The following is a 45,435-nucleotide window of genomic DNA, read 5'->3' on the forward strand; positions in this document are numbered from 1 at the left end:
GGCCGCGCCGTCGTCGGGGTGGCCGCCGCCCGCCCCGGTGCCGCCTCCCGAGGTGATCCCACCGCCACCACCTCCCTGGGAGCCTCCGGCCCCGCCACGCGACGACGAGCCCGGCCTGTCGCCATGGGCCCCACCGGGTGACGATGGCGAAGCATCGCCTCGAAGCGGGTAGTGACCAGCCGTGATCCCGATCGTGCTGGCGCCACCGCTCCCCGAGGCCCGGGCCCGGCGACCGTCGTCGATGTCGTTGGCCGGCGCGCTCGGCGCCGCCCTGATCGTCGTCGGGATGGTGGCGGTGGTGGTGTGGGCTGCGGCCGTGTCCCCCTACGGGTTCGCTCGGTTCACGCTCGGGGACGCGGACCGGACCATCAGTGTCCGCCAAGGCGGCACCTACCTCCTGTTCGAGGAGTTCACCGGCGCGGCCGGTGACGAGCCGCCGCTGCCGTTGCAGGTGTCGGTGATCGACCAGCGCGGGCAGCCCGTGGAGGTGACCTACCTCATCGATCCCACCGACCCTGGGGCGGCGGACAGCTACCGGGTGCCCTTCCACGAGGGGCGGGCGGTGGCCCGCTTCCGGGTCCCCGAGGGCGGTCGTTACCTCGTCCGGGTCGATGCCCGCCCGCCGGGGACGTATCCCGCCGGACTGTACCGGGTTGATCCGGCTGCCACCGTGGCCATCGGCCGTCCGGCGAGTCTCACCTGGATGGGGTCGGTGCTGGTGCCGCTCGTGGTCGGGGTGGCGCCGGTGGTGGCGGGCGTCGGCCTGCTGGCTCGGGCCTGGCGGTCGCGAGCGGGAACGGAGCATGGGGCCCCATCCCTCGTGCCGCGCGGGCGCGGCGGCCTGCGGGCGGTCCGGTAGCCTCGCCGCCCATGGCCGATCTGCGCGCACGCATCGAAGACCTCTGGGAGCACCGGGCCGAGTTGGCAGCTGACGACGTGGAGGCCAACCAAGCGGTGTTCGAGGCCATCGCCCTGCTCGACCGCGGTGAGGCTCGGGTGGCCGAGATCGACGGTGGCGGGCAGGTGGTGGTGCACGAGTGGCTCAAGAAGGCGATCCTGCTGTACTTCAAGCAGTCGGCGATGGCCACCATCGAGCTCGGCCCGTTCGAGTACGCGGACAAGATCCCGCTGAAGAGCGGTTTCGAGGCGGCAGGGGTGCGGGTGGTGCCCGGAGCCTCGGCCCGGTTCGGGGCGTTCCTCGACCGGGGTGTGGTGCTCATGCCGAGCTATGTGAACATCGGCGCCCGGGTCGGGGCCAACACCATGGTCGATACCTGGGCGACGGTGGGATCGTGCGCCCAGATCGGTGCCAACGTGCACCTCTCCGGGGGGGTGGGCATCGGCGGGGTCCTCGAGCCACCCAACGCGGTGCCCGTCATCGTGGGCGACGACTGTCTGATCGGCAGCCGCTGCATCGTCGCGGAAGGGGCTCGGGTCGGCGACGGGGTAGTGCTCGGTGCCGGGTGCATCCTCACCGGGTCGATCCCGGTGATCGACGCGGAGACCGGCGAGGAGCTCGGCCGGGGAGTGGTCCCGCCGTGGTGCGTCGCGGTGGCGGCAACCCGGCCGCGATCGTTTCCCGGTGGGGAGTTCGGGCTGCCCTGCGTGCTCGTGGTCAAGCACCTCGAGCCGGGGGAGCGCCACGACAAGGCCGCGCTCAACGAGGTGCTCCGTACCCACGGCGCCGCGACCTGACCCATGGGCTCGGACCTGCTGGCGCTGGCGGCGTCACTGGTGGAGATCCCCTCGGTGAGCTGGCACGAAGCCGCGATCACCGACCATCTCGAGGCCCGGCTCCGGGCGGTGGCGGGTCTGGAGGTCACCCGGGTGGGCGACAACCTGGTGGCACGCACCCAGCTCGGCCGGCCCCACCGGGTGGTTCTGGCCGGCCACACCGACACGGTGCCCGCCGACGGCAACGAGGCGGCCGTGGTCGAGGGTGATCGGCTACGTGGGCTCGGTGCCGCCGACATGAAGGGTGGCCTGGCCGTCATGGTGGATCTGGCCGAGACGGTCACCGAGCCCGCGGTCGACGTCACCTACGTCTTCTACGCCCGCGAGGAGGTGGCGGCCGAGCACAGCGGTCTGGCCGAGGTGTGGTCGGCGCGCCCGGACCTGCTGGCGGGCGACGTGGCCTTGTTGGGTGAGCCCACGCTGGCAGCGGTCGAAGCGGGATGTCAGGGGACGATGCGCCTGCGGATCGTGCTGCATGGGGAGCGGGCGCACACGGCGCGGCCGTGGATGGGTCGCAACGCCATCCACCGGTTGGGCGGGTTGCTCACCGCCTTGGCGGGCTACGAGGAGCGTCGGCCGGTGCTGCAGGGTTGCCGATACCGGGAGGCGCTGCAAGCGGTGGCCGTCGAGGGTGGGGTCGCGGGCAACGTCGTGCCGGACCGGGTCGTGCTCGAGGTGAACCACCGGTTCGCGCCGGACCGCACCCCGCAGCACGCGCTGGCGCACGTACGGGAGGTGATCGCTCCCTGGCTGGAGGAGGGTGACGAGCTCACGGTGGTCGATCAGGCGCCGCCAGCCGCGCCAGCGCTCGATCACCCTCTGCTCGGCGCGCTGATCGAGCGCAACGGGTTGCCGGTGCGGGCCAAGCTCGGCTGGACCGACGTCGCCTTCTTCGCTGCTCGCGGGGTCCCGGCCGCGAACTTCGGGCCGGGTGATGCGGCGATCGCACACACCCGGGACGAGTACGTCGAGCGGGCCGACCTCGAGCGGGTGCACGGGGCGCTCGCCGACCTGCTCCGCCGCGGGGCTTGAGGTCAGGCTGGTCAGAGCTTGCGCAGCACGGTGACGACCCTCCCGTAGATGGTCACGTCGGCCGGATCGAGCTCCATCGGTGATAGCCGCTCGTTGGCCGGCACGAGAACCACCCTGCCGCCCTTGCGGTTGAAGGTCTTGACCGTGGCTTCCTCGCCGGGGATGCCGGCCACCACGATGTCGCCCTTCTCGGCCTCGGGCTGCGCCCGAGCGACGACGAAATCGCCGTCGAGGATGCCGGCGTCGATCATCGAGTCACCCCGGACCCGGAGCATGAACAGGTCGCCCTCGCCGCAGAAGTCGGCCGGCAGGGGGAGGACCTCCTCGACGTTCTCCTGGGCCAGCACGTCGGTGCCAGCGGCGACGTCGCCCACGAGGGGGACGTGGCGGACCGGGCGGCGGTCGATGTCGGGCGCGCCCGAGCTCGGGTCGTAGCGGACCTCGATCGCCCGGGGCTTGGTGGGGTCGCGCTTGAGGAAGCCGAGCCGCTGGAGCGTGGCCAGGTGGCTGTGCACCGTGGACGGGGAGGTGAGACCGACCGCCTCCCCGATCTCGCGGACCGACGGGGGGTAGCCGCGATCACGCATCTGCTGCTCGATGAAGTCGAGGATGTCCTGCTGGCGCCGGGTCAGCTGGGTCGGACTCGGTGACATCGGCGGTCTCCCTTCCTCGCCGCGTCGTCCGCGGTCGGATCGCCCGTGGACACGCCCACTCGTGGTCGTGCCACTCGTGGTCGCGCCGCAGCGGTGCTGCGAACAGATGTTCGTAGCGTAGCAACAGCCAGGCACAGGTGCAAACACCTGTTCGGGATCACCCTTGACCCGAACGCATGTTCGTGTCACCATGAGGGCCATGGATCGAACGCACGTTCCCGGAACACTTGTTCCCGCGGCCTCCACTGGGCGGGTGGTGCCGTGCCGGCGTGCGTTGAACCGGCGCAAGTGTCACACCCCCTGAGGAGACTCGTCCCATGGCCGCCGTCATCGTCCCCAACCGCCCGGTCGCCCCCCGACCTGTTCCCACCCCTGGCCTCGCGCCCGCTCGCCGGCCCGAGCTGCGGGTCATCCCTGGTGGCCGCAGCGCGGCCAGGCGCGCACCCGCGGCCGTCTACCGCCGCCGCCGGCTCGCGGCCGCGGCACTCCTCGTGCTGGTCGCCGGCGTCATGTACCTGGCGGCCATCGGCGCTGCAGCGTTGCTTGGTGGGCACCAGGTTGCCGGGCCGACCCGCGACTCCGGCGCCCCGTCGGTCCCGGCGCCCACCGGTGTAGCTCCGAGCCGGGCAGAGATGTACGTCGTGCAACCCGGCGACACCCTGTGGTCGATCGCGCGCCGGCTCCAACCTGAGGGCGACCTGCGCCCGCTGGTGGACCGGCTGGCCGACCGCAACGGCGGAGCGAGCATCCAGGTGGGTCAGCGGCTGTTGCTCGATGCGCCCGCCGACTGAGCGGCATCCCTCGGCTCACCGCCCGGCGCGGGCCAGCCCGAGCGTGCTCGTCCTCGCCACGCCTCGGGCCTGCGCTGTGCAGATCGCCGGCGGTAGCGTCGAAGGCGTGCGTTGTCCGGCCTGCACCAGTGTCGAGGACAAGGTCGTCGATTCGCGCATGGCCGATGACGGCTCCACGATCCGGCGCCGGCGGGAGTGTCTCGAGTGCGGTCATCGGTTCACGACCTTCGAGCGCCACGAGGAGCAGCCCATCGTCGTGGTGAAGCGCTCGGGCGACCGGGTGCCCTTCGACCGCTCGAAGATCGAGATGGGTGTGGTTGCGGCGGCGAAGGGCAGGCCGGTGACCCTCGAGCAGATCGGTGAGCTCGCGGCCGATCTCGAGGACCGGTTCCGGCTGGGCGGTGGGGAGGTCACGAGCGAGCAGATCGGGCTCGCGGTGCTGGACGGTCTGCGCGAGCTCGATCAGGTGGCCTACGTGCGCTTCGCGAGTGTCTACAAGGGGTTCGAGGACCCGGCCGACTTCCAGCGCGAGGTGCGGCTGCTCACCAAGTCGACCGCCCCCAAGCGTCACTGAGCCAGCTCACGGCGCAGGTAGCGCAGGAAGAGCGACCCGTCCTCCTCGAGCACCCGTGAGACCACGAGACCTTCCGGCTGCGGCGGCTCGGCCCCGTGAGCGCAGCGGGGGGACGGCCCGGCGACGAGCAGGGGAGCGATCGTCAGGCAGAGCTCGTCGATGACCCCTGCGTTGACCAGCTCGCCATTGAGGGCCGGTCCGCCTTCGCAGAGGACCACTCCCGCTCCCGTCTCCCGCAGGGTCGCCAGCGCCGCCAGGGGGTCGAAGGTCGTGTCTCCGGCGTCGATGATGTCGGCCACGGCCGCCAGCCGGGCTCGGCGCTCGGCATCAGCCTTCTCGATGGTGAGCACCAGCGGCCGCCGGGCCGGGTCGGAGAACAGCCGGGCTCCCGGGTCGAGGTCGAGCCGGCCCGACACCACGGCGATGCGGGGGTGCGGTTCCTGGCCTCGCTCGAGGCGGAGGCGTTGGTCCCGGGCCGAGGTGCGTGGTGGGCCGTAGTGCTCGGCTCGCACGGTGCCCGCCCCCACGAGGATCACGTCCGCGATGGAGCGCAGGGCGGTGAAGATGGCCCGGTCGGCGGGGCCCCCGAGACCACCCGAGCGGCCCTCCAGCGCCGTGGCGCCGTCCGCGCTCTGCACCATGTTCACGGCCAGCCACGGCCGGCGCTCGAGCGGCGCCCGCCGGTCGGTGCGATACAGCTCGGGTCCGTCGACGTCGCCAGCGGGCTCGGGGAGCAGTTGCCGCATGGCGCCGACGCTAGTAGCGACCGGCGGGAGCACTCGGCTCCGCCCGCGACCGCAAGCGAACCCAACGGGCCCGACCGGCGGCGGATGCCCCGCCGGCCGGCCAGAGCAAGTCGGGAGGTCCGGGCGACCGATTCGGCCGTGTTGCAATGTCGTTGCGGAGGCTCCAGGGTCCGCGATCGGGTGCCGATGCTCGGGTAGAACCCGCTGCAGAACGCCGTTCCAATCCGTTCGGGCTGCGTGAGCGGTCGGGTCCGGCGGTCTACCCGGCGGCGCGTGGTGAGTGGTGAGGAGGACGATGGGGGCTCTGCAGCGTGCGGTCGAGCCGGTCGGCGCGGTGCTCCACGCGGCGCGCCGACCGGCGTCCTACGCCGGTCAACTGCGCGAGGCCCTCTCCACGGTCATCACCGCGGGGATGTGGCCGCTCGGGTTCACCAGCTCGGACCTGGCCGACGTCGGCCGCCTCGAGGAGCTGCCGAGCACCGTCGAGACGCCCGTGCTGCTGGTCCACGGGTACGGGGCGAACAAGTCGAACTGGCTGTTCCTGCGCCGCTACCTGGAGCAGGCCGGCTTCGCCCGGGTGCACGCGTTCGACTACAACCCGCTCGCCGCCGACATCCCGCAGCTCGCGCAGCGATGCGCCGAGTGCGCTGAGCAGCTCCGGGGACGGTTGGGGGTGGAGCGCATCCATCTCGTGGGCCACTCCCTCGGTGGGGTCATCGCTCGCTATGCGGTGCAGGTGCTCGGCTTGGAGGGGGTCGATGTGTGCATCACCATCGCCTCACCTCATGGTGGGTTGCGGCTGGCTAGCTACGGCTCGCCGCTCGCGGCCCTGAGCCCCCTGGCGAGCGGGCTGCAGTTGCGCCCGGACTCGGAGGTCATGACGCTGCTGCGCTACAGCGCCCGTGCGCTCCCGACCCGGTTCGTGGCGTACTACTCGAACCTCGACATGATCGTCCCGGCTCGCCGGGCGATGATCCTCGAGCCGGAGCTGCGGGCGACCAACATCCTGGTCAAGGATCACGGCCACCTGTCCATCGTGCTGTCCCGTCGCCTCGCTCAGTCCGTCGTCGATCAGCTCGGCGCGGCCGAGGGTCTGCCCGGTTACGGATCGCCCGTCGTGGGGCTGCCCGAGCACGCCCTGGGCCGTCACCCGGTCGCGGGGTCAGCGGCGCCGGGCTCGACCCGGGCTACCGGCTGACACGCGAGCCGGCGCGCCTCGCGGCCGGGGCGTCCCCAAGCCTGTGGACGTGGTCACCGAGAATCCACCGCGAATTCACAGGGTTGTACCTCTTTTGTCCCACAGGCCGTTCTTCGTAGGTTGATCCGTGCAACGACGGCTGCGGCGCGGACGGCGGATGGTGGTAAGGCGTCTGCGTTCTCGCTGGCAGGACGACTCCTTGGGGGACCGCGTGAGGGGAGTGGGAGCTCGACGAGCGACCTCGAGTCCGCGCGGACACCTCCTGACCTGCTCGTTCGCGCCGCAGCACGCGTCGGTCTGCTGGCGTTGTGCTCCGACGGCTCCCGACTCGCGGATCAACCGTTGACAACCTCGTAATTACGGTGATGTAATCACCGAACATCTTGTGGCCAGGGGGGCACGTGGGGCTGGCAGACCACAACATCTTGTGGTGGTCGTCGCGGCGTGGCACACGGCGCGCCCGCGGCTCCCGGCTCGTCCGCCGGTAACCTGGAGAGCCCCCAGCGTTCCCCGAGCCACATCGACAGGCCCAGACACGGAACCGATCCGGGGAGGAAGCAGCCCATGGCCATGGCGCCGGAGCAAGCGGGCATCGGCATCCGCCGACACTTCACCACCGCGGGGGTCCACCCCTACGACATGGTGGCGTGGGAGCGTCGCGATGCTCGCATCACCAACTACCGAGACGGCTCGGTGGCCTTCGAGCAGACCGACGTCGAGTTCCCCGTGGGTTGGTCCCAGAACGCGACCAACATCGTCGCCCAGAAGTACTTCCGGGGGACCCTCGGCACCCCTGAGCGGGAGCACTCGCTCAAGCAGGTCGTCGATCGGGTGGTCGACACGATCACCGAGTGGGGTCGCCGCGACGGCTACTTCGTCGACGACGACGAGGCCCAGACCTTCAGCGACGAGCTCAAGTACCTGCTCATCACCCAGCGGGCGGCGTTCAACTCCCCGGTGTGGTTCAACATCGGGGTGGCCGGCGTGCCCCAGCAGGCGTCCGCGTGCTTCATCCTCTCCGTCGAGGACACGATGGACTCGATCCTCAACTGGTACGTGGAGGAGGGCACGATCTTCAAGGGCGGCTCCGGCGCGGGCATCAACCTGTCCCGCATCCGCTCGAGCCACGAGCTGCTGAAGGGCGGTGGCACCGCCTCCGGGCCAGTGAGCTTCATGCGTGGCGCGGACGCCTCGGCCGGCACGATCAAGTCGGGTGGCAAGACCCGGCGTGCGGCGAAGATGGTGATCCTCGACGTCGACCACCCCGACATCGAGGAGTTCATCTGGTGCAAGGCCCGCGAGGAGCGCAAGGCCCGTGCCCTCGAGGCCGCCGGGTTCGACATGAGCCTCGACGGTGTCGACATCACCTCCATCCAGTACCAGAACGCCAACAACTCGGTGCGGGTCACCGACGAGTTCATGCAAGCGGTGCTCGACGATGCCGACTGGCACCTGCGGGCCGTCACCACCGGCGAGATCATCAAGACCGTCCGGGCCCGCGACCTGCTGCGCCAGATCTCCCAGGCGGCGTGGGAGTGCGCGGATCCCGGCATGCAGTTCGACACCACCATCAACCACTGGCACACCGCCTGCAACACCGGCCGCATCAACGCCAGCAACCCGTGCAGCGAGTACATGCACCTCGACAACTCGGCGTGCAACCTGGCCAGCCTCAACCTGCTCACGTTCCTCGACGAGGACGGCACCTTCGACATCGAGGGCTTCGAGCGGGCGGTCGAGGTGGTGTTCACCGGCCAGGAGATCCTGGTCGGCAACGCCGACTACCCGACCGCGGCCATCGGTGAGACCTCACGCCGCTTCCGCCAGCTCGGGCTCGGCTACGCCAACCTCGGGGCGATGCTCATGGCCCTCGGCCTGCCGTACGATTCCGACGCCGGCCGGGCGTGGGCGGCGGCGATCACCGCCCTGATGACCGGTCATGCCTATGCCACCTCGGCTCGCACCGCGGTGCGCATGGGGCCGTTCGCCGGCTACACGGAGAACGAGGAGCACATGCTGCGGGTCCTCGGCCTGCATCGCGCCGCGGCGGCGGAGATCGACGAGGAGCTCGTCCCTCACGAGCTGCTCTCCGCCGCCCAGCGCAGCTGGGACGAGGCCTGCGAGATCGCATCCGAGTACGGGGTGCGAAACTCGCAGGCCAGCGTCCTCGCTCCGACCGGCACGATCGGGCTCATGATGGATTGCGACACCACCGGCGTCGAGCCGGATCTGGGGCTCGTGAAGATGAAGAAGCTGGTGGGCGGCGGCACCATGTCGATCGTCAACCAGACCGTGCCCCGGGCCCTGCGCACCCTCGGCTACAGCGTCGACGAGATCGACCGGATCGTCGCCTACATCGACGAGCACAAGAGCATCGTCGGAGCGCCCGACCTGCGGGCGGAGCACCTGCCCGTGTTCGCCTGCTCGATGGGTGACAACACCATCCACTACCTCGGCCACGTGAAGATGATGGCGGCGGTGCAGCCGTTCATCTCGGGCGCCATCTCCAAGACGGTCAACCTGCCCGAGGAGGTCAGCGTCGAGGACGTGGAGCAGCTCCACATCGACGCCTGGCGCATGGGTCTCAAGGCCATCGCGATCTACCGCGACAACTGCAAGGTGGCCCAGCCGCTCGCCACCGCGAAGAAGGAGAGAGCTTCCGACGCCCCGGCCGCGGCGACCCAGGTGGTGGAGAAGATCGTCGAGCGGATCGTGCAGGAGCCGGTGCGCCAGAAGCTGCCCCGCTCGCGCACCTCGCGCACCTTCGAGTTCCGAGTGGCGGACTGCAAGGGCTTCGTGACGGTCGGGGAGTACGACGACGGCCGCCCGGGTGAGATCTTCGTGCGGGTCTCCAAGCAGGGCTCGACCCTGGCGGGCATCATGGACGCCTTCGCCATCTCGGTGAGCCACGGCCTGCAATACGGCGTGCCGCTGCGCAGCTTCGTGGAGGCCTTCACGGGTATGCGCTTCGAGCCCGCGGGTATGACCGACGATCCGGACATCCGCATCGCCAGCTCGCTGATGGACTACCTGTTCCGCAAACTGGCGGTGATGTACCTCTCGCCCGAGGAGCGGGCCGAGCTGAACATCCTCACCACGGCGGAGCGCACCCAGCCGACGTTGCCCGGGGTGGAGGAGACCGTCGTCGAGACCCGCCAGGGTGAGCTGCCCGCCGACCCACCGTCCATCGAGTCGGCGTCCACGCTCGTGGGCCGGGTCGAGCCCGGTGTGGGGGCCCGCCAGCCGGAGGTGCGCCACAGCGACGCGCCGATGTGCATGCAGTGCGGGGTGCAGATGGTGCGGGCCGGGAGCTGCCACGCCTGCCCGAGCTGCGGCACCACCAGCGGCTGCAGCTGAGCTCGACACGGGCGAGTGACCGAGGTGACCGGGTCCGGTCAGCGATGCCGGACCCGGTCGCGACTCGTGGGGCTCGGTTGGAGGTGAGTGGCCCGCCGATCGCTGGGTAGAGACCGGTCATGCTGGTGGTGAGGCCCGGGCGGTGAACGAGCGCACGACCGTCGCCGCCGGTGTGACCGAGGTACGTCTCGCCCGGCTGCGTCGCTGGAACGTCGGGCTGGCGGTGCTCCACGGCGCGCAGGCAGTGCTGATCCTGGTCCTCGCTGGGCACTTCGCGGTCACCATCACGTCGACGTTCCCGACCGGGCCACCCGGCACGGCGCTGCCGGCACCGGAAAGCATCCTCGACGTGCGGGTCGGGCCGGCCTCGCCGTGTTCCTGGCTCTGGCGGCCGTCGATCATCTGACGACCGCCACGGTGGGTCGGGGACTCTACGAGCACGACCTGCGCCAGGGCATCAACCGCTTCCGCTGGGTCGAGTACGCCCTCAGCGCCACGGTCATGGTGTTGCTCATCGCGCTCTACAGCGGGATCACCGACGTCACCGCGGTCATCGCCATCGCGGGAGCGAACGTGGGGATGATCTTCTTCGGGTGGGTGCAGGAGCTCACCAATCCGCCCGGGCGGCCCAGGACCTCGATGCTCCCGTTCTGGTTCGGGACGCTGGTCGGGCTGGCGCCATGGATCGCCATCGCCACCAACGTCGTCGGTGCGGCGACGGTGCCGGGCTTCGTGTACGGCATCGTCGTGGCCCACGCCACGCTGACCGGGTCGGGGGCTGGGCGCGTCGTAGGAGGGTTCGAAGCCCGACGCCGAGCTGAGCCCGATGCGTAGCTCGCCGTAGTCGATGGTCAGGCTCGCCTTGATGTTCAGCCCCTTGACCGTGCGGACCACGTCGTCGTCGAAGTAGATGTCGGCCCACTCGTCCGCGCAGGCGTAGTCGCTCTGCCCGGGCCGCCCGCTGGGCTGCCAGTTCGCGGGGTGGACCAGGGTAGTCGTCCTCGGCCCCGGTCCAGATCCTGGTGCAGAACGGGAGCGGCTCCGGCGGGGTGACGGTCGCCGGAGGCGACCAGTAGGACGAGCGCCGAGGTGGCCGCGATCGCGGCGGCAGCCGCGAGAGCGATGGCGCAGCGCCGGGGGAGGTGGATGGCGGGCAGGTGGGGCATCGTCTTCTCGCTCGACGGCCGCTGTTCGCGCGGGAGCTCCCGAGTAGACGAGATCACGGGGGCGCGTGCCCGGTTAGCACACACGGGGTCCCGCGCCCAGGGCCCGTTGAGGCAATTCAACGGTGGGCGGTGCGATCCGGCGAGCCCATCGGTCCCCCGGTCGCCCGATGGCGGCTGGTAGCGTCCCGCCGTCGTTTCACAGGGAGGGGCTCGTGATCACCAGTCGTCGACGTCGCTTGACCATCGCAGCCGGCATCGCCGCCGCCGTCCTGGTCCTCGCCGCCTGCGGGAAGGACAAGCAGGAGTCGTCCGCGTCCACCACCACGGCCGCGGCCAGCGGCACGACGGTCGTGCCCAGCAACGCGGCGAGCGTGCGCTACGACGAGCAGATCCAGCAGTGGCTGACCGAGGTCGGCTGCAACCCCGGTGGAGTGGACGGGGTCATCGGCCCGCACACGGAGGCCGCCATCGTCGAGTTCCAGCAGGCGGAGGGCCTGGCGGCGAACGGTGAGATGGACGCGGCCACCACGAAGGCGCTCGAAGCGGCTGCTCAGGCGGGGAAGAAGGTGTGCGGCACCACCGGGACCACCGCCTCCACGACCACCACCACCGCCGGCGGGCAGGCCCCCTGCACCCCGACGGCGCTGGTGGCGGCCATCCCGCAGGGCGACGTGATCACCGGCTACGTCTGCGCCGACGGCTATGCGGGGGTCACCGGCACGGTGGGCAACGGGAGCACGACCACGTTCCACTACATCCTGCAGTCAGAGAACGGATCGTGGACCAGCCTCGGCGACGAACCGTGCGGCGCGGCCAGCGCCGGCATAGCGCCCGCGGTGCTGGAGATGGGCTGCCCGCCCGAGCAGGGCTGACCGCCACCCCATGACCGCGGGGCGGGCCGAGCTGCGCACCGAGCGGCTCGTCCTGCGGCCCTGACGCCAGGAGGACTGCGAGCCGTTCGCAGCGGGTCATGGAGCGGCTGGGCATGACTCGTGACCCCCGCGACGACTTCGAGCACCCGCTGGTCGAGGCCGGCATGGCCCTCACCCGGCACGTGCTCTACCGCCTCTCGCGAACCGGGTTCGGGCCCGGTGCGGCGGGCGCGGCGTCCCCCCGCTCCTGATTCCGGCCAGCGTGCGCGAGGGGTGGTGTGCGACCGCCTAGGCTCGTGTGCTGTCCCGACGAGACGCGCCGTGGCCAACCGAGAGCCGGCCGAGGGCCGGTGAGCCGGTGCGGCGCTGCCTGCAAGGAGTTGATGCATGGACGCCGTCCCCTACGTGAGCGCACTCGCGGCCCTCGCCGGCCTGGTGCTCGCCGCGTTCTTCTTCGGTGTGGTGAAGAAGGCCGACCCCGGCAACGACCGCATGGTGGAGTTGATGAACGCGATCCAGCAGGGGGCCCGCGCGTTCCTGCGTCGCGAGTACACGTGGGTGGCCGGGTTCGTGGTGATCATGGCCGTGCTCATCGCGGTGCTCCTCGACTACGGCCGCCCGTGGGGCGCGATCGCCTACGTGGCCGGGGCGTGCCTGTCCGGGCTGGCGGGCTTCGTCGGTATGACCGTCGCCACCATGGCGAATGCTCGCACCACCCAGGCGGCGCGCACCGGGCCCCAGGCCGCGCTGCCGCTGGCGTTCAAGGGTGGCGCGGTGATGGGGTTCACCGTCGCCGGGCTGGCCCTGTTCGGCTTGTCGGTGGCCTACATCGTGTTCGTGAAGGTGCTGAAGGTCGACCAGGCGTTCGAGGTGGTGACCGCCTTCGGGCTGGGTGCCAGCTCGATCGCGCTGTTCAGCCGGGTCGGCGGCGGCATCTACACCAAGGCGGCCGATGTGGGCGCGGACCTGGTGGGCAAGGTCGAGGCTGGCATCCCCGAGGACGATCCCCGCAACCCGGCCACCATCGCGGACAACGTGGGCGACAACGTCGGTGATGTGGCCGGGATGGGCGCCGACCTGTTCGAGAGCTACGCGGGATCGCTGATCGCGCCGATCGCCCTGGCGGCCTTCGCGTTCTCGGGCAACGAGGCGTTCCAGGAGCGGGCGCTGCTGTTCCCGCTGGCCATCGGGGCGTTCGGCATGGTGGCGTCGATCATCGGCGCGTTCACCGTGCGGGCGAAGGCCGATGCCACGAGCAAGGATCTGGCTCGCTCGCTCCACATGGGCACCAACGTGGCCGCCGTGCTCACCGTGGTGCTGGCGTTCGTGTTCGGCTACCTCTTCTTCAACGACGTGGAAGGGGTCGAGAACTGGTGGGGCATGCCGCTGGCGGTGGTGCTCGGCCTGGGGGTGGGGATGGGCATCGGCTTCGTCTCCGAGTTCTTCACCTCCGATCATTACGGCCCGGTGCGCAAGATCGCCCGCCAGAGCGAGACGGGCCCGGCCACCACAGTGCTGAGTGGCGTCTCCGCCGGCCTGCTCTCGGTGGCCCCGGCGGTGCTGCTGATCCTCGTGGCCGTGGGCGGTGCCTACTGGGCGGCTGACCACGCGCTGCCCGGCAACGACCTGTCGGGCATCTACGGCATCGCCATCGCGGCCATCGGCATGCTGGCCACCACCGGCGTGGTGGTCAGTGTCGACGCCTACGGCCCGATCGCTGACAACGCGGGCGGCATCGCGGAGATGGCACACCTGCCGTCGGAGGTCCGGGAGGTGACCGATTCGCTCGACGCGCTGGGCAACACCACCGCGGCGGTGGCGAAGGGCTTCGCGGTCGGCTCTGCGGCGGTCACCGCGCTGGCGTTGTTCAAGGCTTTCCAGCAGGCGGTGGAGAGCGGCGGCCAGACGCTCGACCTGAACCTGGGTGACGTGTGGGTCTTCGCCGGGGTGTTCCTGGGGGCCATGCTGCCGTTCCTGTTCGCCGCCCTCACCATCGACGCGGTCGGCCGGGCCGCGAACCGCATGATCGAGGAGGTCCGCCGCCAGTTCCGCGACATCCCCGGCCTTCGCGAGGGGAAGGAGGGTGTGGTGCCCGACTACGCGAGCTGCGTGACCATCTCGACGGACGCCGCGCTGAAGGAGATGCTGCTGCCCGGCGCGCTGGCGATCGTGATCCCCCTAGTGCTCGGCTTCGTGAGCATCGACGCTCTCGGGGGCTTCCTCGCCGGGGCACTGGTGTCGGGCTTCGCGCTGGCCATCTTCATGGCGAACGCCGGCGGCGCGTGGGACAACGCCAAGAAGCACATCGAGGCCGGTAGCCACGGCGGCAAGGGCTCCGACTCGCACAAGGCGGCCGTGGTGGGCGACACCGTGGGCGACCCGTTCAAGGACACCTCGGGCCCGTCCATGAACATCCTCATCAAGGTCATGACCATCGTGGCCCTGGTCTTCGTGCCCGCCTTCCTCTGAGCCGGCAACCGTCGCTCCACACTCCAGGAGGTCCCGATGCCAGACCTGAGCCTGACCGACGACGAGGTGGCGCTGCTCGCGGAGCTGCTCGAGCAGACGCTGGCCGACATGCGCTACGAGATCGCGGACACCGACAACTCCCGGTTCCGCGACGAGGTGCGCGAGCGCTACTCGCGGATCGAAGCCATCGCCGCGAAGCTCGGGCGCCCGGCGGGAGGATGAGCCAGGCCTAGGTGCGCTGATGGAGCCGGAGCTGTTCGCGCTGTACGGCACCCTCATGAGCGGTGAGGGTGGCCAGGAGCGGCTCGGGCTCCAGGGCCGACTGCAGCCGCGTGGGCCGTGCGTGCTGGCGGGCACCCTCGTCGAGCTCGGCTGGTACCCGGGGCTGGTGCTCGAGCCCGCCGGCCGGGTCATCGGCGAGCTCGTCCGGGTCGCCGACGCGGGGGTGCTCGAGGTCCTCGACCGCTACGAGGGATTCGATCCCGCGTCCCCCGAGCGGTCGCTGTTCGTCCGCACCCGGCTCGTGACGGTCGAGCCGGGCGTCGAGGCGTGGGCCTACGTCTTCACCGGTGAGGTCCCGGACGGCAGGGTGATCGCGTCGGGTGACTGGCGGGCCCACCGGGCCGCTGGCCCGGTCGACCCGCCCGGTCCGGCCGACACCGGCGGGACGTGAGCGGCTGGTGGCGCCGGGTGATCGGCGCCGATCGCTGGGACGGGACCGCCGGGCGGCCCCGCTCCGCCAACGGGGCTTCGTCGTTCCACCTCGCCTGGCAGGTGCCTTCCGGCGAGTGGGTGGCGGCGGAGGCGACGCTCGAGGTCACCGTGGCCCCGTCGGTGGACGCCCTCTACTTCTGGGCGCTGCAGGTGACCTTCACCGAGGCCGGGCGCCACGGCGGTGCGGCGCACCTCGGTCTGCAGTGGCACCCCAGCCACCCTGGGCGCACCGCCATCAACTGGGGCGGCTACGGGGCCGGGGGAGGGGAGCTGGCCGGCAGCGATTCGCCCCTGCCGTCGGCGACCGGCAACCCCAACACCCGGGACTTCGCCTGGCACCCGGCCCGGCCCTACCGGTTGCGGATCCGGCGATCGGGCGAGCTGGCGCCGGGCGCACCGCCGGGGGCCACGAGCTGGCGGGGGGAGGTGGTGGACCTGGCAGGTGGTGGCCAGGTCACGGTGGTGCGGGAGTTGTTCGCGCCGGGGCGGCACCTCGCTGACGCGCTGGTCTGGTCCGAGGTGTTCGCCGACTGCGACGCGCCACCCACCGAGGTCCACTGGCGCGAGCTGGCGGTCATCGACGAGCGCGGGCGCACGGTGTCGGTGCCGGCGGTGAGGGTGAACTACCAGGCTGTCGCGGAGGGTGGTTGCTCGCAGACCGACAGCTCGGTGGAGGCGGGGGCGTTCGTCCAGCGGACCTCGACCCCGCGAGCCACTCCTCAGGGGGCGTTGCTGGCGGGGTCGCGCTCGTAGCGCCAGCCGCTCTCGAGCATCCAGAGGCGATGGCGCGCGCCGTCGACCACCGCGTCGGCGGTCTCGTAGCCGGCGTCGCCGTGGTAGAGGGCCACCACACCACCCTCGACCATCGCGAAGCGGGTGGCGAAGTGCTCGGCGGGCCGCGCGGCCAGCGCGCCGAGGACCTCGGTCACGGTGCGGTAGGGCCGGAGCTGCTCCAGGGTGATCCAGGTCGGCGGCGCCAGCTCGATCTCGAGAGCGTTGCGCCGGGCCATCGCCTCGGCGGGGGTGGTCCAGCAGTGCTCCTCGATCTCCCCGCCGTCGACCACGATCTCGGTGTCGGGGGCCCGGGTGGCGAAGAACCAGGTGGCGTAGCGGCGCATCCGGACCGGGGGCGGGGTCCAGTGTGAGAACCACACCAGCCCTTCCTCCTCGAGCACCAGGCCGGCTTCCTCCCGGGCTTCGCGCACCGCGGCCCGCCTGGCCGCGGTCTCGAGGTCGCCGGGGTGGCCGGCCACGTGGTCGGCTTCGTCGATCCGCCCGCCGGGCCACACCCACATCCCTCCCGCGAACGCCAGTGCCGAGTTGCGGCGCAGCATCAACGTCTCCAGCCCGCTCGGCCCGTCGCGTAGCGGCACGACGGTCGCCGCGGGGATGGTGGGGACGTCGGGGTCGGGCTCGGGCAGGGGCACGGGCGCGCTCACCGCTCGCCGCGGGAGCCGTAGCGGGCCAGCTCGCGATCGAGGTCCAGGGGCATCACTGGTGCCCGGCCCTCGTACGCGTCCCAGTCGCTGCGGGGGACGAGGTACATGATCTCGAACTCGTTGTCATCAGGATCGACACCGTAGAGCGACTTGCTGGTGCCGTGGTCGGATGCGCCCGCCAGCGCGCCCAGCTGCCGCAGCGTCGCCGCCGCGCCGGCGAGGTCCTCGATGGTGTCGACCTGCCAGGCGAGGTGGTAGAGGCCCACCGACCCGGGAGGGGGCGACGGCGCGGTGGGCCCCACCGCGAACAGGCCGAGGTCGTGGTGGTTGCCCGAGCCTGCGGCCCGCAGGAACGCGGCCCGGCCGGGGACCTGTTCCACCACCTCGAAGCCGAACGCCTCGCGGTAGAAGGCGACGCTGCGGTCCACGTCCCGCACGTAGAGCACCGCGTGGTTGAGACGCCTGACAGGGATCATCCCTCCATCCAACCGCGGGAGGGCCTTGTTCCATCCTGCCCCGGCTGTCATGATTCGGGAGAATGCCGTTCTCCCATCACGAGATCTCTGCTATCCCTGCCTGGCAGGCCCGGGCGCTCGACCGCTCGCTGTCGGAGGCGAGGGCTCGTTCGGTCGAGCGGCTCTCGCGCTTCGTTGCTGCCGCCCGTTCGCTCGCCACCGAGTCGGCCAGCGCCGCGTTCACCGTGCAGCAGGTCGTCGAACGCTCCGGGCAGTCGCTCAAGAGCTTCTACCGACTCTTCGACGGCAAGGACGATCTCTTGCTGGCGCTGCTGGAGGAAGATTGCGCGGTCGGCGCCCTCTTCCTCGCCGAGATGGTCGAGGCCCACGACGACCCCCTCGAGCGGGTTCGGGCGTGGGTCACCGGCCTGTTCGAACTGATGGCCGCCGGCGACGAGGGCTACGTCGGGGTCCTGGTGCGAGAGTACGGTCGGCTCTCGGAGGAGCGGCCCGACCAGATGGAACAAGCGGTCGCCCCGTTCCTCGACCTGTTGGTGGACCTGCTCGAGCGGGCGCAGGACAGCGGGGCGGCCCGAGCGCAGGACACCCGGCGGGACGCGACGCTGGTCTTCACGCTGGTGCTGCGCTGCATCCACGAGCTGGCGTTGGGCCGGGATCCCCGCCCGCCGGGCGAAGTCGCCGAGCACGTGTGGTCCTTCTGCTGGCACGGCATGTCGGCACCCAACGGCACGGCGAGGCGGAACCGGAGATGACGCTGCGCATCATCTCCGCGGACGACCACGTGATCGAGCCCGCCCACCTCTTCGAGGGCCGCCTGCCCGCCGCCCTCCAGCCGGATGCCCCGCGGATCGTCACCGCTGCGGACGGCACCGAGGCCTGGGAGTACGACGGGCAGCGCTACCCCCAGATCGGGCTCAACGCGGTGGTGGGCCGGCCCAAGGACCAGTGGAGCATGGATCCGGCCCGGTTCGACGAGATGCGCCGGGGCTGCTGGGACCCGGTGGCCCGGGTCGCCGACATGGACCTCGACGGCGTCGACGTCCAGCTCTGCTACCCCTCGCTCATCGCCGGGTTCGCGGGCACGGTCTTCCTCGGCAGCCGCGACCCGCGGCTCGGCGTGGCCTGCGTGCGGGCCTGGAACGACTGGCAGCTCGAGGAGTGGGTCGGGTCGAACCCCGAACGGTTCATCCCCCTGCAGCTGCCGTGGCTCGCCGATCCCGTGCTCGCCGCGCAGGAGGTGCGCGCCAACGCGGCCCGGGGCTTCAAGGCGGTGAGCTTCCTCGAGAACCCGGTCGATGTGGGCCTGCCCTCGCTGCACACCGACCACTGGGACCCGTTCCTCACGGCCTGCGAGGAGACCGGCACGGTGGTGTGCCTCCATTGCGCCTCGTCCGGCTGGTCGGCCTCGCGCTCGCCGGGAGCGCCTCTCGAGCTGCTCACCAGCCTGTTCCCGGTGAACGCGCTGGTCACCGCGGCCGACTGGCTGTGGTCCGGGGTGCCCGTGCGCTTCCCGGACCTGAAGATCTGCCTGGCCGAGAGCGGCATCGACTGGGTGCCGATGCTGATCCACCGCCTCGACTACGTGATGGACCACTCCGCCACCGGCGGCGGCGCCTGGGCCGACCGTGAGCACCGCCCCAGCGAGGTGCTCCGGCGCAACTTCTGGTTCTCCGTGATCGACCTCAACGCCAGCCTGGTGCTCCGGCACGAGATCGGCGTGGAGCACATCGTGCTGGAGAGCGACTACCCGCACGCCGACTCCACCTGGCCGGAGACCCGCACCCGGGCCGAGCAGGCCCTCGCGCCGCTCCCGGTGGAGGAGGCGGAGATGATCGCGTGGCGCAACGCCAGCCGTCTGTTCCGCCACGAGCTCCCGACCTCGACCCGGAAGGCGGCGTGATGCTCGACCTGCTGATTCGTGGCGGCACGGTGGTGGACGGCACCGGCTCACCCGGCCGGCTGGCGGACGTGGCGGTTCGTGGCGGGCGCGTGGTGGCGATCGGCGCACTCGGTGCCATCGGCGAACCGACCCGCCGCACCATCGACGCCACCGGGCTGGTGGTGGCGCCCGGGTTCGTCGACCTCCACACCCACTACGACGCCCAGCTGCTGTGGGACCCCACCGCCAGCCCGTCACCCTTGCACGGGGTCACCACGGTCTTCGGCGGCAACTGCGGCTTCGCGCTCGCACCCGCTGGCGCCGACCACGAGGGCTACCTGGCCCGGATGATGTCGCGGGTCGAGGGCATCCCCCTCACGGCCCTCGAAGCCGGGCTGGACTGGGAGTGGACCTCGTTCGGCGACTGGCTCGGCCGGCTGCCCGGCTCGATCGCGGTGAACGCCGGCTTCCTCGCTGCCCACTCGCCGATCCGGCGCGCGGTCATGGGCGACGACGCGGTGGGTCATCCGGCGAGCGCCGAGCAGATCGAGGCCATGGCCGCGCTGCTGCGGGAGGCGCTCGCCGCGGGCGCGTTGGGCTTGTCGACCTCGCGGGCGCCGACCCACCACGACGGCGAGGGCAACCCGGTGCCGTCGCGGGCCGCGACGGACGAGGAGGTTTTCCGGCTCTGCGACGTGGTGGGCGAGTTCCCCGGCACCCAGCTCGAGGCCATCGTGCCCGGTTGCATCAACGGCTTCAGCCCCGACGAGGTGACGTTCCTGTCCACCATGTCGGCCCGCGCCGACCGCCCCCTCAACTGGAACGTGCTCGGTGTGGGGCACAACGACGGCTGGCGGGAGCAGCTCGCGCTGTCGGACCGGGCGGCGGAGGCCGGCGGTCGGGTGGTGGCGCTCACCCTGCCGCAGGGGATGAAGCTGCGGCTGACGTTCCTGTCCGGCATGATCCTCGACGCTCTTCCCGGGTGGGCGGACCTGTTCGGGCTGCCGGTGGCCGAGCGGCTCGCCGCGCTGCGCGACCCGGCGACCCGCCGCCGCCTCGACGAGGGCGCGCGGTCGCCCGACGCGGGGGTCATCGGCGCGCTGGCCCGCTGGAAGTACCTGCGGGTGGTGGAGACCTTCTCGCCGGAGACCGCACCGTACGAGGGCCTCACGGTGGGCGAGATCGCCGAGCGGACCGGGGCGGAGCCCTTCGACGCGCTCTGTGACGTGGTGATCGCCGACGGACTGCGCACCGGGTTGTCGCCGGGCATGCTCCCCGAGAGCGACGAACTCTGGCGCACCCGGGCCGAGGTGTGGCGCGACCCGCGCACCGTGGTGGGCGCCTCCGACGCCGGCGCCCACCTGGACATGATGTGTGGGGCGACCTACAGCTCGTTCCTGGTCGGCGAAGCCGTGCGCGACCGCGAGCTGCTCACCATGGAGGAGGCGGTCCACCAGCTCACCGCGGTGCCTGCCCGCCTGTACGGCCTCGTGGACCGGGGGGTCCTGGCCGAGGGCGTGCATGCGGACATCACCATCTTCGACCCCGCCACCGTCCGGCCGCGCCCGGAGCGCACCCGCGACGACCTGCCCGGCGGGGCCAGCCGGCTGGTCGCCGAGGCGGACGGCATCGAGCACGTGCTGGTCAACGGCGTCGAGATCGTGCGAGCCGGCGCCTTCACCGGTGCCACGCCCGGCACCGTGCTGCGCTCCGGCGAGGCCACTACCACCGTGACCGCCCGCCCGGCGGAGCCGTCCCGATGAACCCTGCTCGTCGCCCGGCGCGCGACCACCCGCGCCGCACCGGAAGCCCGGAGGACTGCACGTGACCTACGCACCGCCAGCTGTCAACCCCGACTCGCGGGAAGCGAACCCGTACCGGCCCGACGTGGCGGCCGACCCGCTGGCGTTCTACGACCAGCTCCGCACCCAGTGCCCGATCGCCAACATGGAAGGGGTGCCCTCCGGCACCCACATCATCAGCCGCTACGAGGACGTCAAGTTCGCGCTCCGGCACCCGGAGATCTTCTCCTCGGACGTGGTGGCGGTGGACATCGGCCAGGACCGGCCGCTGATCCCGCTGCAGATCGACCCGCCGGGCCACGCCAAGTACCGCCGCCTGATGGACCCCCAGCTCGGCCCCAAGGAGATCGCCTACCTCGAGTCCGACACCCGGGCGCTGGTGAACGACATCGTCGACCGCTTCATCGGTCGCGGCAGTTGCGACTTCCACGCCGAGTTCTCGGTGCCGTTCCCCTGCACGGTGTTCCTCCAGCTCACCGGCCTGCCGCTCGACGACCTCGAGCGGTTCCTGACCTGGAAGGACAACATCATCCGCCCCGATGTGCCCCTCGGCGACACGCAGGCCGCTCAGGAGGTGCGCTACGCGACCGGCCGGGCGATGTACGAGTACTTCGAGGGCGTCATCGAGGACAGGCTCGCCAACCCCGGCGAGGACGTGATCTCGCGCTTCGTGCACGGCGACCTCGAGGGCCGGACCCTCAGCCGGGAGGAGATCGCCGATGTGCTGTACCTGTTCATCCTCGGCGGGCTCGACACCGTCACCTCGACCCTCGACTGCAGCATCGCTTACCTGGCGCAGAACCCGTCGCATCGCCGGGCGCTGGTCGAGGACCCCACGCTCGTGCCGGCCGCGGTGGAGGAGCTGCTGCGGTTGCACACCCCGGTCATGCAGGTGATGCGGGTCGTCAAGCAGGAGCACGAGATGCACGGGGTCAGGATGCTGCCTGGTGATCACGTGATCGTCATGCTCGGTGCGGCCGACACAGACCCGGAGGAGTTCGGGCAGACGGCCGGTGACCTGCACGTCGGGCGCGACGCCAACCGCCACTTCGCCTTCGGGGGAGGTCCGCACCGCTGCCTCGGCTCGCACCTCGCCCGCCTCGAGTTGCGGGTCGCGCTCGAGGAGCTGCACCGACGGATCCCGGACTACGCCGTGGCCGAGGGGGCCGAGCTGTACTACTCGCCGGGGATCCGCGAGATCGCGTCGCTGCCACTCGTGTTCGAGCCGGGTCCCACGCTGGTAGGAGCTGCATCGTGAAGATCCACTTCGAGGCGTCCGCCTGCGTCGGTCATGGCCGCTGCTACGCCCTGGCCCCGGAGGTCTACGACGCCGACGACCAAGGACACTGCATCGTGAAGTTCGAGGTCGTGCCGCCCGAACTGGAGGCGCAGGCCCGGGCCGGCGCGGCGAACTGCCCCGAGGCCGCGCTCGCGGTGGAGGACGGACTCAGCGGCGGCGCCCGGGCCGCGTCCGCCAGGCCGTCTGGGTGATCGTGCCCGGCCGCCGCCGCTCCCGGCGGGCCACCGCCTCGCGGCGCGCCCCGGCTTCCTGCGCCTCCCGGCGGAGCGCCGCGTAGCGGGCCAGGCGGGCCGGGTCCAACGAGCCCGCCTCCGCGGCGGCTCGCACGGCGCAGCCGGGTTCGCGCTCGTGCCCGCAGTCGCGGAACCGGCATCCCGAGGCGAGCTCCTCGATGTCGGGGAAGGCGAGCGCCAGGCCCTCCTCGGCCTCCCACAGGCCGAGTCCCCGCAGCCCCGGCGTGTCGATGAGCACCCCGCCGGTGGGTACGAGGAGCAGGTCGCGGGTGACGGTGGTGTGACGGCCCTTCGCGTCACCGGCTCGCACGCCTCGCGTCGCCTGCACCTCCTCGCCCACCAGTCGGTTGGTGAGGGTGGACTTGCCCGCCCCGGACTCCCCGAGCATCACCGCGGTGCGGTTCGGGCGGAGCACCTCCCGGATGGGGTCGAGCCCGGTGCCCCGGTGCGCGCTGACCGCCAGGACCTCGACGCCCGGCGCCAGGGCTGCCAGCGCCTCGAGTGCGGGGCTCGGGTCGTCCACCAGGTCGGTCTTCGTCGCCACCACGGTGGGTTGCGCGCCGCCCTCCCAGGCGAGCACGAGCGTGCGTTCCAGCCGGCCGCCGCGCAGCGGCCGATCGAGGCCGTGCACCGCCAGCACCGAGTCGACGTTCGTCGCCAGCACCTGCTCGCGCTGGCCGTGCGCGTCGACGCGGGTTACGGCCGAGAAACGGGGGAGCACCCCGGCGATGGTGCCGGGGCCGCCGGCGTCCGCAGGCGCGACCGCCACCCAGTCGCCGGTGGTGGGCATGCGCTCCGCGCCGTCGCTCCAGCCGGCGGCGCGTGCGGGGGCCGTGAACGTGCCCGAGGCCGCCTGCAGGAGGACCCGCCCCCGGTCGGCCCGCACCACCCGCGCCGCGATGGTCCCCCGAGGCGCGCTGGCCCACCAGCGCTCCACGCGCTCGTCCCATCCCCAGGCGTGGAGAGGGTGGCGCTCCCCGGCACCCGCGCCGGCCATCGAGCTAGTTTGCTCCAACCCGGAACGGAGCGGACATCCAGTGGACGAGCCACCTGACATGCGAGGCAAGGTCGTGCTCATCACGGGCGGGAACTCCGGCATCGGTCGGGTCGCGGCGGTGGAGCTGGCCCGGCTGGGCGCGACGGTGCTCATCACGGCCCGGGACGAGGCGAAGGGAGCCGACGCGTTGGCCGAGGTGCGCCGCCGGTCAGGTCGCGAGGACGCCGCGGTCCTGCCGCTCGATCTCGGCGACCTGCGCTCGGTGCGCGCCCTGGCGGAGCGGGTGCTCGGTGGCTATGACCGTCTCGACGTCCTGGTCAACAACGCCGGTGGGGTGCTCTCGGAGCGGACGCTCACCGCTGACGGCTTCGAGGCCACGTTCGGGGTCAACCACCTCGGCCACTTCCTGCTCACGGAGCTGCTGGTCGGCCGCCTGAGGCGCTCGGCGCCGGCGCGGATCGTGAACGTGTCGTCGGTGGCCCACCGCTTCGTCGTCGCCGGGTTCTCCTTCGCCGATCCACAGTTCGAGCGCCGGCGGTACCGGGGCGTGGCGGCCTACAACCAGTCCAAGCTGGCCAACATCCTGTTCACCATGGAGCTGGCGCGGCGCCTGACCGGCACGGGGGTCACCGCCAACGCGATGCACCCTGGCGCGGTGGCCACCGGCTTCGGGTCCGCCGAGGACACCAAGGGGATCGAGCGGGTGGCCATGGTGCTCGGCCGGCCGTTCCTGATCAGCCCGGAGCGGGGAGCCCGCACGCTCGTCTACCTGGCGTCGTCGTCCGCGGTCGCCGGGGTGACTGGTGGCTACTTCGTGCGCTGTCGCATGCACACGCCGAGCCGGGCGGCGCGCGATCCCGGGGCGGCGCGCCGGCTGTGGGAGCTGAGCGAGCAGTTGCTCGAGCAGGCCGGCGCCGGACGCTGAACCGGCCCGACCACCCCGGGCGGTTCCCGCTCCCGGAGGTGATCACGCCAGTCCCGCGAGCCGCAGCATGGAGGGGGGCACGCCGTCGTCGCCCGCAGCCAGCATCGCGGCCCGCTCGACGTTGACCGCGTCGAGGTGGCGCTCGGCCCACCGGTCCCAGGGTCCCGGTGGCACGCGCGACGGGTCGCCGCCCGCTTCGACGCAGGAGTAGAGGTAGGCCTGCAGGGCCAACACGTCGTCGGCTCCGCCCACTGGGCCGATGCCGGGCACGATGGTGGTGGCGAGGCCGACCAGCTCGCCGAGCGCGTCGGCCCAGGCTTCGGGGTCACCGTCGAACGCGTTGGGGGTGACCCCGAAGCTGCACATCGCTCCGGCGAAGAGGACGTCGGTCGCGGGGATCAGGGCGACGAGGTTCTCGCGCTGTTCGCCTGCGGTGGGCAGCGCGCACACCGTCGGTGAGAGCCACGCCGCGGTATCGACGGTGTGGGACACCGGGCGGGTGGCGAAGTCGTCGTCGAAGGCCTGCGCGTGGTCGGGGTAGAGGGCCCGGTAGACCGCGGGGTTCGCCGGCTGGTCGAGCAGGGCGCTGGTCTGGCGGCGGCCGTAGCGGGCGGCCATCCAGAACACCGAGGACCCACCGGTGAACTCCACGTGGCTGCTCGTGTAGACCACGCGCCGGACCGGCAGCTGGTTGGCGGCCATCTCCTCGGCCAGTGGCGCGGCGAGCGCCGGTGCCAGCAGGCAGTCGAGCAGGGTCACCCCGTCGTCGTCGACGATCACTCCGGCGTTGGTGTGCCCGTGACCGGAGGGTTCACTCAGCCACGCGTGCACCCCCGGCGCGAGCTGCTGCAGTCGACCCCCCATGGGTGCGCACGCTACCGGCGACTACCCACCCGTTGAACCGTTCATGAGAGCGGGGCTGGGGGCCGCGGATCGGTGAGCAGTTCGGGGAGAAGGGGCCGCCGGTAAGCTGCCGGCCCGTGGCCAACCGGAAGAAGACCCAGAAGAAGCGCAAGCCGAGCCGGCCGCTCCCGAAGGTGGGATCGCCGAAGGACGACGCCTACCGGCTCGAGCACAGTCGCCAGGACCTGGTCGACTTCGGTTTGGCCGATCCCAAGCGAGGGCCGGTCAACTGGATCATCGTGGCAGTGATCGTGGTCCTCCTCGGCCTGGGCTGCCTCGCGCTCATCATGTTCACCTGACGGCTCACGCAGTGGTGGCGATGCCCCCGTCGACCGGGATCACGGCCCCTGTCAGGTAGGAGCCTGCCTTCGAGCTGAGGAAGATCGCGGTGCCGGCCATGTCGTCGGGCTCGCCGATGCGCCCGAGCGGGCACTGGGCCCGGATCACGTCGCCGAAGGCGTCGAGGGTGGCGGCCATCATCTTGCTCTCGAAGGGTCCGGGGGCGATGGCATTGACCGTGATGTGATCCCGGGCCAGGCGCTTGGCCAGCACCCGGGTGAGGTGGTGCACCGCGGCCTTGCTGGTCGAGTACGAGTACGTCTCGAACTCGGGCACCCGGAGGCCGTCGATGGAGCCGATGTTGATCACCCGGGCGGGATCGGTAGGAGAGCCGGCCGTGGCGAGGCTCGGGACGAGCGCCCGCGTCAGGTGGAACACGCCCTTGACGTTCAGGTCGAGCACCCGGTCCCAGGCCGAGTCGGGGAACTCGGCGAGCGGCGCGCCCCAGTTCGCGCCGGCGTTGTTGACCAGGATGCCGAGCGAACCGTCGAAGTGGCTGCTCACCTCGGCGGCGAGCCGGCGGCACTCGTCCGCTGTAGACAGGTCGGCCGGCATCGCCACGCACTCGCCGATCCGGCCGAGCTCCTCGGCCACCTGGGCGCACACGTCGGCCTTGCGCGAGGAGATGACCACCCGGGCGCCCGCCTCGACGAACCCGCGGGCGATCATCAGGCCGATGCCTCGGCTGCCACCGGTGACGAGCGCGGTCTTGCCGTGGATGGAGAACAGGTCGGCAGCAGGCATGTTCACCCCGGTGGGAGGTTGATGAGCAGGTGGTCGTGGACGTCGCCGTAGAATCGCGGCAGCAGCATCCGCTCGGTGAACCGCCACTCGCCCAGCCCCGCTGGGCCGGCGCCTTCCCGGCGCTCGAAGCGGTCCCGGTAGCGGCCGGCGGCGATCGGTTGGAGGGCCACGGCCGGGGTCTGCTGCAGCACGGTGAAATACGAGCGAGCGTGAGCGGTCGCCGCTCCGGCTTCGAGCTCGACGATGACGTTGGTGGTGACGTGGAGGGTGCGGGGCGTGCCGTCGTCGTGCAGGCGGGTGGTGGCCCGGTAGAGGGCGGTCACCGCCTCGGCTCCCTCGGCCAGCACGGTGCCGTCCTCGAGTACGATCCGCCCCTGCCCGAACAGTTCACCCAAGCCCTCGAAGTCGCCTTCGTCGATGAGCTGCGCGTAGCGGTGGATCAGGGCCTCGATCCGGCGATGGTCGTCGGGAGATGCTGGGCGGTCGCGCACGGGCCCGCAGGCTACGGGACGTGCCGGGAGCGAACCAGCACCGCCCCCAGGACGGCCGGGCGGGCACCGGCGGGACCACTGCGTCCAAGCAGATGCAGGCGTATGCTGACGGGCGCATCGCAGCGGCGCCGGTGGCGGACCGGGACCACGGGTGGGTGGGAAGACGACGCGGGACCGCTCCCACCGGTTCGACGAGGTAGCGCGTGAACGGGAGTCCGATGGCTGAGGATCCGCCCCGGCGGGGGCAGGTGGCGCCGCAGCACCAGCGCGCGGGCTCGGACCTCACGCTGGCTCGCCACATCAGCCGGGTGGCGGCCATCTTCGACGCGGTGCCGGTCGGCGTCGGGGTCTGGTCGGTCGACGGGGAGCTCCTGCACCCCAACCCGGTGTTCTGCGACCTGTTGCAGATCTGCCGTGACGAGCTGGTGGGCCAGCCGTTCGAAGCGTTCATCGAGCCGAAGCGGGCGCCGGACGTGCGCCAGTTCGTCGAGGACCTCTGGCGGGGGGAGCGGAACCACTTCGCCTGCGACCTGCGCTGCCGCGGGGTCGACGGTGCCGACCGGTGGATGCGGGCCTTCGTCACCGCCGTGTACGGGCCTGCGGCGCGGCCGGCGTACCTGCTGTCGCAGATCTTCGACTTCGCGGACAGCCGGATCCACACCTCTGCGGGCGAGCGGATGGCCAGCGAGGCCCCCGTGATGCTCTGGCTCACCGACGAGACCGGCGTGCCTCGGGTCGGGAACCGCAAGACCTACGAGTTCCTCGGCGAGCCGGCCCTCGGCGGCGAGCTGCGGCGGAGCGTCTTCGAGCGCACCCATCCCGGTGACTACGCCCGCCTCGCCGAGCAGATCCGCGAGCGGGTGCGCTCGTTGAGGCCGCTCGACGTCGTGGCCCGGTCCCGGCGAGCCGACAGCACCTGGCGGGCCCTCCACCACCGGGCCGAACCAGTGTTCGCGCCCGACGGTCGGTTCACCGGCTATGCCGGCGTGAGCCTCGATGTGACCGAGCAGGAGCGGCTGCGGGCGGAGCTGGCCGAGACCCGTCGCCTGTTCCGCTCCATCACCGAAGCCGGGCCGGTCGCCGTGGCTCGCCTCGACCGGCACGGTCGCATCACCTACGCCAACTCCCGCTGGGGGGAGGTCCTCGACGACCCCGATGTGCAGTTGCTCGGTCTGAGCTGGCAGGGCCTGCTCGCGCCCGAGCTGCTCCGCGAGCTGATCGAGCAGGGTCGGTCCGCAGCCGAGACCGGCACGCCGTTCGAGCGCCGGGTCTCCAAGCTCGACTCGGGGGTGTTCGTGCTCGACCCCGGGAGCGACCTGTCGGGGGCCCGATCGTGGGCAGTGCTGCGAGTGGTGCCGGTGTTCGACGACGCGGGCCGGCGGGACGGGTGGATCGCGACCTTCACCGACATCTCGGCGGAGATGGCGGCGGACTCCCGTGCTGATCGCCTGGCGCACGTGCTCGACGCCGGATCGGACTTCCTCATGATCGCCGAGCGCAGCGGGGCCATCACCTACGTGAACAACGCCGCCCAGGACGTCCTGGGGATCAGCGCCTTCGATCCCCGCTCGGGGTCGGAGACACCCGACTTCCTCACCGATGTGTTCGACGGCGACTCGCTCGAGCTGTACCACGAGGTGATCGAGCCGGTGCTCGCGGGGGAGGGGCTCTGGCGGGGCGAGCTGGCCTTCCGCTCCCGGGAGGGCACCACCATCCCGGTGTCCGCGCTGATCCTCGCCCACCGCAACGAGTACGGGCGGGTCGAGTCGGTGTCCGCCGTGGCCCGCGACATCAGCGACCTGAAGATGGCGCAGAGCCAGCTGCGTGAGCTGGCCACCCATGACTACCTCACGGGCATGCCTAACCGGGTGTTGCTCTACGATCGGTTGGAGCAGGCGCTGAACCGTTACCACCGCTACGGTCAACCTGTGGCGCTGCTCTACCTCGATCTCGATCGCTTCAAGCCGGTCAACGACGACTACGGCCACCACGTCGGCGACCAGGTCCTGCAGAAGATCGCGGACCGCATCAACCGCGTGGTGCGCGACACCGATACCGCGGCTCGCATCGGTGGAGACGAGTTCTGCGTGCTCGTGGAGGGACTCGACGATCCCGACGGCCTGCGAGCGGTCGCCGACCGGCTGATCGAGGCCCTGGACGAGCCGATCATCGTCGGGGGGGCCGAGGCGCACGTGGGGTGCTCGATAGGTCTGGTGTCGGTCGACGACAGCTGCGCGGACGCGGATGCACTGATGGCCCTGGCCGACGCCGCGATGTACCGGGCGAAGGCCGCGGGGCGAGGCTGCTGCGTCGTCTACGAGCCGGGTGGCTCGCCGTGACGGGGGCGGGATCGTGGCCGGGTGGGCCGATCACCGCGCTGCACCACGTGTCGCTGACGGTGTCCGATCTCGACCGCTCCGTGCCGTGGTACCAGGAGACACTCGGTCTCAACGTCGTGGGTGACCAGCACCACGACGAGGGTCGCACGGTGGTGCTGGCGGCCACGAACGGGACGTTCACCCTGCTGCTGCAGGAGCACAAGGCGCACGAGGGTGCGTCCTTCAGCGAGTTCCGACCGGGCCTCGACCACCTGTCGTTCCGCCTCGCCGACGTCGAGGCACTCGAGTGTTGGCGGGCCCGGCTGGATCAGCTCGGGGTGGATCACCAGCCGGTGCGCCACGAGCCTTTCGGCTCGGTGCTGATCTTCCGTGACCCGGACCGCATCCAGCTCGAGCTGTTCGTCGACCCCGCCACCTGACCTCCTCCCTGACCTCTTCCCTGAACCCATCCCCCCCATCCCCGAACTGTTCATCCAGGCGCGCCGCGAAGCCGCGTCTTGATGAACAGCTCGCAGAATGGGTGGTCGTGCACAGGCGGGCGGGTGAGGAGAGCGGGGTGACGGCGACCGGTAGCCTGAGCGCGTATGGCTGCGTACCGACCGCCGCTGCGGGACATCTTCTTCGTGCTCGACCACCTCGTGGACCTGCCGGCCCTCGCCGCCCTCGACGCGTTCACGAACGCCGATCCGGCCACCGTCAGAGGGGTGTTGGAGGAGAATGCCCGGTTCGTCAGTGAGGTCATCGCGCCGCTCAACCGTATCGGCGATCTCCAGGGCAGCGTGCACGACCCCACCACCAACACGGTGACCACCCCCGAGGGGTTCAAGGAGGCGTACCAGCGATACGTCGAGGCCGGTTGGGGTGGGGTGCCGTTCCCGACCCATTACGGCGGGGGTGGCTTCCCGTGGCTGGTGGGCATCGCCATGCAGGAGCTCCTCAGCTCGGCCAACATGTCGTTCTCCATGGCGCCGTTGCTCACCCAGGGCGCCATCGACCTGCTCTCCCATCACGGCAGCGAGGAGCAGAAGGAGGTCTTCCTCCCCAAGATGGTGACCGGCGAGTGGACCGGCACCATGAACCTCACCGAGCCCCAGGCAGGCTCCGACGTCGGTGCGGTGCGCACCAGGGCGGTGCGCCAGGACGACGGCACCTATCGCATCACCGGCACGAAGATCTTCATCACGTTCGGCGAGCACGACCTGGCCGACAACATCGTGCATCTCGTGTTGGCCCGTACCCCTGACGCCCCTCCGGGCACGAAGGGCATCTCCTGCTTCATCGTCCCCAAGTACCTCGTGAACGACGACGGCTCGCTGGGGGAGCGCAACGACGTCGCGTGCGTGTCGATCGAGCACAAGATGGGCATCAAGGCCAGCCCCACCTGCGTGATGTCCTACGGCGACCACGGTGGCGCGGTCGGCTACCTGGTCGGCGAGGAGAACCAGGGCATGCGCTACATGTTCACGATGATGAACAACGCCCGCCTGTCGGTGGGTCTCGAAGGGCTCGCCATCGGGGAGCGGGCGTGGCAGGACGCCCTCGAGTACGCGCAGCAGCGCCGCCAGGGGCGTGCGCCGGGCGCACCCCCGGGGGAGATGTCGCTGATCGTCGAGCACCCCGACGTGCGCCGGATGCTGCTCACCATGAAGGCGTCGGTCGAGGCGATGCGCAACATCGTCTACGTGTGCGCCGAGGCGGTCGATCGATCCACCCATCACCCCGACGAGTCGGTGCGGGCCGCGAGCAAGGAGCTGCTCGACCTGCTCATCCCCGTGGCCAAGGCCTGGTCCACCGACACCGGCATCGAGGTCACGTCACTGGCGATCCAGGTCTACGGGGGGATGGGCTACATCGAGGAGTCCGGAGTCCCGCAGCACTTCCGCGACGCGCGGATCACCGCGATCTACGAGGGCACCAACGGCATCCAGGCCATGGACCTCGTCGGCCGCAAGCTCCCCATGCGTGACGGCCGAGCGGTCGCCGACTACTTCGAGCTGATCGCCTCCATCGATCCCGCCCTGGAGAAGGCCGGTGACGAGCTGTCCGCGACCCGCGCCGCGCTGGGAGGCGCGCTGGACACGGTGGCCGAAACGACCCGGTGGCTGATGGAGCGAGGCTTCGCCGAGCCACGGGACGCCCTGGCTGGTGCCACCCCGTTCCTGCGGATGTTCTCCCTGCTGACCGCGGGCTGGCTGATGGCCCGCCAGGCGCTCGCCGCTCGTGACGCGCAGCAGGAAGCGAGCGGGCAGGAGCTGGAGTTCCTCCGGGCCAAGGTGACGACCGCCCGCTTCTTCTGCGAGCAGATCCTGCCGGCGGTCGACGGGCTGCGAGCGGCGGTGACCGCCGGTCACGAGCAGCTCTTCGCCGTGAGCCCCGAGGCGATCTCGGGGTGAACGTGGGCCACGCTGCCGCACTCGTCGGGTCGATCCCGAGTCCCGGTTCCAACCGGTTGGGCCCACTGCACGCCTACGGGTTGATGATTGCCCTGGGCGTGCTCGCCGCCATCGAGCTCGCCGCCCGGCGGTGGGCCAAGCGTGGCGGTGACCCCAACGACATGTGGGCGATCGCGGTGTGGGCGGTACCCGCCGGCTTGGTGGGTGCCCGCCTCTACCACGTGATCACCGACTGGAAGACCTACTTCCCCGACCGGCCGCTCGATGCCCTCGCGATCTGGCAGGGCGGGCTCGGGATCCCCGGAGGCATCATCTGCGGTGTCGCCGTCGGCGTGTACGTGGGTCGCCGGAAGGGCATCCGGCTGCCCGTCGGTCTCGACACCGTCGCGCCGGCGCTGCCGCTCGCCCAAGCGATCGGCCGGGTGGGGAACTGGTTCAACCAGGAGGTCTTCGGCCGGCCCTCCGACCTGCCGTGGGGGCTCGAGATCGACCCCGCGCACCGCCCGGCGCGCTACGCCCACGCGGCGACGTTCCATCCGACCTTCCTCTACGAGGCGCTTTGGAACCTGGCGCTGGTCGGGGTGCTGGTCTGGCTCGACCGCAAGCGGATCCTGCGGCCGGGCGACCTGTTCGTGGTCTACGTCGGGGGCTACGGGCTCGGCCGGCTGTGGGTCGAATCGCTGCGCAGCGACGAAGCCAGCCTGCTGCTGGGGGTGCGGGTGAACATCTGGATGAGCCTGCTCGCCATCGTGGGCGCGGCAGTGGTGCTGGCGGTACGCGGCGTGAGGCGCCGGCCCGGCGACAGCGACGAGCCGTACCTGGGCACCGCCGCGGCCACCGGCGCGCCGGAGCGCTGAGTACCGCCCCGCGGGTCTCGACCATCCTGGACGCGATCGCCACCGGTCCAGCGAGGTCGGCGACGGTCAGTGGTGAGGGTGGGGCGCCAGTGGGGGGTCGCCGGGAAGATCGTCGTCGAGGTCCTCAGCGTCCCAGGCAACCTGACCGGCCAGCCGGTGGAGGTGGCTGCGTCCCCGCAGGGTGTTCTCCAACCGCTTGTGGGGGTGCCACTCGGGGAGATCCCGGGTCGGGCCGGTTATCGGCTGCTCGGCGAGCTCGCGGCGCAGCTCGTGCACGTCGTAGGAGATGGCATAGAGCAAGGTTCGCTCCAGCAGGTACTCGTGGCCGAACAACTCCGGGTAGTACTCGGCCAGCCAGTAGGGCACCAGTCGATAGTCCTCCACCCGGGTGACCCGGGCGTAGTCCTCGGCGACGTGCCAGGCGGGATGGGCGCAGAACCGCAGGAACACGTCGAGGTCCACGTCGGGGGGCGCGCCCCGGGCCCATTCGAGATCGAGCAGGCCGGTCACGGTGAACCCGTCCCACAGGACGTTCTGGAAGTGCAGGTCGCCGTGGACGAGGGTGTCCGTGGTGTAGGGCTCGAGGGCCGGTGTGCTGGCGAGCACGAGATGCCGGGTGTCGGCGATGAGACCCCGGTCGACGCCTCGGGCCTGCTCCAGCTCGTCAAGGGCCTGCAGGAGGGGTTCGACGATCGGGATCCTGGTGGGGTCGAGCAACTGGGGCGCGTCGTCGAGCATTGCCAGCTCGGGCGGGCAGGGCACCGAGTGCAGTGCTCGCAGCATCGCGGCGAGTTGGCGCACTGCGTTCCGCCGCTCGAAGTCGTTCATCGTGGGCCAGGCCTTGGCCAGCATCTCGCCCGGCAGGCGCTCGGTGATCAGCCAGTCCGCGCCGAGCTGCCCCCCGTAGGCGATGATCTGCGGGTACTGCACCTCGGGCGGTAGCAGGGCGCCGAGGGTGGCCTCCCGGCGGAGGCGGCGGTTGGCCCGGCGGTTCACCCGGATCACGTACTGGTCCGCGAGCCACACCTCGTTGGTGACACTGCTGGCGCGCTGGAGCGGCACGTCGATGGCCAGACCGGCCTCACTCAAGGCCGCGCGGGCGCGGGCCAAGGCGAACGAGTCGCTCACCCGGTTTCCTCAGCGATGTCGAAGTGCACGAAACACTTCTCGGCGGACCCCCGACCGGTCTTGACCGTCCTGTGCCGTCTCACGTGCTCACAAGGCGTCCCACACCAGGCGCCCGGAAGGGTCTCCGTCGAGCAGGGAAGCTGGGCTGCGCTTGTCGATGTGCCCGATGAGACCGTTGTAGATGGAGTAACCGACCAGCTCCCGGAGCCGGCGGTCGAACCCCTTGACGATGCGGGGTGGGATGCCGAGCTGCTGGTTCTCCTGCTGGCGGATGAAGCCTGCGCAGTAGTTCATGGCGATCCCGACCCGGCGCTCGCTCGTACGGTTCGCGCCACCGCCGTGCCACAGGCTGCCGTGCCAGATGAGCACGCTGCCCTTGCGCATCTCGGCCGGGATGCTCGGGTAGTCCCGGCCGTAGTCGGGATCGTGGTCGCGCAGGTGCGAACCAGGGATGATGCGGGTGGCGCCGTTGGCCTCGGTGAAGTCCGTGAGCGCCCACATCGTGTTGCACACCACCGGCGGGTGGGGCTTCGGGATGGGGATGAGCTGGTCGTCCGCGTGGATCGGCTGCGCCGTCTCGCCCGGGCCGATCGAGATCGACGACAGCGACGAGACCAGACAGCCCCGGTCGAGCACCCCTTCGACGATCGGCAGCACGTTGTCGTGCACGGGGATCCGCTCGTAGAGCGGGCCGTGAACGAGCAGGTTGTAGATGCGGATCGTGCGACGCCCTTCGAAGCTGTTGTCGGCGGGCGCGACCTGCAGCTCGCGCTCGAGGCGGAGCAGGTCCTCGGCCAGCGCGTCCACGAGATCGGGCTCGATGGCGTCCTCGACGATCGTGTACCCCTCGGTGGCGATCCGGTCGAGGTGTGCGTGCCGCAGGGCAGGGTCCACCGCGCCATCGTAGGGGAGGGCCTGCCGGCGTGGCGTCCTCTCCCGGCGCCGCACCGCCGGCGGACAGCCGCGCAGCCGGTGCGGGACGCCCTAGCGTTGCGTGCCATGTCGTTCTATCAGCACCACATCAACTACCTCGACGGCACCCCCGCCGACCTCTCCGCGTTCAAGGGCAAGGCACTCCTGGTGGTGAACGTGGCTTCCAAGTGCGGGTTCACCTACCAGTACGAGGGCCTCGAGCGCCTCCATCAGCGGTTCGCGGATCGGGGCTTCGCCGTGCTCGGCTTCCCCTGCAACCAGTTCCTGGGCCAGGAGCCGGGCAGCCCGGAGGAGATCGCCACGTTCTGCCGCACCACCTACGGGGTCGACTTTCCCTTGTTCGAGAAGATCGAGGTCAACGGCGAGGGGAGGCACCCGATCTACGCCGAGCTGACGCAGCTGCCCGATGCCGAGGGCAAGGCCGGCGACGTGGGCTGGAACTTCGAGAAGTTCCTGCTCAGCCCGGAAGGCGAGGTGGTGGCCCGGTTCCGCACCGGCGTCGAGCCGGAGGCCCCGGAGGTCATCGAGGCGATCGAGGCCGTCCTGCCGTCGTAGCTCGGGATCACCCCGAAGCTGCCCAGGCGGGCACCTGACCACGCTCCGGGCGTCCGTCCAGATACCCTCGATGCACGACATGAAGACTTTTGACGCACTGGGTGTTTCCCCAGACCTCGTCGCCACGCTTCGAGAGCGTGGCATCGAACAACCGTTCCCCATTCAAGAGCTCACCATCCCGGATGCGCTGGCCGGCCGTGACGTGTGCGGTAAGGCGAAGACCGGCTCGGGCAAGACCCTGGCGTTCGGCCTCCCGATCCTCGAGCGGGTCAGCCGGGCCGAGCCTGGCCGGCCCCGAGCCCTGGTGCTCGTGCCCACCCGCGAGCTGGCGGGCCAGGTCCGCGACGAGCTGGCGCCGTTGGCGGCCCGCCGTGACCTGCGGGTGGAGGCCATCTACGGCGGCGCCCGGATGGAGCAGCAGGCCCGTGCCCTGACCGGTCGGGTGGACGTGGTGGTCGCCACTCCGGGGCGGATGATCGACTTCATCGGCCGCAAGCAGGTCCGCCTCGACGACGTCGCCCACGTGGTCATCGACGAGGCGGACCGCATGGCCGACATGGGGTTCCTGCCCCAGGTGGAGTGGATCCTGCGGCACATCCCCGGTGACCACCAGACGTTGCTGTTCTCCGCCACCCTCGACGGGGTGGTGGACACGTTGATCCAGCGCTACCAGCGGGAGCCGGCGATGCACGAGGTCGCCTCCGGTCAGGTGACCGTGGAGGAGATGGAGCATCGGTTCCTGCTGGTGCACGAGCTGGACAAGGTGAAGGTGGCGGCAGCCATCGCGGCCGGCGCGACCCGCACGATCATGTTCGTCAACACCAAGCGGGCGGCCGATCGCTTGGCCCGGTCCCTCTCCGCGGAGGGGGTGCGGGCTCGATCCATCCACGGTGACCTGCGCCAGCGTGAGCGGGAGCGGGCCCTCGGCGACTTCGCAGACGGCAAGCTCCCGGTGCTGGTCGCGACCGACGTCGCCGCTCGCGGCATCCATGTCGACGAGGTCGACGTGGTCGTGCACTACGACCCACCCGAGGAGCACAAGACCTACCTGCATCGTTCCGGGCGAACCGCCCGGGCGGGGGAGTCGGGCGTCGTGGTCACGCTGGTGCTGTGGAACCAGGAGCTCGAGGTCAAGCGGCTGATGCGCCGCCTCGGCATCGAGCAGCCGATCGTGGAGGTCTTCTCCAACGATCCCCGGCTCGCTGACCTGGCGAGTTGGGACCCGGCCGCGAACGCCGCCGTGGTCTGATTTCGCCCTGGTTTGCTCCAGAAGCAAGGCCATCCTGCCGACAGGACACCTGGCCGTCCCCGTGCGCGGGCTGGGGACATGTCGTCGATGGGACACCATGCATGAGTGCTGAAGGCAACGATCGGGACCCGAAGGCCCCTCGCACGTTGTTCTCCCTGGGCCGAGAGGGTTCGAAGAAGCGTCGGTCTCCCGCGGTGGAGGACGAGCAGCCTCCACCGCCTCCGGCCCCGCCGCCCTCGTCAGAGCTGCCCCCGCCGCCGCCGCCACCGCCGGGCACGCCGTCCTTCTGCGGTGAGTGCGGGACCGCGCTCGTCGCTGGCTCGGCGTTCTGCGGTGAGTGCGGCGCACCGGTCCCGCGCGGTCCGCTGGTCGAGGTCGCCGGCGCGGAGGCGGTCGAGGAGCCGGAGGAGACCGTGGAGGTCCCGGAGGCCGAGCTCGTCGAAGAGGAGGGGGAGGCGGTCGAGGCTGCCGGCGAGGTCGAACTGGTCGAAGAGATGTTCGACGCGGCTGCTGACGAGGACCTCGATGTCGACACGCCGCTGTCCGTGTTCGCTCCGCCCCCGCCGCCACCCCCGCCACCCCCACCCCCGCCACCTCCACCACCTCCACCACCTCCACCACCTCCACCACCTCCACCACCTGCGGTGGAGGATGACGGCTCGGTCGCGGGCGGGACGACCGAGGCGCCGGCCGAGGGCTCCGAGACGGAGCGGGACACCAGCGACGACACCGTCCCGGTCGCGGCGATGGCCGCGGTCGCCGCGGGCGCCGGGACGGCCGGAGCGGCTGGGGCCGCCGGGTCTCCGTCGTCCCCACCGGTGCCTGCCGGCGCGGGCACCAAGAGCAACAAGGGGGTGATGATCGGAGTCGGCGGCGCCGTCGTGCTCCTGTTGATCATCGTGGGCATCGTCGCGCTGGCCGGTGGCGGTGGTGGCGACAAGGACTCGACCGAGGCCGCCTCCTCGGAGGAGTCCACGACCACCACCCGGGCCGAGCGCTCGACCACCACCACGGCGGACCCGCCCTCGACCACGTCGTCGGTGGAGAGCACCACCACGAGCTCCTCGTCGACGACGTCGTCGACCAACACGACATCGACCACCGCCGCCGTCACCCTGCCACCCCAGACCATCATCGGGCCCCCGCCGACCAACCCCGGACCGACCGGTCCGGCCTTCCTGGTGTTCAGCGGAGGCTCCTGCCAGATCCCGAAGAACGGCTCGGCCACCATCGGGACGATGTCGAACGTCGGCGGCTCGGCGGGGACCTACTCCGCCTCCAGCCCGCAGCTCACCGTGCCCCAGGGCACCATCGCGGCGGGTTCGTCGATCCCGGTGACCGCCACGGCCGCGCCCGGGTACGAAGGGCCGACGACCATCACCTTCAGCGGGCCGGGCCTCTCGGGTACCACCATCAGCTGCCGCGTGCTGAACGGGTAGCGTCGCCGCCGTGGGTGGCCCGACCCCGGTGTCGAGCTCGGCGGAATACCTCCAGCAGGTCACGGCACACGCGGCACGACTCGGTCAGGGGAGCGACCAGCCTGCCGGCTCATCGTCCCCAGACCTGCTCGGCATCGCACACCAGGCCCTCCAGGAGCGGGATGCTCGACGGCGGGCCGGCGCGTTCTACACCCCGGCGCCGGTCGCCCTCAGGCTCGCCCGATTGGTCCTCGAGGACCTCGACCGGGCGGTGAGGGTGTGTGACCCGGCGTGCGGCGGGGGAGCGTTCCTGCTCGCCGCGGGCCGGGTCCTCGAGAGCCGCGGCCTGTCCCGGCGCCACATCGTCGAGGACCTGCTCTGGGGCGTCGACCTCGATCCCCGCTCGCTCGCGGTGGCGGAGCTGGCACTGGTCCGCTGGGCGGCCGAGGCGGGCGAGCGCGTCGAGCGGACGAACCTCGCCGTGGCCGACGGGCTGTGCCGAGGCCTCGACGCCTGGCCCGGGTCCGCGGAGCCCTTCGATGCCGTGCTCGGCAACCCGCCCTTCCAGAGCCAGCTCGCCAGTCGGACCGCCCGCACCGCCGAGCAGGCCGCGGCGTTGCGCCAGCGGCTCGGCGACGTGGCCAGCGGGTACGCCGACTCGTCGTCGTTGTTCCTCGCCACGGCGGTGGAGCTGGTCCGCGACGGGGGGCGGGTGGCGCTGGTGATGCCGGAGTCCTTCCTCGCGGCCCGCGATGCCCGCCCCGCACGCCGGTACGTGCTCCGCCACGCGGCGTTGCGGGGCCTGTGGCTGGCGGAGGGAGCCGTGTTCGACGCCTCGGTCCGGGTCTGCGCCCCGGTGCTCGAACGGCGCCCCCGTGGTGGGCAGCGGCCCGACGAACCGATCCGGCGGTGGGTCGGGACGGCGATGGAGCCGGTCGACCCGGCTCCGATTCCCCTCGGCGCCCTGGACACAGCTCCCACGTGGTCGGGGTTGATCGCCGACCGGCGCGGCGTGCCCCCGGTGGAGCTCGACACCCCCGGGCGGGGGCGGCTCGGGGACCTGGCCCGCGCCACCGCCGGGTTCCGGGCCCAGTACTACGGCATCGGCCCCCACGTGGTCGATGCCGGCGTCGGCGCGTCGGGGCCGCCGGCGGAGGGGCTGGCACCGCTCGTGACCGCAGGTGCGATCGACCCCCTGCGATGCCTGTGGGGGCAGCGACCGGTGCGCTTCGCCGGGCAGCGATGGACCGCACCGGTGGTGGACCTGGAGGCCCTGCGGCGAGCAGATCCCGACCTCGCACGCTGGGCGGACTCGGTGCTGGTGCCCAAGGTCGTGGTCGCCACCCAGACCCGGGTGCTCGAGGCAGCGGTCGATGAGACCGGCGGGTGGTGGCCGTCGGTGCCGGTGGTGGCGGTGACCGCGGACCCGGAGGACCTCTGGGCCGTGGCCGCGATCCTCCTGGCCCCTCCGGTGAGCGCGTGGGCCATGGCCAGGGTCGCCGGCGCCGCGCTGTCGGCCGACGCGGTGAAGCTCGCGGCCCGCGAGGTGCTGGAGATCCCCCTGCCGTCTCGTCGCCGCCCCTGGGAGCGGGCCGCGGCACTGCTACGGGACGGCGCGGCCGCGGCCTCCGTCGGCGACGGCTCACGCTGGCGGGCGCTGCTGGTGCGCGCCGGCGCGGTGATGACCGAGGCCTACGGCGCCGGGGAGCGCTGCCTGGCCTGGTGGGAAGCGCGGTTGCCGCCGTTCCGCTGAGCGGTCTCTCGGCTCGCGGCGCGCTCGCCTCGGGGTCGAGCCCGGGGTGCGAGGCCAGCGGGCGGGGTACGGTCGGCGGCCATGTCCCGGCCCGCATCCCACCCACCTGCCGGTGACCGGCTGCGCGCCCGGCTCGCCGCTGGGCAGACCGTCCTGATGCCCGGCGTGTGGGATCCGCTGTCGGCTCACCTGGCTCGCGCTGCCGGGTTCTCGACCGCGTTCCTGTCGGGCTACTGCGTGTCGGGGGCGCACCTCGGGGTTCCCGACATCGGCTTGCTGACCCAGACGGAGATGGCCGAGGTGGCCCGCCGCGTGTGCCGGGCGGCGCCGGAGCTGGCAGTGGTGGTGGACGCCGACACCGGCTATGGCGATCCGTCGAACACCATCCGCACCGTGGAGCTCTGGGAGGAGGCCGGCGCCGCCGGTATGTTCCTCGAGGACCAGCGCTGGCCCAAGCGCTGCGGCCACCTGGACGGCAAGCAGGTGGTGCCCCGCGACGAGTGGCTGGCCAAGCTGCGGGCCGCGATCGCCCACCGCGACGCGCTGCACGTGACCGCCCGCACCGACGCCCGGGCGCCGCTGGGGCTCGACGAAGCCATCGAGCGGGCTCGGATGGCCGCCGACCTGGGCGTGGACGCGGTGTTCGTGGAAGCCCCCCGGTCGATCACCGAGCTGGAGCGGATCGCCTCCGCTCTGGAGGGCAGCGTGCTGGTGGCCAACATGGTGGAAGGGGGCAAGACGCCGCTGCTCACCCCGGATGAGCTGCACGAGCTGGGCTTCGACCTCATCGTCTCGCCGCTCACCGGCCTCTTCTCGGCGGTGCGGGCGCTGCGCGACACCTTCGAGCAGTTGGCCGGCGCCGGGACCCTGCGGGACGACCTCGGGCGGTTGGCGACGTTCGACGAGTTCACCGCGCTGGTCGAGCTCGACCGCTGGGAGCGCGCCGGCGATCCCGCCCACGGGGATGGTGCACCCGCAGGCCCGTGATCGGGTCACCCGGCGGCGGGCCGTGATCCGACCACCCGGCAGCAGGCCGTGATCTGGTTACCCACCAGGAGACCGGCCCGGCTACGCTGTTCGCCGACATCAGGAGTGGCCCGGGCAACCGGGTCCGGCAACCTGGGGCGGACACCCAAGGTGCCTCCCACCCCGAGGGGTGGGGATGTGGCCAGAGGCGGCGTCGCCGCCAACGGCAACGAAATGTCCGGGCCTCGCCCGCTCGCCCCCGCGGTGTCCGACCCCCGAGCGACGGGAGAGATCGTTTGGCCGATGGTGCGCTTGACGAGGGCTTCGGCCGCGCGCCGATCAGCCCGGCGTCGCTGCCCGCCACCGGCGCGTGGCGGGTGGGGGACCCGGTGGGTCACCGGCGGTTCCTCACCCTCGCCACCGAGCGGCCGTTCGTGCTGGAGGGCGGCGGCAAGCTCCGGGGGATCACCGTCGCCTACGAGACCTGGGGGCAGCTCGACGCCGACGCCTCCAACGCGGTGCTGGTGTGCCACGCCCTCACCGGCGATTCGCACGCTGCCGGCCCCAGCGGGCACGGGCACCCCACGCCGGGTTGGTGGGACGACCTGATCGGTGCCGGCCGGGCTCTGGATACCGACCGGCTCTTCGTGGTCTGCGCCAACGTGCTCGGCGGGTGCCAGGGCACCACGGGCCCGTCGTCGATGGACCCCGCCACCGGGCGCCCCTACGGCTCGCGGTTCCCGGTGGTGTCGATCCGCGACATGGTGCGCACCCAGGCCGCGCTCGCGGACCACCTCGGGGTCGACCGGTGGCTGGCGGTGGTGGGCGGATCCATGGGGGGGATGCAGGTCCTCGAGTGGGGGGTGATGTACCCCGACCGGGTCCGCTCGCTGGTGCCCATCGCCACCTGCGCGGCGGCCACAGCACAACAGATCGCGTTCAGCAGCGTGCAGCGCAGCACCATCGCCCTGGACCCGAGATGGCGGGGTGGTGATTACTACGACGCCGCGCCGGGTGACGGTCCGCACCAGGGGCTCGCCATCGCACGGGAGCTGGCCCAGATCACCTATCGCAGCGACCTGGTCTTCGACGACCGCTTCGGGCGCAACGTGCTCGACCCGATGGATGACACCTTCACCCTGTGGCAGCGCTTCGACGTCGAGGGCTACCTCGACTACCACGGCGCCAAGTTGGTCCGCCGCTTCGACGCCAACTCCTATCTGGTGATCTGCAAGGCGATGGACCTGCACGACATCGGGCGAGGGCGCGGCGGGGTCGACGCGGCACTCCGCCGGGTCGTGGCCCCGACGCTCACGGTCAGCATCGACTCCGACTCCCTCTACTTCCCGTACCAGCAGGAGCAGATTCGTGACGCGCTGGCCGCCAACGGCACCCCGGTGGAGCACGCGATGGTCACGAGCGATCACGGCCACGATGCCTTCCTGCTGGAGACCGATCAAGTGGGTGACGCGCTGGTCGCCTTCCTCGAAGACGTGGAGAAACGACATGGCTGACGCTCCCGACGACCCTCGCCCGGGTCAACCGGGCCAGTTGGGCCAGCCGGGCGGGGAAGCGCGGCGCTCGCAGCTTCGCCCGGAGACGGTGGCCATCCGCGCCGGGCGGGACGACAACGACCGCGCCCTCGCCCCGATCCTCTGGGCCACCACCACCTTCGTGACGCCGACCGTGGAGGAGGGTCGGCGCTTGGCGACGATGGCTGGCTCGCACCGCTTCTACAGCCGCTACGGCAACCCCACGGTGAGGGGCTTCGAGGACGCGATCGCCGCGCTCGAAGGGGCCGAGGCAGCCCGCGCCTTCGCCTCCGGCATGGGGGCGCTGAGCGGGGTGGTGCTCGGGCTGTGCTCGGCGGGCGATCATGTGGTCGCCCAGCGCCAGCTCTACGCCGGTACCCAGCTGTTGCTGCAGTCGGTGTGCCCGCGGTTCGGCATCGAGGTCACCTTCGTCGATGCCACCGAGCCGGGTGCATTCGCCGCGGCCGTCCGGCCGGGTGAGACGGTGCTCGTCCTGGCCGAGACTCCTGCGAACCCCAGGCTCGATCTCGCCGATCTCGACGAGCTGGGCGCCATCGCCGGGCCGATCACGGTCGTCGACTCGACCTTCGCCACCCCGCTCGGCCAGCGGCCGCTCGACCACGGCGTCGACCTGGTGGTGCACTCGGCGACCAAGGCCATCGCCGGCCACAACGACGCCACCATCGGGGTGGTCGCCGGCGCGCGGGACCTCCTCGACTGGCTGTGGAGCTTCGCCGTGCTGCAGGGCGCGAACGCCTCGCCCTTCGACGCGATGAACGCCCTGCGGGGCCTGCGGACCCTCGGCGTGCGGCTCCGCCAGCAGACGGAGTCCGCTCACCGCTTGGCCGAGGTGCTCGAGCAGCACCCGCACGTGGCGGAGGTGCGCTACCCGGGGCTGGATTCGCATCCCCAGCGCGACCTGGCCAAGCGCCAGATGAACCTCGCTGGTGGCCTGCTCACGTTCGACCTGGCGGGTGGCCTGGACGCGGGGCGGACCTTCGTGGAGTCGGTGCGCATCGCTCAGCTCGCCTCCTCCCTCGGGGGGCCGGAGACGCTCGTGACCCATCCCGCGTCGACCACGCACGTGAGCCTCACCCCCGAGGAGCTGGCGGCCAACGGCATCGGTCCGGGCACCGTACGGGTCTCGGTCGGCCTCGAGCATCCCGATGACCTGGTGGCCGACGTCCTGCAGGCCCTCGATCGCATCGCCTGATCGCTCCCGCTCTGTTGCGGGAGTGAGTCGGTTCGCGGTTTCGAACTGGCATGTCAAACGCGTGCCATGGCACGCGTTTGACATGCCGGTTGCGTGGGGTTGGCCGGTTGGCTGGTTGGTTGGTCGGTCGGTCGGTCGGTGGTGACGGGGGCGGTGGAGGAGGACCGCTCAGCCGAAGAAGGCGCGCAGGGCCGCCTGGTTCTCGGGCGATCCGACGAGGCGTTCGAACTCGGCTTCCTCGCGTGAGCGGGCGGCGCGCACCGCGTCGAGGCGGGCACTCAGCATCAACGACTTGGTGGCCACCAGGGAACGCACCGGCATCGAGCCGATGCGGCGTGCCAGCGTCATCGCCTCGTCGAGCAGGTTGGCTCTCGGCACCGCCCGCCACGCGAGGCCGATGCGCACCGCGGTGTCCGCGTCGACCCAGGGCTCGGTGAACAGCAGGTGCGCGGCCTCCTGCCAGCCCACGGTGGCAGGAAGCAGCAGGCTGGCCGACGCTTCCGTGGTGACGCCGAGGCTCACGAACGGGGCCTTCAGGCGTGCCTCGCGCGCCATCAGCACCAGGTCGCAGTGCAGCAGCATGGTCAGCCCGATGCCCACGCCGACGCCGTTCACCGCGGCGATCAGCGGTTTGGGGAACGTCTCCAGCACCGGCATGAGCTGGCGGTAGCCCGGCTCCTCGCCGGTGGCGAAGGCGCTGGGGTCGGCCATCTCGGCGAGGTCCTGGCCGGCGGTGAACGCCCGCCCCTCGCCGGTGATCACCACGCAGCCGATGTCGGGGTCCTCGGCCGCGCCCGCCAGCGCATCCCGGCAGGCGAGCCACAGCGCCTGGTTGAAGGCGTTGAGCACCTCGGGGCGGTTGAGGGTGAGCAGGCGCACCCCCTCGCTGTCTCGGATCGTCACCACGTCGGTCGTCGAGGAGCTCATCGGGTCCTTCCTGTCGCCTGGTCGCCAGCCGGTCTCGGCGCCTGGGCCGGACGGATCATGGCGCTGGGCCGTTCGGCCCAGATTTGCCTACAGCTGCCGCCCTGCCCGGTCGATACCAAGGCCATGGTGGGATGCAACGGTTGTCACGCAACGATCACCGCGGCGGATCGCTTCTGTCCAGCCTGCGGCCTGCCCAACCGGCAGGCTCGGTTCCACCCGAAGTTCGGGCCGGCACCGGAGGAACCTCCGGGACCGCCGCCCCGTCCTGGCGCGCCACCCTCGGGTGTGCCGTACTGCCCCCGCTGCTGGGCCGAGGTGCGGCTCTCCCATCCCTTCTGCGGTTCGTGCGGGATGCCGCTCGACGACGTGCGAGCTCGAGCGGAACTGGCCCGCTTCGGTGGGGTGTGGCTCACCCACGGCCCGGACGGTCGTCCCCCCTACCGGTCACTGCGCTTCCTCACCGCCGTGGTGCGGGCGCTCGCGGGTGCCACCATGGTCGTGGCCCTGCTCGTGGCGAGCAGCTCGGTGCTCGGTCTGATCCAGCACCGCGACCGGTTCAGCTCGTTCCGGGTGGACCAGACCGATGCGGCCAGCTTCACCGGTCGCCTCCAATGGCTGATGGCGGCGCTCATCGTCGCCGACGCGCTCGCGTTCATCGTCTGGACGACGAGGGCGTACCGGAACCTGCCGCTGCTGGCCGTGAAGGGGCTCCGGATCCCGACCCGGTGGGCCTGGACGGTGTGGTTCGTGCCGTTCGGGAACCTCATCTGGGGCAAGGAGCTGGTGGATGACGTCTACCGGGCGAGTGATCCGTCGGCGCCGGTCCTGTCTCCTGGGTGGCGGCTGCGGACGGTGCCGATGCGTGTGCACTTGTGGTGGATCTCGGTGATGGCCTCCGGCGTGGTGCTGCTCACCGCGCACTGGATGTCGCCCTCCCCGGCGGGTGGAGCGGAGGTGGGTGGCGCGGCGCTGGGCCTGATCGCCGCGGCGCACTTCTCCATCGCCACCGCCGCGGTGCTCACGGCGCTCCTGGTGACCGAGGTGGCGACCCGCCAACGGCGGCGGGTCGCGCACCTCGGCGTCGCCGGGCAGGCCTCCCGCACCGTTGACCTGGCCAGCGTCGCGACGTCGCGCCGGTCGGGCCCCGAGCCCCGGTTCGAGAAGGTCCCGGTCCTGGTGCATGCCGACACTGGTTCCGTGGCCGGTCGCTACTAGGACTGTGCTGAGCAAGGCGCCTTCGTGGGGTGGAGGGCGGCCGTCGGTCGTGGGAGGGGCGTCGTGTCGTCGGAGGGCGAGCGGGTCGCGGTGCGGGCAGATCGAAGGGCCGGGTTGAGGTGT

General features: G+C 71.5%; 43 protein-coding genes and 1 pseudogene. 33 read left to right on the forward strand and 11 right to left on the reverse strand.

Annotation, left to right across the window (positions count from 1 at the left end):
* Positions 1–181 precede the first annotated feature (181 nt).
* Genes HZF19_RS14905 through dapE form a run of 3 tightly spaced genes read left to right on the forward strand, consistent with a single transcriptional unit; the run spans position 182 to position 2,766 of the window.
* On the forward strand, positions 182–859 hold the full coding sequence (locus HZF19_RS14905; RefSeq protein ID WP_208029596.1) for a hypothetical protein: 678 nt from the start codon (positions 182–184) through the stop codon (positions 857–859).
* Between the two features lie 11 nt (positions 860–870).
* A complete protein-coding gene (locus tag HZF19_RS14910; RefSeq protein ID WP_208029597.1) occupies positions 871–1,695 on the forward strand; it encodes a 2,3,4,5-tetrahydropyridine-2,6-dicarboxylate N-succinyltransferase in 825 nt (274 codons plus the stop codon).
* A gap of 3 nt (positions 1,696–1,698) precedes the next feature.
* Positions 1,699–2,766: a succinyl-diaminopimelate desuccinylase gene (gene dapE / locus HZF19_RS14915; RefSeq protein ID WP_208029598.1), complete on the forward strand. Its 1,068-nt coding sequence runs from the start codon at positions 1,699–1,701 to the stop codon at positions 2,764–2,766.
* 11 nt (positions 2,767–2,777) lie between these two features.
* Here the strand turns inward: dapE and lexA are convergent, their stop codons facing one another.
* On the reverse strand, positions 2,778–3,419 hold the full coding sequence (lexA, locus tag HZF19_RS14920; RefSeq protein WP_208029599.1) for a transcriptional repressor LexA: 642 nt from the start codon (positions 3,417–3,419) through the stop codon (positions 2,778–2,780).
* Positions 3,420–3,736: 317 nt separating this feature from the next.
* Here lexA and HZF19_RS14925 point away from each other — a divergent pair, with 317 nt between their 5' ends.
* Positions 3,737–4,210, forward strand: a complete 474-nt coding sequence (locus HZF19_RS14925) for a LysM peptidoglycan-binding domain-containing protein (protein WP_208029600.1) — start codon at positions 3,737–3,739, stop codon at positions 4,208–4,210.
* Positions 4,211–4,316: 106 nt separating this feature from the next.
* A complete protein-coding gene (nrdR, locus tag HZF19_RS14930) occupies positions 4,317–4,784 on the forward strand; it encodes a transcriptional regulator NrdR (protein WP_307781246.1) in 468 nt (155 codons plus the stop codon).
* Here the strand turns inward: nrdR and HZF19_RS14935 are convergent.
* Positions 4,778–5,530, reverse strand: a complete 753-nt coding sequence (locus HZF19_RS14935) for a pyrimidine reductase family protein (RefSeq protein ID WP_208029602.1) — start codon at positions 5,528–5,530, stop codon at positions 4,778–4,780. The two genes, nrdR and HZF19_RS14935, sit on opposite strands and share 7 nt — an antisense overlap.
* Before the next feature lie 295 nt (positions 5,531–5,825).
* Here HZF19_RS14935 and HZF19_RS14940 point away from each other — a divergent pair, with 295 nt between their 5' ends.
* From HZF19_RS14940 to HZF19_RS14980, 9 genes and pseudogenes are all read left to right on the forward strand, one after another.
* Positions 5,826–6,728: an esterase/lipase family protein gene (locus HZF19_RS14940; protein ID WP_208029603.1), complete on the forward strand. Its 903-nt coding sequence runs from the start codon at positions 5,826–5,828 to the stop codon at positions 6,726–6,728.
* Between the two features lie 564 nt (positions 6,729–7,292).
* Entirely contained in the window at positions 7,293–10,085 is a 2,793-nt protein-coding gene (locus HZF19_RS14945; RefSeq protein ID WP_208029604.1) for a vitamin B12-dependent ribonucleotide reductase, read from the forward strand.
* A 244-nt stretch (positions 10,086–10,329) separates the two neighbouring features.
* A pseudogene (heR, locus tag HZF19_RS14950) lies at positions 10,330–10,919 on the forward strand (heliorhodopsin HeR).
* 544 nt (positions 10,920–11,463) lie between these two features.
* Entirely contained in the window at positions 11,464–12,123 is a 660-nt protein-coding gene (locus HZF19_RS14955) for a peptidoglycan-binding domain-containing protein (protein WP_208029605.1), read from the forward strand.
* Between the two features lie 113 nt (positions 12,124–12,236).
* Positions 12,237–12,374 (forward strand): hypothetical protein, encoded by a 138-nt coding sequence (locus HZF19_RS14960; RefSeq protein ID WP_208029606.1) that lies wholly within the window; start codon positions 12,237–12,239, stop codon positions 12,372–12,374.
* Between the two features lie 136 nt (positions 12,375–12,510).
* Positions 12,511–14,592 carry a sodium-translocating pyrophosphatase gene (locus HZF19_RS14965; protein ID WP_208029607.1) on the forward strand — a complete coding sequence of 694 codons (2,082 nt, stop codon included), beginning with the start codon at positions 12,511–12,513 and terminating at the stop codon, positions 14,590–14,592.
* A gap of 36 nt (positions 14,593–14,628) precedes the next feature.
* Positions 14,629–14,814, forward strand: a complete 186-nt coding sequence (locus HZF19_RS14970) for a hypothetical protein (protein ID WP_208029608.1) — start codon at positions 14,629–14,631, stop codon at positions 14,812–14,814.
* A gap of 19 nt (positions 14,815–14,833) precedes the next feature.
* Positions 14,834–15,265, forward strand: a complete 432-nt coding sequence (locus HZF19_RS14975; protein WP_208029609.1) for a gamma-glutamylcyclotransferase family protein — start codon at positions 14,834–14,836, stop codon at positions 15,263–15,265.
* Positions 15,262–16,059, forward strand: coding sequence for a hypothetical protein (locus HZF19_RS14980; RefSeq protein ID WP_208029610.1), 798 nt, complete (start codon positions 15,262–15,264; stop codon positions 16,057–16,059). Before HZF19_RS14975 ends, HZF19_RS14980 begins: the two co-directional genes overlap by 4 nt.
* On the opposite strand, the gene HZF19_RS14985 is transcribed toward HZF19_RS14980, so the two are convergent.
* The gene (locus HZF19_RS14985; protein ID WP_208029611.1) at positions 16,026–16,745 is read right to left on the reverse strand and encodes an NUDIX hydrolase; all 720 of its coding nucleotides are present in this window, start codon (positions 16,743–16,745) and stop codon (positions 16,026–16,028) included. The genes HZF19_RS14980 and HZF19_RS14985 overlap by 34 nt on opposite strands.
* The gene (locus HZF19_RS14990) at positions 16,742–17,221 is read right to left on the reverse strand and encodes a VOC family protein (RefSeq protein WP_208029612.1); all 480 of its coding nucleotides are present in this window, start codon (positions 17,219–17,221) and stop codon (positions 16,742–16,744) included. Before HZF19_RS14990 ends, HZF19_RS14985 begins: the two co-directional genes overlap by 4 nt.
* Before the next feature lie 62 nt (positions 17,222–17,283).
* Between HZF19_RS14990 and HZF19_RS14995 the strand changes: the two genes are divergently transcribed.
* From HZF19_RS14995 to HZF19_RS17300, 5 genes are all read left to right on the forward strand, one after another.
* On the forward strand, positions 17,284–17,973 hold the full coding sequence (locus tag HZF19_RS14995; RefSeq protein WP_208029613.1) for a TetR/AcrR family transcriptional regulator: 690 nt from the start codon (positions 17,284–17,286) through the stop codon (positions 17,971–17,973).
* On the forward strand, positions 17,970–19,121 hold the full coding sequence (locus tag HZF19_RS15000; RefSeq protein ID WP_208029614.1) for an amidohydrolase family protein: 1,152 nt from the start codon (positions 17,970–17,972) through the stop codon (positions 19,119–19,121). Before HZF19_RS14995 ends, HZF19_RS15000 begins: the two co-directional genes overlap by 4 nt.
* Positions 19,058–20,863: an N-acyl-D-amino-acid deacylase family protein gene (locus HZF19_RS15005; protein ID WP_307781247.1), complete on the forward strand. Its 1,806-nt coding sequence runs from the start codon at positions 19,058–19,060 to the stop codon at positions 20,861–20,863. The genes HZF19_RS15000 and HZF19_RS15005 overlap by 64 nt, the downstream gene beginning before the upstream one ends.
* A 61-nt stretch (positions 20,864–20,924) precedes the next feature.
* Positions 20,925–22,160 (forward strand): cytochrome P450, encoded by a 1,236-nt coding sequence (locus HZF19_RS17295; protein WP_208029615.1) that lies wholly within the window; start codon positions 20,925–20,927, stop codon positions 22,158–22,160.
* Entirely contained in the window at positions 22,157–22,393 is a 237-nt protein-coding gene (locus HZF19_RS17300; RefSeq protein ID WP_208029616.1) for a ferredoxin, read from the forward strand. Before HZF19_RS17295 ends, HZF19_RS17300 begins: the two co-directional genes overlap by 4 nt.
* Here HZF19_RS17300 and rsgA read toward each other — a convergent pair.
* Complete coding sequence (rsgA, locus tag HZF19_RS15020) at positions 22,350–23,432, reverse strand: ribosome small subunit-dependent GTPase A (protein WP_208029617.1); 1,083 nt, start codon at positions 23,430–23,432, stop codon at positions 22,350–22,352. The genes HZF19_RS17300 and rsgA overlap by 44 nt on opposite strands.
* Positions 23,433–23,490: 58 nt before the next feature.
* On the opposite strand from rsgA, the gene HZF19_RS15025 reads away from it, so the two are divergent.
* Positions 23,491–24,357, forward strand: coding sequence for an SDR family oxidoreductase (locus HZF19_RS15025; RefSeq protein ID WP_208029618.1), 867 nt, complete (start codon positions 23,491–23,493; stop codon positions 24,355–24,357).
* Positions 24,358–24,399: 42 nt separating this feature from the next.
* Here the strand turns inward: HZF19_RS15025 and HZF19_RS15030 are convergent, their stop codons facing one another.
* On the reverse strand, positions 24,400–25,221 hold the full coding sequence (locus HZF19_RS15030; protein ID WP_208029619.1) for an MBL fold metallo-hydrolase: 822 nt from the start codon (positions 25,219–25,221) through the stop codon (positions 24,400–24,402).
* Positions 25,222–25,337: 116 nt separating this feature from the next.
* Between HZF19_RS15030 and HZF19_RS15035 the strand changes: the two genes are divergently transcribed.
* Positions 25,338–25,559: a hypothetical protein gene (locus tag HZF19_RS15035; RefSeq protein WP_208029620.1), complete on the forward strand. Its 222-nt coding sequence runs from the start codon at positions 25,338–25,340 to the stop codon at positions 25,557–25,559.
* A gap of 4 nt (positions 25,560–25,563) precedes the next feature.
* Here HZF19_RS15035 and HZF19_RS15040 read toward each other — a convergent pair whose 3' ends face one another.
* Positions 25,564–26,343: an SDR family oxidoreductase gene (locus HZF19_RS15040; RefSeq protein WP_208029621.1), complete on the reverse strand. Its 780-nt coding sequence runs from the start codon at positions 26,341–26,343 to the stop codon at positions 25,564–25,566.
* 2 nt (positions 26,344–26,345) lie between these two features.
* Positions 26,346–26,834: a nuclear transport factor 2 family protein gene (locus HZF19_RS15045; RefSeq protein WP_208029622.1), complete on the reverse strand. Its 489-nt coding sequence runs from the start codon at positions 26,832–26,834 to the stop codon at positions 26,346–26,348.
* 218 nt (positions 26,835–27,052) lie between these two features.
* Here HZF19_RS15045 and HZF19_RS15050 point away from each other — a divergent pair, with 218 nt between their 5' ends.
* From HZF19_RS15050 to lgt, 4 genes are all read left to right on the forward strand, one after another.
* The gene (locus HZF19_RS15050) at positions 27,053–29,173 is read left to right on the forward strand and encodes a sensor domain-containing protein (RefSeq protein WP_208029623.1); all 2,121 of its coding nucleotides are present in this window, start codon (positions 27,053–27,055) and stop codon (positions 29,171–29,173) included.
* Positions 29,170–29,592 (forward strand): VOC family protein, encoded by a 423-nt coding sequence (locus HZF19_RS15055; protein WP_208029624.1) that lies wholly within the window; start codon positions 29,170–29,172, stop codon positions 29,590–29,592. The genes HZF19_RS15050 and HZF19_RS15055 overlap by 4 nt, the downstream gene beginning before the upstream one ends.
* A 165-nt stretch (positions 29,593–29,757) precedes the next feature.
* On the forward strand, positions 29,758–31,566 hold the full coding sequence (locus tag HZF19_RS15060; protein WP_208029625.1) for an acyl-CoA dehydrogenase: 1,809 nt from the start codon (positions 29,758–29,760) through the stop codon (positions 31,564–31,566).
* A gap of 2 nt (positions 31,567–31,568) precedes the next feature.
* A complete protein-coding gene (lgt, locus tag HZF19_RS15065) occupies positions 31,569–32,423 on the forward strand; it encodes a prolipoprotein diacylglyceryl transferase (protein ID WP_208029626.1) in 855 nt (284 codons plus the stop codon).
* A gap of 66 nt (positions 32,424–32,489) precedes the next feature.
* Here the strand turns inward: lgt and HZF19_RS15070 are convergent, their stop codons facing one another.
* A complete protein-coding gene (locus HZF19_RS15070) occupies positions 32,490–33,551 on the reverse strand; it encodes a phosphotransferase family protein (protein WP_208029627.1) in 1,062 nt (353 codons plus the stop codon).
* 87 nt (positions 33,552–33,638) lie between these two features.
* Complete coding sequence (locus HZF19_RS15075) at positions 33,639–34,445, reverse strand: phytanoyl-CoA dioxygenase family protein (RefSeq protein ID WP_307781248.1); 807 nt, start codon at positions 34,443–34,445, stop codon at positions 33,639–33,641.
* Positions 34,446–34,550: 105 nt separating this feature from the next.
* Here HZF19_RS15075 and HZF19_RS15080 point away from each other — a divergent pair, with 105 nt between their 5' ends.
* The 7 genes from HZF19_RS15080 to HZF19_RS15110 all read left to right on the forward strand — a co-directional run bounded on the left by HZF19_RS15080 (position 34,551) and on the right by HZF19_RS15110 (position 43,170).
* Positions 34,551–35,039, forward strand: a complete 489-nt coding sequence (locus tag HZF19_RS15080) for a glutathione peroxidase (RefSeq protein ID WP_208029628.1) — start codon at positions 34,551–34,553, stop codon at positions 35,037–35,039.
* A gap of 79 nt (positions 35,040–35,118) precedes the next feature.
* Entirely contained in the window at positions 35,119–36,288 is a 1,170-nt protein-coding gene (locus tag HZF19_RS15085; RefSeq protein WP_208029629.1) for a DEAD/DEAH box helicase, read from the forward strand.
* Positions 36,289–36,389: 101 nt separating this feature from the next.
* Positions 36,390–37,727, forward strand: a complete 1,338-nt coding sequence (locus HZF19_RS15090) for a hypothetical protein (RefSeq protein WP_208029638.1) — start codon at positions 36,390–36,392, stop codon at positions 37,725–37,727.
* A 10-nt stretch (positions 37,728–37,737) separates the two neighbouring features.
* A complete protein-coding gene (locus HZF19_RS15095) occupies positions 37,738–39,459 on the forward strand; it encodes an HsdM family class I SAM-dependent methyltransferase (protein WP_208029630.1) in 1,722 nt (573 codons plus the stop codon).
* Positions 39,460–39,540: 81 nt separating this feature from the next.
* Positions 39,541–40,446, forward strand: coding sequence for an isocitrate lyase/PEP mutase family protein (locus HZF19_RS15100; protein ID WP_208029631.1), 906 nt, complete (start codon positions 39,541–39,543; stop codon positions 40,444–40,446).
* 275 nt (positions 40,447–40,721) lie between these two features.
* Positions 40,722–41,939, forward strand: a complete 1,218-nt coding sequence (metX, locus tag HZF19_RS15105) for a homoserine O-acetyltransferase MetX (RefSeq protein ID WP_235980232.1) — start codon at positions 40,722–40,724, stop codon at positions 41,937–41,939.
* Complete coding sequence (locus HZF19_RS15110; protein ID WP_208029632.1) at positions 41,932–43,170, forward strand: trans-sulfuration enzyme family protein; 1,239 nt, start codon at positions 41,932–41,934, stop codon at positions 43,168–43,170. The genes metX and HZF19_RS15110 overlap by 8 nt, the downstream gene beginning before the upstream one ends.
* Before the next feature lie 168 nt (positions 43,171–43,338).
* Here the strand turns inward: HZF19_RS15110 and HZF19_RS15115 are convergent, their stop codons facing one another.
* A complete protein-coding gene (locus HZF19_RS15115) occupies positions 43,339–44,097 on the reverse strand; it encodes an enoyl-CoA hydratase/isomerase family protein (protein WP_208029633.1) in 759 nt (252 codons plus the stop codon).
* Positions 44,098–44,448: 351 nt separating this feature from the next.
* Here HZF19_RS15115 and HZF19_RS15120 point away from each other — a divergent pair, with 351 nt between their 5' ends.
* Positions 44,449–45,312, forward strand: coding sequence for a DUF4328 domain-containing protein (locus tag HZF19_RS15120; protein ID WP_208029634.1), 864 nt, complete (start codon positions 44,449–44,451; stop codon positions 45,310–45,312).
* Positions 45,313–45,435: the final 123 nt, after the last annotated feature.

This window comes from Rhabdothermincola sediminis (assembly GCF_014805525.1).
GTDB classification, from domain to species: Bacteria; Actinomycetota; Acidimicrobiia; order Acidimicrobiales; family Acidimicrobilacustridaceae; genus Rhabdothermincola; species Rhabdothermincola sediminis.

Coding starts and splice junctions, on each gene's coding strand:
- HZF19_RS14975 (WP_208029609.1), top strand. CDS start 14,834: ATGGAGCCGGAGCTGTTCGCGCTGTACGGCACCCTCATGAGCGGTGAG.
- HZF19_RS15060 (WP_208029625.1), top strand. CDS start 29,758: ATGGCTGCGTACCGACCGCCGCTGCGGGACATCTTCTTCGTGCTCGAC.
- HZF19_RS15080 (WP_208029628.1), top strand. CDS start 34,551: ATGTCGTTCTATCAGCACCACATCAACTACCTCGACGGCACCCCCGCC.
- HZF19_RS15050 (WP_208029623.1), top strand. CDS start 27,053: ATGGCTGAGGATCCGCCCCGGCGGGGGCAGGTGGCGCCGCAGCACCAG.
- HZF19_RS14995 (WP_208029613.1), top strand. CDS start 17,284: ATGCCGTTCTCCCATCACGAGATCTCTGCTATCCCTGCCTGGCAGGCC.
- HZF19_RS14960 (WP_208029606.1), top strand. CDS start 12,237: ATGACTCGTGACCCCCGCGACGACTTCGAGCACCCGCTGGTCGAGGCC.
- HZF19_RS14945 (WP_208029604.1), top strand. CDS start 7,293: ATGGCCATGGCGCCGGAGCAAGCGGGCATCGGCATCCGCCGACACTTC.
- HZF19_RS15025 (WP_208029618.1), top strand. CDS start 23,491: ATGCGAGGCAAGGTCGTGCTCATCACGGGCGGGAACTCCGGCATCGGT.
- HZF19_RS15120 (WP_208029634.1), top strand. CDS start 44,449: ATGCCGCTCGACGACGTGCGAGCTCGAGCGGAACTGGCCCGCTTCGGT.
- HZF19_RS14970 (WP_208029608.1), top strand. CDS start 14,629: ATGCCAGACCTGAGCCTGACCGACGACGAGGTGGCGCTGCTCGCGGAG.
- lexA (WP_208029599.1), bottom strand. CDS start 3,419: ATGTCACCGAGTCCGACCCAGCTGACCCGGCGCCAGCAGGACATCCTC.
- HZF19_RS15000 (WP_208029614.1), top strand. CDS start 17,970: ATGACGCTGCGCATCATCTCCGCGGACGACCACGTGATCGAGCCCGCC.
- HZF19_RS14990 (WP_208029612.1), bottom strand. CDS start 17,221: ATGATCCCTGTCAGGCGTCTCAACCACGCGGTGCTCTACGTGCGGGAC.
- HZF19_RS15100 (WP_208029631.1), top strand. CDS start 39,541: ATGTCCCGGCCCGCATCCCACCCACCTGCCGGTGACCGGCTGCGCGCC.
- rsgA (WP_208029617.1), bottom strand. CDS start 23,432: ATGGCCGGCGCGGGTGCCGGGGAGCGCCACCCTCTCCACGCCTGGGGA.
- HZF19_RS15090 (WP_208029638.1), top strand. CDS start 36,390: ATGAGTGCTGAAGGCAACGATCGGGACCCGAAGGCCCCTCGCACGTTG.
- HZF19_RS14925 (WP_208029600.1), top strand. CDS start 3,737: ATGGCCGCCGTCATCGTCCCCAACCGCCCGGTCGCCCCCCGACCTGTT.
- HZF19_RS14940 (WP_208029603.1), top strand. CDS start 5,826: ATGGGGGCTCTGCAGCGTGCGGTCGAGCCGGTCGGCGCGGTGCTCCAC.
- HZF19_RS15115 (WP_208029633.1), bottom strand. CDS start 44,097: ATGAGCTCCTCGACGACCGACGTGGTGACGATCCGAGACAGCGAGGGG.
- HZF19_RS14965 (WP_208029607.1), top strand. CDS start 12,511: ATGGACGCCGTCCCCTACGTGAGCGCACTCGCGGCCCTCGCCGGCCTG.
- HZF19_RS14935 (WP_208029602.1), bottom strand. CDS start 5,530: ATGCGGCAACTGCTCCCCGAGCCCGCTGGCGACGTCGACGGACCCGAG.
- HZF19_RS14910 (WP_208029597.1), top strand. CDS start 871: ATGGCCGATCTGCGCGCACGCATCGAAGACCTCTGGGAGCACCGGGCC.
- HZF19_RS15030 (WP_208029619.1), bottom strand. CDS start 25,221: ATGGGGGGTCGACTGCAGCAGCTCGCGCCGGGGGTGCACGCGTGGCTG.
- HZF19_RS15085 (WP_208029629.1), top strand. CDS start 35,119: ATGAAGACTTTTGACGCACTGGGTGTTTCCCCAGACCTCGTCGCCACG.
- HZF19_RS15040 (WP_208029621.1), bottom strand. CDS start 26,343: ATGCCTGCTGCCGACCTGTTCTCCATCCACGGCAAGACCGCGCTCGTC.
- dapE (WP_208029598.1), top strand. CDS start 1,699: ATGGGCTCGGACCTGCTGGCGCTGGCGGCGTCACTGGTGGAGATCCCC.
- HZF19_RS15110 (WP_208029632.1), top strand. CDS start 41,932: ATGGCTGACGCTCCCGACGACCCTCGCCCGGGTCAACCGGGCCAGTTG.